Annotated in this window: 44 protein-coding genes and 1 pseudogene; 20 read left to right on the top strand and 25 right to left on the bottom strand. The window is 65.1% G+C overall.

What is annotated here, in order from left to right; all coding sequences use genetic code 11:
• On the bottom strand, window positions 1-197 hold a 197-nt coding region (locus OU682_RS16205; RefSeq protein WP_268943218.1), incomplete at its 3' end, for a hypothetical protein.
• A gap of 37 nt (window positions 198-234) precedes the next feature.
• Here OU682_RS16205 and OU682_RS16200 point away from each other — a divergent pair.
• On the top strand, window positions 235-807 hold the full coding sequence (locus OU682_RS16200; protein WP_268943217.1) for a cupin domain-containing protein: 573 nt from the start codon (window positions 235-237) through the stop codon (window positions 805-807).
• A 64-nt stretch (window positions 808-871) separates the two neighbouring features.
• Here OU682_RS16200 and OU682_RS16195 read toward each other — a convergent pair whose 3' ends face one another.
• The 13 genes from OU682_RS16195 to OU682_RS16135 all read right to left on the bottom strand — a co-directional run bounded on the left by OU682_RS16195 (window position 872) and on the right by OU682_RS16135 (window position 11,914).
• Window positions 872-1,642: a FadR/GntR family transcriptional regulator gene (locus OU682_RS16195; protein ID WP_268943216.1), complete on the bottom strand. Its 771-nt coding sequence runs from the start codon at window positions 1,640-1,642 to the stop codon at window positions 872-874.
• 9 nt (window positions 1,643-1,651) lie between these two features.
• Entirely contained in the window at window positions 1,652-3,136 is a 1,485-nt protein-coding gene (locus OU682_RS16190) for a M81 family metallopeptidase (protein WP_268943215.1), read from the bottom strand.
• Window positions 3,136-4,392 carry a Zn-dependent hydrolase gene (locus OU682_RS16185; protein WP_268943214.1) on the bottom strand — a complete coding sequence of 419 codons (1,257 nt, stop codon included), beginning with the start codon at window positions 4,390-4,392 and terminating at the stop codon, window positions 3,136-3,138. The genes OU682_RS16190 and OU682_RS16185 overlap by 1 nt, the downstream gene beginning before the upstream one ends.
• A gap of 11 nt (window positions 4,393-4,403) precedes the next feature.
• Window positions 4,404-5,108: an ABC transporter ATP-binding protein gene (locus tag OU682_RS16180; RefSeq protein WP_268943213.1), complete on the bottom strand. Its 705-nt coding sequence runs from the start codon at window positions 5,106-5,108 to the stop codon at window positions 4,404-4,406.
• Complete coding sequence (locus tag OU682_RS16175; protein WP_268943212.1) at window positions 5,105-5,872, bottom strand: ABC transporter ATP-binding protein; 768 nt, start codon at window positions 5,870-5,872, stop codon at window positions 5,105-5,107. The genes OU682_RS16180 and OU682_RS16175 overlap by 4 nt, the downstream gene beginning before the upstream one ends.
• Window position 5,873: 1 nt before the next feature.
• Window positions 5,874-6,845: a branched-chain amino acid ABC transporter permease gene (locus OU682_RS16170; protein WP_268943211.1), complete on the bottom strand. Its 972-nt coding sequence runs from the start codon at window positions 6,843-6,845 to the stop codon at window positions 5,874-5,876.
• Between the two features lie 3 nt (window positions 6,846-6,848).
• Window positions 6,849-7,703: a branched-chain amino acid ABC transporter permease gene (locus OU682_RS16165; protein ID WP_268943210.1), complete on the bottom strand. Its 855-nt coding sequence runs from the start codon at window positions 7,701-7,703 to the stop codon at window positions 6,849-6,851.
• A gap of 77 nt (window positions 7,704-7,780) precedes the next feature.
• On the bottom strand, window positions 7,781-8,992 hold the full coding sequence (locus OU682_RS16160; RefSeq protein ID WP_268943209.1) for an ABC transporter substrate-binding protein: 1,212 nt from the start codon (window positions 8,990-8,992) through the stop codon (window positions 7,781-7,783).
• Between the two features lie 476 nt (window positions 8,993-9,468).
• The gene (locus OU682_RS16155) at window positions 9,469-9,714 is read right to left on the bottom strand and encodes a prolyl oligopeptidase family serine peptidase (RefSeq protein WP_268943208.1); all 246 of its coding nucleotides are present in this window, start codon (window positions 9,712-9,714) and stop codon (window positions 9,469-9,471) included.
• On the bottom strand, window positions 9,711-10,454 hold the full coding sequence (locus OU682_RS16150) for a prolyl oligopeptidase family serine peptidase (protein WP_268943207.1): 744 nt from the start codon (window positions 10,452-10,454) through the stop codon (window positions 9,711-9,713). Before OU682_RS16150 ends, OU682_RS16155 begins: the two co-directional genes overlap by 4 nt.
• 38 nt (window positions 10,455-10,492) lie before the next feature.
• On the bottom strand, window positions 10,493-11,221 hold the full coding sequence (locus OU682_RS16145; protein ID WP_268943206.1) for a prolyl oligopeptidase family protein: 729 nt from the start codon (window positions 11,219-11,221) through the stop codon (window positions 10,493-10,495).
• Between the two features lie 18 nt (window positions 11,222-11,239).
• On the bottom strand, window positions 11,240-11,527 hold the full coding sequence (locus OU682_RS16140) for a hypothetical protein (RefSeq protein WP_268943205.1): 288 nt from the start codon (window positions 11,525-11,527) through the stop codon (window positions 11,240-11,242).
• Between the two features lie 156 nt (window positions 11,528-11,683).
• On the bottom strand, window positions 11,684-11,914 hold the full coding sequence (locus OU682_RS16135) for a hypothetical protein (protein ID WP_268943204.1): 231 nt from the start codon (window positions 11,912-11,914) through the stop codon (window positions 11,684-11,686).
• Window positions 11,915-12,345: 431 nt separating this feature from the next.
• Here OU682_RS16135 and OU682_RS16130 point away from each other — a divergent pair, with 431 nt between their 5' ends.
• Together OU682_RS16130 and OU682_RS16125 are read left to right on the top strand one after the other, a co-directional pair.
• A complete protein-coding gene (locus OU682_RS16130; RefSeq protein ID WP_268943222.1) occupies window positions 12,346-12,480 on the top strand; it encodes a hypothetical protein in 135 nt (44 codons plus the stop codon).
• Window positions 12,481-12,530: 50 nt separating this feature from the next.
• A complete protein-coding gene (locus OU682_RS16125) occupies window positions 12,531-12,926 on the top strand; it encodes a (R)-mandelonitrile lyase (RefSeq protein ID WP_268943203.1) in 396 nt (131 codons plus the stop codon).
• Window positions 12,927-13,271: 345 nt separating this feature from the next.
• On the opposite strand, the gene OU682_RS16120 is transcribed toward OU682_RS16125, so the two are convergent.
• The 6 genes from OU682_RS16120 to OU682_RS16095 all read right to left on the bottom strand — a co-directional run bounded on the left by OU682_RS16120 (window position 13,272) and on the right by OU682_RS16095 (window position 19,910).
• Window positions 13,272-14,117, bottom strand: coding sequence for a dipeptide ABC transporter ATP-binding protein (locus tag OU682_RS16120; RefSeq protein WP_329609816.1), 846 nt, complete (start codon window positions 14,115-14,117; stop codon window positions 13,272-13,274).
• Entirely contained in the window at window positions 14,114-14,953 is an 840-nt protein-coding gene (locus OU682_RS16115; RefSeq protein WP_268943220.1) for an ABC transporter ATP-binding protein, read from the bottom strand. Before OU682_RS16115 ends, OU682_RS16120 begins: the two co-directional genes overlap by 4 nt.
• A 5-nt stretch (window positions 14,954-14,958) precedes the next feature.
• On the bottom strand, window positions 14,959-15,858 hold the full coding sequence (locus OU682_RS16110) for an ABC transporter permease subunit (protein WP_268943202.1): 900 nt from the start codon (window positions 15,856-15,858) through the stop codon (window positions 14,959-14,961).
• A complete protein-coding gene (locus OU682_RS16105; RefSeq protein ID WP_268943201.1) occupies window positions 15,855-16,862 on the bottom strand; it encodes an ABC transporter permease subunit in 1,008 nt (335 codons plus the stop codon). Before OU682_RS16105 ends, OU682_RS16110 begins: the two co-directional genes overlap by 4 nt.
• Window positions 16,863-16,938: 76 nt before the next feature.
• Window positions 16,939-18,540: an ABC transporter substrate-binding protein gene (locus tag OU682_RS16100; RefSeq protein WP_268943200.1), complete on the bottom strand. Its 1,602-nt coding sequence runs from the start codon at window positions 18,538-18,540 to the stop codon at window positions 16,939-16,941.
• 173 nt (window positions 18,541-18,713) lie between these two features.
• Window positions 18,714-19,910, bottom strand: a complete 1,197-nt coding sequence (locus tag OU682_RS16095) for a M24 family metallopeptidase (protein WP_268943199.1) — start codon at window positions 19,908-19,910, stop codon at window positions 18,714-18,716.
• A 326-nt stretch (window positions 19,911-20,236) separates the two neighbouring features.
• Between OU682_RS16095 and OU682_RS16090 the strand changes: the two genes are divergently transcribed.
• The 14 genes from OU682_RS16090 to OU682_RS16025 all read left to right on the top strand — a co-directional run bounded on the left by OU682_RS16090 (window position 20,237) and on the right by OU682_RS16025 (window position 36,656).
• Window positions 20,237-23,578 (top strand): M10 family metallopeptidase C-terminal domain-containing protein, encoded by a 3,342-nt coding sequence (locus tag OU682_RS16090; RefSeq protein WP_268943198.1) that lies wholly within the window; start codon window positions 20,237-20,239, stop codon window positions 23,576-23,578.
• A gap of 104 nt (window positions 23,579-23,682) precedes the next feature.
• Window positions 23,683-24,084: a hypothetical protein gene (locus tag OU682_RS16085; protein ID WP_268943197.1), complete on the top strand. Its 402-nt coding sequence runs from the start codon at window positions 23,683-23,685 to the stop codon at window positions 24,082-24,084.
• 290 nt (window positions 24,085-24,374) lie between these two features.
• Window positions 24,375-25,733 carry a hypothetical protein gene (locus OU682_RS16080; RefSeq protein ID WP_268943195.1) on the top strand — a complete coding sequence of 453 codons (1,359 nt, stop codon included), beginning with the start codon at window positions 24,375-24,377 and terminating at the stop codon, window positions 25,731-25,733.
• A complete protein-coding gene (locus OU682_RS16075) occupies window positions 25,705-26,247 on the top strand; it encodes a DUF2249 domain-containing protein (RefSeq protein WP_268943194.1) in 543 nt (180 codons plus the stop codon). Before OU682_RS16080 ends, OU682_RS16075 begins: the two co-directional genes overlap by 29 nt.
• Window positions 26,240-26,527, top strand: a complete 288-nt coding sequence (locus tag OU682_RS16070) for a metal-sulfur cluster assembly factor (protein WP_268943193.1) — start codon at window positions 26,240-26,242, stop codon at window positions 26,525-26,527. The genes OU682_RS16075 and OU682_RS16070 overlap by 8 nt, the downstream gene beginning before the upstream one ends.
• 134 nt (window positions 26,528-26,661) lie before the next feature.
• A complete protein-coding gene (locus OU682_RS16065; protein WP_268943192.1) occupies window positions 26,662-27,099 on the top strand; it encodes a pseudoazurin in 438 nt (145 codons plus the stop codon).
• Window positions 27,100-27,209: 110 nt separating this feature from the next.
• The gene (locus OU682_RS16060) at window positions 27,210-27,398 is read left to right on the top strand and encodes a hypothetical protein (RefSeq protein ID WP_268943191.1); all 189 of its coding nucleotides are present in this window, start codon (window positions 27,210-27,212) and stop codon (window positions 27,396-27,398) included.
• A gap of 604 nt (window positions 27,399-28,002) precedes the next feature.
• Window positions 28,003-30,219 (top strand): 4Fe-4S binding protein, encoded by a 2,217-nt coding sequence (locus OU682_RS16055; RefSeq protein WP_371832264.1) that lies wholly within the window; start codon window positions 28,003-28,005, stop codon window positions 30,217-30,219.
• Window positions 30,220-30,234: 15 nt separating this feature from the next.
• A complete protein-coding gene (nosZ, locus tag OU682_RS16050; protein WP_371832263.1) occupies window positions 30,235-32,181 on the top strand; it encodes a TAT-dependent nitrous-oxide reductase in 1,947 nt (648 codons plus the stop codon).
• Between the two features lie 2 nt (window positions 32,182-32,183).
• On the top strand, window positions 32,184-33,512 hold the full coding sequence (locus OU682_RS16045; protein WP_268943189.1) for a nitrous oxide reductase family maturation protein NosD: 1,329 nt from the start codon (window positions 32,184-32,186) through the stop codon (window positions 33,510-33,512).
• Window positions 33,478-34,374: an ABC transporter ATP-binding protein gene (locus OU682_RS16040; protein WP_268943188.1), complete on the top strand. Its 897-nt coding sequence runs from the start codon at window positions 33,478-33,480 to the stop codon at window positions 34,372-34,374. Before OU682_RS16045 ends, OU682_RS16040 begins: the two co-directional genes overlap by 35 nt.
• Window positions 34,371-35,192, top strand: a complete 822-nt coding sequence (locus OU682_RS16035; RefSeq protein ID WP_268943187.1) for an ABC transporter permease — start codon at window positions 34,371-34,373, stop codon at window positions 35,190-35,192. Before OU682_RS16040 ends, OU682_RS16035 begins: the two co-directional genes overlap by 4 nt.
• Window positions 35,189-35,755 (top strand): nitrous oxide reductase accessory protein NosL, encoded by a 567-nt coding sequence (locus OU682_RS16030; RefSeq protein ID WP_268943186.1) that lies wholly within the window; start codon window positions 35,189-35,191, stop codon window positions 35,753-35,755. Before OU682_RS16035 ends, OU682_RS16030 begins: the two co-directional genes overlap by 4 nt.
• Window positions 35,756-35,759: 4 nt before the next feature.
• Window positions 35,760-36,656, top strand: coding sequence for an FAD:protein FMN transferase (locus OU682_RS16025; protein ID WP_268943184.1), 897 nt, complete (start codon window positions 35,760-35,762; stop codon window positions 36,654-36,656).
• A gap of 15 nt (window positions 36,657-36,671) precedes the next feature.
• Here the strand turns inward: OU682_RS16025 and OU682_RS24275 are convergent.
• A pseudogene (locus OU682_RS24275) lies at window positions 36,672-36,791 on the bottom strand (IS5/IS1182 family transposase); the annotation flags it as partial.
• 207 nt (window positions 36,792-36,998) lie between these two features.
• On the opposite strand from OU682_RS24275, the gene OU682_RS16015 reads away from it, so the two are divergent.
• Complete coding sequence (locus tag OU682_RS16015; RefSeq protein WP_268943183.1) at window positions 36,999-37,709, top strand: Crp/Fnr family transcriptional regulator; 711 nt, start codon at window positions 36,999-37,001, stop codon at window positions 37,707-37,709.
• A 291-nt stretch (window positions 37,710-38,000) separates the two neighbouring features.
• On the opposite strand, the gene OU682_RS16010 is transcribed toward OU682_RS16015, so the two are convergent.
• The 4 genes from OU682_RS16010 to OU682_RS15995 are packed head-to-tail and all read right to left on the bottom strand — an operon-like array spanning window position 38,001 to window position 39,852.
• The gene (locus OU682_RS16010; RefSeq protein WP_268943182.1) at window positions 38,001-38,126 is read right to left on the bottom strand and encodes a hypothetical protein; all 126 of its coding nucleotides are present in this window, start codon (window positions 38,124-38,126) and stop codon (window positions 38,001-38,003) included.
• A gap of 55 nt (window positions 38,127-38,181) precedes the next feature.
• Complete coding sequence (locus tag OU682_RS16005) at window positions 38,182-38,478, bottom strand: hypothetical protein (protein ID WP_268943181.1); 297 nt, start codon at window positions 38,476-38,478, stop codon at window positions 38,182-38,184.
• Window positions 38,479-38,516: 38 nt separating this feature from the next.
• The gene (locus OU682_RS16000) at window positions 38,517-39,584 is read right to left on the bottom strand and encodes an SH3 domain-containing protein (protein WP_268943180.1); all 1,068 of its coding nucleotides are present in this window, start codon (window positions 39,582-39,584) and stop codon (window positions 38,517-38,519) included.
• A 52-nt stretch (window positions 39,585-39,636) separates the two neighbouring features.
• Window positions 39,637-39,852 carry a hypothetical protein gene (locus tag OU682_RS15995; protein ID WP_268943179.1) on the bottom strand — a complete coding sequence of 72 codons (216 nt, stop codon included), beginning with the start codon at window positions 39,850-39,852 and terminating at the stop codon, window positions 39,637-39,639.
• Here OU682_RS15995 and OU682_RS15990 point away from each other — a divergent pair.
• Entirely contained in the window at window positions 39,851-40,132 is a 282-nt protein-coding gene (locus tag OU682_RS15990) for a hypothetical protein (RefSeq protein WP_268943178.1), read from the top strand. The genes OU682_RS15995 and OU682_RS15990 overlap by 2 nt on opposite strands.
• 1,161 nt (window positions 40,133-41,293) lie before the next feature.
• On the top strand, window positions 41,294-42,879 hold a 1,586-nt coding region (locus OU682_RS15985), incomplete at its 3' end, for a transglycosylase domain-containing protein (RefSeq protein WP_268943177.1).

Genomic DNA, 42,879 nt, shown 5'->3' with positions numbered 1-42,879 from the left:
ACATGCGCCCGGTCGGCGGCAACGACATGGGACAGGTCGTTCTGGTTGAGGTCAAGGGACATGGCGGGGCTCCGGATGGGTGGCGCAGATGCTGGGCGACGTAAGAGTTGGGGGGCATTTGCCGGATTGTCGCGACACAGCACCAGCCAAGCAACGGTGATTTCTTGCGCAAACCAGATTGTTGTTTTCATTGCCATCTGCCAAACTCCGCTTTGAATACGAAGCACGAAAGCAATGGCGAGACAGCACGACGACAAGGAAGACCGGCTGGTTGCGATGCGGTTGCGTGTGGTGCGAAAGTCGAAAGGGCTGTCGCAACGTGAACTTGCAAGGCGCGCCGGTGTCGGCAGCGGCACCATATCGCAGATCGAGTCGATGTCGCTGAAGCCCTCCGTATCCGTTCTCAAGCGGATCCTGGATGGCGTGCCCATGGATCTCGCCACGTTCTTCAGCTTCGAACTGTCCTTGGATCAGGACCGGGTGTTTCGCCGCAACGAGCACGTGAACATCGGTGCGCCAGGCATCAAGTATCTTCTGCTTGCGGCGCAGCGCCCCGGACGGAACATCCAGATGCTGCATGAATATTACGAGCCGACCACCAGTTCCGGGCGACATGTCCTGTCCCACAACGGAGAGGAATGCGGCATTGTCATAAGCGGAACGCTCGAGGTGACGATCGGCGACGAGGTTCATGTCCTGAACGCCGGAGACGGCTATTATTTCAGCAGCTCGCTCCCCCACCGGTTCCGCAACACCGGAACCACGGTCTGCGAGGTTGTCAGCGCCTGTACGCCTCCCAGCTTCTGATTGCATCGAGTTGCTATTTCAAATGCAACTTTCGTTTGTGGGATGAGTATTCGCGTTTTCGGCTCTAGAACCGGCTCAGCAGGTCCGAACGAAATGAGGCGTCCAGCCGCCGCATGTAGCTTTCAGCGCAGCACATGTGCTGGTGCATGGCACGGGCGGCCCGTTCTGCGTCACCGGCGCGAAAAGCCGACAGCAGTTCCTTGTGGCTTTCGATATTGGCCTCGCCGAAGTTCTCATGCTCCCGCATGCTCTGGCTGCGGTAGCTGACCAGGTCGCGCAGCATGCTGTTCAGGAAACGACACATGAACACCAGAAGCACATTGTCCGAGGCTTCACAGAGAATGTCATGGAATTCGGTCTCAGCCTGGCGCACGAGGATGCGATCCTGGTCATTGTTCGCCGCCTCGCAGACACGGATATTGTCTTCAAGGCGTCGCAGATGATCGGGGGTTAGCCTGCCGGTGACGTTGCGGGCAAGGCTTTCCTCCAGGGATTTGCGCAACTCGTAGACATGCGCAAAGTCCAGCTTCTGGAAGTGCAGAAACTGCCGCAATTGCTGAGTGGCGATGTCGATCGAGGCATGCTGGATCTCGGGCCCGCCATTGGGCCCCGACAGCATTCGGACCAGTCCCTCGACCTCCAAGGCTTTCAGCGCCTCACGCATTGTGCCTTTCGAACAGCCGTAATGCTCCATCAAGGCGCGCTCATGCGGCAGGCGATCGCCGGGTCGCATGGCATCCCGAGCGATGCGACGACGGATGTCTTCGGCGATCTGGTCAGACAGCTTGATGCGGTCCAACCTGCGTTTCTTGTCTGTCAGCGCCTCGTGCCTCATCAGGGTTCTTCAGCCTTGCCATTCGCAATCCGGGTCAAGTGGATATATGGGTCGAGGCAGTTTTCGGAAAGCGAAGAGATCGTAATTCGAGGCGGTTACCCCCGAACTGGCGCATTCCACCACGGCGGCCGCAAGCGCTTCGAAAACCGGCCGGCAATACATGCGCGATTTCAGGTGCAGGAAGCGCGCGTCGGCAGGGTCCAGGCCCAGACTGCTGAACACGCCCAGATCCAGCGGCTCGTGCGGCTGTTCGCAGATAACGATCCGTGCGGCGCCAGTGTCGAAGGCTGCAGCGCGGCCCATGCAAAGTTCCTGGCCATTGTAGATGGGTCCGGCGACACGATACCGCCCGTCCGACAGTGCCGTTACGCGGCCTTTCAGTCGCAGCGGTGAACGCGGCGGCGGCAGGCCCGCGGCCGGGGTCTTGTTGCCAAGCGCGATCTCTATTTCGGCACCTTTGCCCGCCGTGAAAAGCTGCCCGACGGTCTCCGGGTCGGCGACGGGACCGACCATGATCCCGTCATGGCCGCCCGCCAGCAGTTCCTCCAACACGTCCATCACGTCGCAGCTTCCACCCGACATGCAGTTGTCGCCGTGATCCAGCAGCAGCACCGGCGCCGAGCCATTGGCCAAGGTCGCCGCGCGGGCGATGGAATCCGGAAGCGGAGCTTCGTGATAGACGTATTCCTCGCGGCGGCGCCATCCTTCTCGGCCCAGTTCCTGCGCGACCGAGGCCGCGCGTTCCGGCGTATCGGCCACCGCGACAATGGAAAGCCCGGTTTCGGCCAGATCGGCGATCGGAAAACCTCCGAAGACGGTGACGGCCTGCACGCCGGGCCGGGTCTCGGCCTGCCGCGCCAGCGCGATCAGGTCGGTCATGGCGCAGTCGGTCGTGGTGTTCATGCAGAGCGTCGACGCCAGCATCGGCGGATGGCACAGCGCCATGGCCGGACGCGGCCCGCCCGCCAGCAGCGGCTGAAACAGGCGGGCGACGTGCTCGCCGGTCTCTACCATGTCGATATGCGGATAGGTCTTGAAGCCGACAATCACGTCGCAACTGTCAAGCATGGCCTGGGTGATGTTGCCATGCAGGTCCAGCGCCACGCCGATGAGGACATCGGGCGCGGCGGCGCGGACGCGGCGCAGCAGCTCGCCTTCGCCGTCGTCATGGCTGCGCGTCACCATGGCCCCATGCAGGTCCAACAGGATGCCGTCGCAGCCCATTTCCACGGCAGCAAGGATGGCCTGCGCCATGGTCTCGAACGCATTGTCCTCCACTGGGCCCGAGGGCATGGCATGGGCGATCAGCGGAACCTCGATTTCGGCACCGATGCGGCGGCCGAATGCATGAAACGCCCCGATCGCGGCAGGATAGCCGTCGGCGGCAGCCAGCGCGTCGGCGCCCCATCTGGGTGCAAATGCAGCCAGCGGCGTCGGCAAAGGCGAGAAGGTGTTGGTCTCGTGGTTCAGCCGGGCAAGAACAAGACGGGTCATCAGGCAATCTCTTTCCGTGCTTCGGCCATGCAACGGTCATAATCCAGCACGGCCTCCAGCAGCACCTGCGCCCCGGCGGCGCATTCATGACTTTCGGTGGATTCAGCGGGGTTGTGGCTGAGACCGCCGGCGGAGGGCACGAAGATCATGGTTGTCGGCGCCACTGCCGCCGCATGGGCTGCATCATGCCCCGCACCAGAGATGATGTCGCGGGTCGTATAGCCTGCTGCCTTCGCTCCGGCCCGGACCGAAGCGATGCAGTCTGGATTGAAGGCGACCGCCGCCGTGCGTGAGATCGGCTCGAAGCTGTATTCCAGCCCCACCGTCTCTGCCACCTCGCGCACCAGTGTGGCGGTTTCGGCCTCCATCTGGTCCAGCACGGCGTCGGAGGGGTGCCGCAGGTCGATGGTGGCGCGCACCTTTCCAGGGATCACGTTATGCGAATTCGGGCTGACGTCGAGAAAGCCGATGGTACCAACTGCGTCGGAATGGGATTTGGCGATACGGTCGATCCCATCGATCACCCGCGCCATGGCCAAGAGCGCGTTGCGCCGCATTCCCATGGGTGTCGATCCGGTATGCGCCGCAACCCCCGTCATTGTCAGGTCGAACCAGCGCATTCCCTGAATACCTTGAACAACACCGATCTGCTTGCCTTCGGCTTCGAGGATCGGACCCTGTTCGATATGCAGTTCGAACATGGCGCCAAAACGTATCGCGCCTGCCTTCGCTTCGCCGCGATAGCCGATGCGGTCGAGGCTGGCCCCGAAGGTATCGCCGGTCACATCTGTCCGCGCATCGCCGTATTCGCGACCATAGACACCGGCCCAAATGCCCGAACCCAGCATGGCGGGCGAAAAGCGCGAGCCTTCCTCATTGGTCCAGTTGACCAGCATCAAGGGCGCCTCGGTCTGGTAACCGGCAGCATCGAGCGTGCGTAGAACCTCGAGCCCGGCCAGTACTCCCAGGACGCCATCGAACTTGCCGCCCGTCGGCTGGGTGTCCAAATGGCTGCCCATGGCGATGGCGGGCAGATCCGGCCGCGCACCGGCGCGGGTGGCGAACATGTTGCCCGCCTCGTCCACGGTCGTGGCCAGGCCCAGGGTATCGCATTGCGCCCGAAGCCAGTCGCGCATGCGGCGGTCATCATCGGACAGCGTCAGCCGGGCAATGCCCCCATCGGACGTGCCGCCGATCTCTGCCGTCCGCATCAGGTCGCCCCACAGCCGTTCCGCGTCGATCTTCAGATTGGACATGGCAGCTTCCTTCATGCCTTGACCCCCAGATAACGGTCAATTGCGCCGGGATCCCCCCGGAATTCCTGAGCGCTGGCGCAGAGCACGATGCGACCGAGTTCGAGGATATAGTGACGGTCGGCAAGTTGGCTGCACACGGCAAGGTTCTGTTCCACCAGCAGGATCGGCACGCCGGCATCGCGGATCAGGCGGATCTGGGCCACGATCTCCTCGACGATGATCGGGGCCAGGCCCTCGACTGGCTCGTCCAGCATCAGCACCTTGGGGCCGTTCAGCAGCGCACGGGCGATGGACAGCATCTGCTGTTCCCCCCCTGACAATTGGCCGCCGCCGTTCTTGCGCCGCTCTTCCAGGCGCGGGAAGATGCGATAGATGTCGCCAATGGCCCAAGGCGATCCGCGACGCTCGGCAATGCGCAGGTTTTCTTCGACGGACAGAAGCTGGAAGATGCCGCGATCCTCGGGCACCAGCGACAGCCCGGCCGAGGCGATGCGATGCGCGGGTTGTCCGGTCACGTCTCGGCCCGCCAGTTCCACGCGGCCCTGCCGGGGCATGATCAGGCCGACCGCGGTTTTCAGGGTGGTGCTTTTTCCCGCCCCGTTTCGGCCCAGCAGGGTGACGATCTCGCCCTGCCCGACCTCGAGGTTGACGCCCTGAAGGATGTGGCTCTTGCCATAATAGCTGTGCAGATCGGTCAGTCGCAAAGCGGGTGTCATGCGATATCCCCCGTGATCATGTTGCCCAGATAGGCACGCTGCACCTCGGGGTCGTCGCGGACCTGCGCGGGCGGCCCCTCGACCAGCTTGCGGCCAAGGCGCATCACCGTCACCACGTCCGAGATGTTCATGACGATGCTCATGTTGTGTTCGATGAACAGCACTGTGTGGTCGTGACCCAGATCGCGGATCAGGTCCTTCATCACCTCGATATCGTCGATCCCCATGCCGGATGTCGGCTCATCCAGCAGGATCACCCGCGGCCGCGCGGCCATCGCCATCCCGACTTCCAGCCGGCGCTGCTGGCCGTGCGACAACTCTCCCGCCAGCCGCCCCGTGACCTTGCCAAGCGCCAGCCGGTCGATGACGCCATCGGCGATGTCCAATGCCTCGGCATTCGCCTCGGCCCGCCGCCAGGGCGCCAGCGCCTGCCAGGGGGTGCGGCCCTGCGCGGCAAGGCGCAGGTTTTCTCGCAGGGTCAGGTTCGGAAACAGGCTTGTGACCTGGAACGACCGCGCGATTCCCAGCCGCACCCGGTCGTCGTCCGAGGTGTCGGTGATGTCGCGCCCATCCAGTTCGATCCGCCCCGAGGATGGCCGCACCCGTCCGGTCAGCGCGTGGAACAAGGTGGTCTTGCCAGCCCCGTTAGGCCCGATGATCGAATGGACCGAATTGCGGCGGATTTGCAGGTCCACCTCGGACAGGGCATGGAAGTTGCCGTATTTGACGCCAAGGCCACGGGTTTGCAACGCGATGTCGGTCATCTCAATGCTCCTCGGCCGAAGTGTTTGGTGCGCGGTCGCGGCGGAAGATCAGGTCATAGCCACGCACGACCAGGCCCCATAACCCGCCCTGCAGGAACAACGCCACCGCGACCAGCACGAGGCCCAGCAGCAAGAGCCAGCGCGGCCAGATCGTGGACAGGGCATCTGCCAGCAGCAGATAGAACCCTGCTCCCAGGACCGACCCGAACAGGCTGGAGCTGCCGCCGATGATGGTCATGATCAGGATCAGTTCGCTGGTGTGGTATTCGATGTTCGACAGTGGCGCGACGCCGATCAGCATCGCATGCAGCGCACCGCCGAGTGCCGTAACAGCGCCCGAGATGGCGAAAGCCTCGATCTTGAACAGCTTCGTGGGAAAACCGATGGCGGCCGCGCGTCCCTCGTTCTCACGGATCGCCAGCAGGGTGCGGCCGAAGGTCGATTGCGTGACCATCACCAGAAGCGCGAAGATGACGACGAAACAGACCGCGACATAGGTGTAATAGGACCAGGGCCCATCCAGCGCGTTGCCGCCGATGGCCGGGCGCGGAACACCCAGCAACCCGTTGTCCCCGCCGGTCACGCCGCTGAACGTATAGGCCATGAAGTAGAAAAGCTGCGAGAAGGCCAACGTCAGCATGACGAAATAGACCCCCTGCCGGCGGATCGACAGCCAGCCAACCAGCGTCGCCGTAGCCGCGCCAAGGATCGCGGCACCCGCAAGGACCAGCGGCACCGGAACCGACCAGCGGGTCAGGAAGATGCCCGCGACATAGGTGCCGATGCCGAAGAAGATGCCCTGCCCAAAGGACAGAAGGCCGGTATAGCCCAGCAGCAGGTTGCAGGCCGCGACCACCATGGCGAAGATCAGGATCTCGGTCGCAAGGATGCCGGATTTCAGGAATAGCGGCAGCGCCAGAACGGTCACCAGGACCAGTGCAAGCTGCGCGAAAGGTTTGTCGAGCGGGTTCATCGCCTATGCCCTCCCCAGAAGGCCACGCGGCATAAGCGCGATCACCAATGCCATGCCGATATAGATCATCAGCCGCGCGCCTTCGGGCCACAGCGTGGTCATGACGCTTTGGACCACGCCGACCAGCAGGCCCGCGACCAGCGCGCCGGTATAGCTGCCCATGCCGCCAATCACCACGACGACGAAGGCGACCGACAGGGCCTCGATGCCCATGAACGGCTCGACGCCCCGGATCGGCGCGGCCAGTGCCCCGGCAAGTCCCGCAAGCCCGGCGCCGAAGCCGAAGACGGCCGTGTTGATGCGCAGCGTGTTGTAGCCAAGCAGCGCCATGTTCGACGGAGATTCGGAGCCTCCGCGCACAATGGCACCCAGCCTCGTGCCTTCGAGCAGCCACCACAGCAGTCCGGCCAGGACGGCGGTCAGGCCGATGGTGAACAGGCGGTACTGCGGATAGATGAAATCGCCCCAGATCACGACCCCCTGCAACCCGTCGGGCGCGGGCACGGAACCACCGAGCGGCCCCCAGGCAATGATCACCATCTCCTGGATCACCAGCGCAAGGCCGACCGTCACAAGGATGTGGAACGTATGCGGCAGCTTGTAGATGCGATGCAGCAGCAGCGCCTCGATCACGGCAGCGATACAGGCCACGATCAGTGTCGCCATTGGCATGGCCAGCCAGAAGCTGAAGCCTCGGGTGGTCAGGTCATAGGTCAGGTAGGCGCCCAGTAGATAAAAGGCACCATGGGCGAAGTTGACGAACTGCAAAAGCCCGAAAACGACGCTGAGGCCGACCGCAAGCAGGAAGTACAGCATCCCCAGACCGATGCCGTTCAAGACCTGAAAAAGATAGATCACTGGCTTCTCTCCTGAAACCGGACAAGAAGTCCTGCGCGCCCGACCTGAATGATGTCGGGCGCGCGGGACAGCGGATCTCAGGCGGGCATGGCGCAGCCGGCATCCTCGGGCGAGAGGAAGGATTTGCCCGAACTGATGATCTCGGCATAGTCGTCCTTGTTGGCCATGTCGGCCTTGGCCTTGCCCTTGAGCAGGTAGTAATCCTTGATGACCTGATGGTCGGCGGCGCGGATTTCTTCCGCGCCCGTCAGGCCCTCGTACTTCAGCCCCCGCAGCGCGGCCGCGACACCCGCGCCCTCGGGCGAACCGGCCTTGACCGCCGCCTCCAGCAGCAGCTTCGCGCAGATATAGCTGCCCGCGAAGGAATAGTTGGGGTTCGAGCCATGCTTTTCCTGCACCTTCGCGACCAGTTCCCGGTTCAGGGCCGTATCCGCGCCATGCCAGTACTGCGCGCCAAAATAGACGCCCTCGCAGATGTCCGGCCCCAGTGCCTCGAACTGCTCCAACCCGGAAGCCCATGCGACGACGATGGTCATTCGCTGCTTGAGGCCGAAGCTGACCGCCTGCCGCAGCGTGTCCGAGCTTTGCGCGCCGAAGTTCAGCAGCAGCAGCACGTCGGGCTGCGCCGCGATGGCATTGGTCAGGTAGCCCGAGAACTCCTTGTCGGTCAGCGAGTGATAGCTGTTGCCGACATGCTCGATACCCTTTTCGGCAAAGACATCCTTGGCGGCATTCAGCAGACCGTCGCCAAAGACGTATTGCGGCGTGATCGTGTACCACTTTTTCGCGTCAGGCAGTGCGTCGATGATCGGTCGCACCGTCTCGTTGATCGCGCCATAGGTCGGAACCGACCAGCGGAAGGTAGCCTTGTTGCAATCAACGCCGGTGATTTCGTCAGCACCTGCAGTGGTCATGAACGCACCGCCACCACGCTCGATCTCCTTGCCCATGGCCAGCGACTCGGACGACAGGATCCCGCCCGCGAAAAGCTTGACGCCGTCCTGCGCCATCGCGTCTTGCACCTTGCGCACGGCAGTCGCGGGCTTGCCCTCGGTATCGAGATCCAGGGTAGAGGCTTGCACACCATGCGCGGCGGCAACCTCTTCGGCGGCCATCAACGCGCCCATCGTGGCGAACTTGCCGTTGGCGGCAAAGGCACCCGAGATCGGAACCGGAATACCGATTTTCAGCGCCTCACCTGCGGCATGGGCGCGGGTCAACAGACCCGGCACGGCCAGCGCGGTGGCGGCAAGTGCGGATGTGGTTAAGAAGCGACGACGATCGATCATGGAAAACCCTGCTGGTGACGTTGCAATCTTATGAGCAACTTTGATTACTATACGGATAGATAGAATTATCTGTCTACAATCTCGTCCGATTCAGCTGAAACCTATTTCTTTGAAATTTCAAAGAGATAATTTGTTCTGCTCCGCAGAAATATTTCTGCATTGCAGAATTATACCTTGGGCGAGGGTCTGTAGCTCGGCCGATTCCAACAGTGCCGGCTTCATCTGACAAGGCAATGACGGCTCCAAGACGGACCATTCCCACTCTGCGGGTGAGCAAGGTGCGCGACCAGGCGGACAGTGCCAGACTGGCACTCAGTCCTACGGGGCGGTTTCATCGGATGCCAGATAGGCGGCCAGGAGGTGACGTTTGACCCAAGGCGCACATGCCATTGCCGATATGCTGATCGAAGGTCTGGAACTGGTCGGCGAGGCCATCATCATCGGCGGGATTATTCTTGCGGGATGCGCCTCTATCGTCAGCGACGCCGCAGAGCTGTGTCGGAGCACGGGTCGTCGTCCAGCCCGGTCCAATGGGCGGCAAAGGCCCATTGTCCGGCCGTTTCCGCGATCAGCATGCCCGTCGGCTTGCCCGACCCGTGGCCGGCCCCCGTCGCGACGCGCAGCAGCTGGAGACGCGGCCCGATCTCGGTGGCCTGCAAGGTGGCGGCGTATTTGAACGAATGCGCGGGGACGACACGGTTGTCGGTGTCGGCCGTGGTCACCAGGATGGCAGGATACCGGACCCGTCCCGGACGTTGTGCAGAGGCGAATAGGCAAGCAGGGTACGGGACTCATCCTCGACGGCAGGGCGGCCGCGAACAGGTCGGGCCGCTGGTTCACCACGGCCCCCACCAGCAGCCCGGCGTCCGGCGCGGTGCCAAGCGCTGCCGTATTCACCGCCCCCCCGGATGTTGGCCACCGCATAGACGCCGCCCTGTTCGACCCAGGCCATCGCGGCCGGAATGTAATAGGGCAAGATGCTGATGGCAAAGCCGCCATAGCCGTGGAGCATGGTCGGAACCGGTCCGGTGACATCCTTGCGCCGCATGACGAACAGGGGAATGCGGGTTCCATCCGGCGACGCGTAGAAGCGCTGCTCGACGGCGAGCTTGTCGCGGTCCGGCGCCACCCGGGGCTCGGCCCAGACCGCGGTCCGGTTCTCTGCAACATCGAGGCGAAGGACCGTCAACGGCGTGTCGAAGCTCGTGAAAGCGAAATAGGCCTCGTCGCCGCCCGGCCTGCCGCGAAACGCGCCGGTCGTTCCCGGGCAGGGAAGCGCGACCGTCCCGTCAGGCGTGCCATCAAGCCGGTAGCGCTCGATCTGCGTTGTGGCATCGACCATGTAGGCCAGGATGATCCGGTCGCCCAGCACACCTGCCGTGCCTTCGCGCAGAACCGCGTCATCCCGTTCAGAGATCAACTCGGAAAAGGCCGGCTCAAGATTGGCCATGTCGATGCTCATGACCCGGCCGCGCGGGGCGTCCTTCCGGGTCGGGAAGATCAGCCTTGATCCGATGTTCCCAGCAAGGCCCAGGTGTCGGCATGGCTTTCGACCAGTGCCAAGGGCTTGGGGTTCTTGGCCGAAAGGTCCGTGACCGTCACCGCCACCCCGCCGGTCAGCGCCGACGTGCAGATCACGAGGAAACGCCCGTCCCGCGTGACGGTCGCGGTATGGAGCAGCGGCGCGTCGGAGGCCCCGGTGTGAGCCAGCCGGTCGTCGGATTGCGCCGTGCCGAGCCTGTGGAAATAGACTGCGTGACCGCTGATCGGGGCGTTGAAGGATGCCCCTTCCTCGGGCTCGGGATAGCGCGAGTAGTAGAAGCCCGTGCCCTCCCCGGCCCATGCGATGGACGTGAACCGGGCCCATTCGACCGTATCGTCCAGCACATCGCCCGTCCGGCTGTCCATGACCCGGATGGTCCGCCAGTCGGTCCCGCCGACCTGCACGGCATAGGCCAGATAAGCCCCATCTCGCGAAACATCCCACTCGGCCAACGCGACCGGGCCGTCCTGCGACCATCCGTTTGGGTCCAGAAGCACCTGGTGGTCGCCCTCGGGCCCTTCCCGCACCATCAGTTGCGGCTGATCGTCCCGCCCCCCTTGCCGGGGGAAGAAGTATCGATCGTCGCGCCTTTCCGGGGGAAGCGTCGTGTCGTGCTCGTTCAGGGCCGTCAACCGTTCCCGGAAGACCGCATGACCCGGAAGGCCCTCAAGATAGGGGATCGTCACGGCATTCTGGGCAGCGATCTAGTCGGCAAGCTCGGTATCCTTACGCGGGTCCGCCTCTAGCCAGCGAAACGGATCCGCCACGCTGACTCCGGACATGGTGTCCACCGTGTCGGTCTTGCGCGTCTCGGGGTAGGTCATCGGCAACTCCTCGGCGGCATGCGCCGCGCCGGTCAAAATCAGCAGCACAAGCGTCGCGCGGCGCAGCAAGGGCAGATGTCGTGCCAGGCGATCCGGGCTGAACGGCGACAAGGTGCCGCCCGCCCATGGGGTTCGGCCCGCGCGACCCCATGCTTCGTCGGGTCTCACACTCTCGCTCCTTCATGTGTTCCTGAACTGCCCTTGCGCACAAGCGCAGGACTTGCACCGGCCCCTGGCCAGCCGAGGTCTTGGGGCGCCCGTTCTGCAAGGGCGCGGACCTCGGGTGCGCGCAGGGGCCGTCGTCGATGACCGTGCGCCGACGCGTCAGCGGCGCCCGCATTCCCGGCGGCCTGGATCGCGGTCGCAGAGCTGGTCCCGTGCGCGGTCGCCCATGATCTGCGCGGTCAGCGCGGTTTCGCTGACCAGGTTCGCGGCACAAGCGCTTTCGAGCAAGCCGGTCTCGGACATGCACCCGGCCAGAAGGCTGCTTGTGGCCAGCGCAAGGCCAAGGCCCTTCAGGGTGCGATGGGGCGAGAGGGAAAGACGTACACGCATTTCGATTACCTTCGTTCTGCCGCCTTCTGACGCGTCTGGCGGCGTCGCGGTTGAACCGCGCCGTGGCTGCCTGCGTCGCGGGCCATTCTCACCCCGAAGATTGCGTGGACATGGAGCCGCCCGCCGGTCGGCAAGAAAAAAGCCGGGCTTGGTCGGTCCCGGCGGAACCCGTCCTGTGCGGCTGTCCCGGATGGCGCGCGTGCCGCGAGGTGCAAATCCACCTGCACGATGGTTCCGCCGATGACGCGAAGGACGACATGGCGCCCCCATGGTGGAGGGCGTTGTGCGGAAGGTTCAACAAGACCCGCTCCAGCGTGGCCGCATCGCCGAGGCAGGTTTCGCGGCGCAGCACCTGAACCTCCATCGACTTGCCGCCGGCGGTGGCGATGGGCGCCAGGTCTGCGCCCACCTGCCGGGCAAGGATGACCAGATTGATCTCAGCGACGGTGCGGACGCTGGAGATCGAGATGATCCCCGCCCACGAGATCGAAGAAGCCTACGAGCGGAGGCTGAAGGGCGACGTGAAGTATCGGTTCGTCATGGACATCGCGACCATGACAGGATGAGCTTCGCTGAGAGCCGCAGTCACCGCCGCTTTCACCAAAGGAGACGCACCATGAAGATCATCCTCGCGGGTCAGAACCCCTCGGCCGTCGGGCCCGCCGATTGGTTCACCGGCACCGTCCGCATCGACCCGATGTTTGCGGCCGAGGCGCCGGGCCGGACCGCCGGCGCCCATGTCACCTTCGAGCCGGGCGCCCGCACCGCCTGGCACACCCACCCCGCCGGACAGACGCTGATCGTGACCTTCGGGCGCGGCCTTGCGCAGCGCGAAGGAGGTCCGGTCGAAGAAATCCGTGCGGGCGACGTCGTCTGGTTCCCGGCAGGCGAGAAGCACTGGCACGGCGCTGGCCCCGACAACGCCATGAGCCACATCGCCATCCAGGAAGCCATCGACGGATCAACCGTCATATGGCTGGAGAAGGTGGCGGACGAGGATTACTCCGCCTGACGGCCAGCCCTTGCAGCGCAGTGCTTCCAGAAGCGGCGCAAAGGCGGGGTTGGCGTGGCGCAAGGCTGCTCGGACGGACGGCGGACGCGGCCGCGCAAGTTGGTGCGCGATCCAGAATGCCAGCAAGCGGCTCAGACGCTGGCCATCCCGCGACACCGATCCGAACTCACTCCGCCAAGAGGAACTGCGCACCCCCTGCGCAGGCCAGAACGCCACGCCGCGCAAATGCCCGGGCTTCCGGACGCCTGCAAGGGTGTCCAAGGCCAACCTGCCCGGACGCGGCTGCAGGCGCGAGAAACTCTCCGGCGACCAAACTCGCATCTGAGGTAGAGCGTCCAGATGGCCTCAGACCCCCGCGCCTTGGCGCGCAGCCTTGCGGCGGGCCACCCGCGCCCGGATCGCCTGGGTGTCGGTGACGGGGGTCGCGGCGAACAACTGGCGGGTATAGGGATGCGTCGGGTTGGCAAAGATCGCCTCGCGCGACCCTTGCTCGACCGCCTCGCCTTCGGAAATCACCATCACCTCGTCGGCGATATAGCGGACGACCGACAGGTCGTGGCTGACAAAGACATAGGTCAGGCCCATCTCCTCCTGCAGGTCGGCCAGCAGGTTCAGGACCTGCGCCTGCACCGACAAATCCAGGGCCGAGACCGGCTCGTCCAGGACCAGCAGCGACGGGTTCAGCATCAGCGCCCGCGCAATCGCGATCCGCTGCCGCTGGCCGCCCGAAAACATGTGCGGATAGCGGTTGTAATGCTCCGGCATCAGGCCGACCTTTTGCAGCATCGCCCTTGCCCGGTCGCGGCGTTCGGCGGCAGGGATGTCGGTGTTGATGACCAGCGGTTCGGTCAGCACGTCGCCGATCTTCTGGCGCGGGTTCAGGCTGCCATAAGGGTTCTGGAACACCATCTGCACCTTGGACCGCAGGTCGGGGCCGGGGCGGCTGGCGTTGATGTCCACGCGCTGCCCGTCGATCAGCAATTCGCCCCCGGTGGGCGCGTCGATCAGCGCGATGATGCGGGCCAAGGTGGACTTGCCCGACCCGGATTCGCCGACGATGGCCAGCGTCTTGCCCTTCTGCACGCTGAAGTCGATGCCCTTGACCGCGCGGACGGTCTTGGCGCGGCGGAACATGCTGCCCGGAACGTGATAGTCACGGACGATGGCGCGCCCTTCGACGACGGGGGTCATCGCACCGCCTCCTCGATGAAAAAGTCGGACACGGTCGGCAGGCGGTCGCCGGTCGCATGTTCCGGCAGGGCCGACAGCAGCGCGCGGGTATAGGGGCTTTGCGGGTTTTCGAACAGGCTCAGCACATCGGCTTCCTCCATCTTGCGGCCCTTGTACTGGACCACCACGCGGTCGGCGGTTTCGGCCACTACGCCCATGTCATGCGTGATCAGGATCAGGCCCATGCCATAGTCTTCCTGCAACGACATCAGCAGATCCAGGATCTGCTTCTGGATGGTCACGTCCAGGGCGGTCGTCGGCTCGTCCGCGATCAGCAGCCTCGGGTTCGAGGCGATGGCGATGGCGATCATCACGCGCTGGCACTGCCCGCCCGACAACTGGTGCGGATAGGATTTCAGCTTTTCTTCCGGCTGCGGGATGCCCACGGCGCGGAACAGTTCCAGCGCGCGCTGCCGGGCGGCCTTGCCCGACAGGCCCAGGTTGAAGCGCAGGACCTCCTCGATCTGGAAGCCGACCGTGAAGGACGGGTTCAGCGACGCGACCGGCTCCTGGAAGATCATCGTGATCTCCCGGCCGATCAGCTTGCGCCGCTGCGCGTCGGTCATGGCCAGCATGTCCTGGCCGTCATAGGTCATTTCATCGGCGGTGACGGTGGCGGTGTCGGGCAGAAGGCCCATCACCGCCAGCATCGACACCGACTTGCCGGACCCGGATTCGCCAACGATGGCCAGAACCTCGGCCCGGTCCACGAACAGGTCTACCCCGTCCACGGCGGTGAAGCTGCCGGTCGCGGTGGCGAACCTGACGGTCAGGTTGCGGATGGTCAGCAGGGACATCGGCATCAGCTCCGCTTCAGTTTCGGGTCAAGCGCGTCGCGCAGGCCGTCGCCCATCATGTTGATCGCCAGGACCGAGACCAGGATGGCAAGCCCCGGCAGGGTGACGACCCACCAGGCGCGCAGTATGAACTCGCGCGCCTCGGCCAGCATGGTGCCCCATTCGGGCGAGGGCGGCTGCGCGCCCATGCCCAGGAACCCAAGCGCGGCCGAATCCAGCACCGCCGAGGAAAACGACAGCGTGGCCTGCACGATCAGCGGGCCCAGGCAGTTGGGCAGGATGGTCTTGAACATCAGGCGCAGGTTGCCCGCCCCCGCCACGCGCGCGGCGGTGACATATTCGCGCCGCATCTCTCCCATTACGGCGGCGCGGGTCAGGCGGGCGAAATGCGGCTGATAGACGATGGCGATGGCGATCATCGCATTGGTCAGCCCCGGCCCCAGCACGGCCACCAGGACCAGGGCCAGCAGCAGCGACGGAAAGGCCAGGATCACGTCCATCACGCGCATGATCACGGCATCGACCCAGCCCCGGAAGAACCCCGCGATCAGACCGATGATGACCCCGCCCACCAGGGCGATCGCCACCACGACGATGCCGATGAACAGGGAATACTGCGCCCCGAAGATCAGCCGCGACAGCATGTCCCGGCCCACCGCATCGGTGCCCAGCAGGAACTCGGCCCGGCCGCCGTCCTGCCAGACGGGCGGGAGAAGGAAGGCGTCACGGTATTGGGTCGTCGGATCGTGCGGGGCCAGAAGTAGCGCGAAGACCGCCGTCAGCACCAGCAGGATGAAGACGACCAGCCCAGCCACGGCGCCCCGGTTCTGGCGAAAATAGAACCAGAACTCGGCCAGCATCTGGCGGCGGATCGCGGCGGTCGAAAGATATTCGGTGTTGCTCATGTCGCGCGGATCCTCGGGTTGATCAGGCCATAGGTCAGGTCGACCAGCAGGTTCACCACCATCACCATCCCGGCGATCAGCAGCAGCCCGGACTGCACGACCGGATAATCCCGGCGCGAGATGGAATCGATCATCCACTTGCCGATGCCCGGCCAGGAAAAGATCGTCTCGGTCAGGATCGCCCCGGCGATCAGCACGCCGATCTGAAGGCCGATGGTGGTGACGACCGGGATCATCGCATTGCGCAGCGCATGGACGCCGATCACCCGGCGTCGGGGCATCCCCTTGGCGCGGGCGGTGCGGACATAATCCTCGCCCATCACCTCCAGCATGGCGGAACGCGTCTGCCGCGCGATCACCGCCAGCGGGATCGTGGCCAGCACGATGGACGGCAGGATCAGGTGGCTGACGGCTGACGCGAAGGCGCCGTCCTGCCCTGACATCAGGCTGTCGATCAGCATGAAGCCGGTGCCCTGCGGGAAGAAATACATGAGGCTGATGCGGCCCGACACCGGCGTCCAGCCCAGATAGCCGGAAAAGAAGATGATCAGCAGCAGGCCCCACCAGAAGATCGGCATCGAGAAGCCGACCAGGGCCGAGGTCATGGACACCTGGTCAAACCAGCTGCCGCGCTTGATCGCCGCCAGCACGCCCACCGGCACGCCCACCAGCGTCGCGATGACGATCGCGCAAAGGCCCAGTTCGACTGTTGCCGGGAACAGGGCCAGGAATTCCGTCAGGACGGGCTTCTTCGTGACCAGCGAATTGCCAAGGTCGCCTTGCAGCAGGCGTCCCAGGAAGTCGAGATACTGCATCACGATCGGCTTGTCGAAGCCCAGCTGCGCGCTGAGTTCGGCATGGCGTTCGGGCGATACGCCGCGTTCGCCCGCCATCAGCAGCACCGGATCGCCCGGCAGGATGCGGACAAAGCCAAAGGCCACAATGGTGATCCCGAGGAATGTCGGGACCAGGTAAAGCAATTTCGAAAGGAGGAAGCGGACCATCTGCCTTGTTCCTTGAAGAACGCGCGGGGTTTGTGCCCGCGCGTTCGTTTGTCAGACACTGTGACGCGGGCGAGGCTTATTCGGCCAGGTCCACCGTCTCGAAGGTAAAGTCGCCAAGCGGGCTCATGACAAAGCCGGACACCTCGGACCGCATCGGCACATACTGGGTCGAATGCGCGATGGTCAGCCACGGCGCCTGGTCCTTGAAGATGACCTGCGCCTGCTCGTAAAGCTTCGTGCGTTCCGCCTGGTCGGCCGTCGCCTTGGCCTTTTGCAGCAGGTCGGAAAACTCCTCGTTGCACCAGAACGCGCGGTTGGCGCCCCCTTCCTTGGCGGAATCGCAGGACAGCAGCACCGACAGGAAGTTATCGGGGTCGCCGTTGTCGCCGGTCCAGCCCAGGATCACCGCGCCGTCGCGCCCGGCTTCCATCGACTTGGACAGGTATTCGCCCCATTCGTAGGATACGATCTGTGCATTCACGCCGACCTTGGACAGATCTTCCTGCATCAGTTCGGCCGTGCGGCGGGCATTGGGCATATAGGGCCGCTGAACGGGCATCGCCCAGATGTTCATCGACAGGCCGGTGACGCCCTCTGCCTCCAGCATCGCCTTGGCGGCCTGGGGGTCGTAGGAATCGTCCTGGATGCTGTCGTTATAGGACCACATGGTCGGCGGGATCGGGTTCTTGGCGGGCTCGGCGGCGCCCTGGAAGACCCCGTCGATGATGGCCTGCTTGTTGATGGCCATGTTCAGCGCCTTGCGGACCTTGGGGTTGTCGAAGGGCGCCATCGTGGTGTTGTAGGCCAGATAGCCGACGTTCAGGCCCGGCTGCTCGTCCAGCTTCAGGCTGGTGTCGGCCTTGATCGCCTCCAGATCGGCGGGCGCGGGATAGGGCATCAGGTGGCATTCGCCGGCCTTCAGCTTTTGCAGGCGCACCGAGGAATCGGGCGTGATCGCGAAGATCAGGTCGTCGATCTTGGGCGCCTCGCCCCAATAGTCGGCGTTCTTCTGATACCGGATCACGGCATCCTTCTGATAGGCCACGAACTTGAACGGACCTGTGCCGATCGGCATGTTGTTCAGGTCTTCCCGGGTGCCCGCCTGGTCCAGCGCGTCGGCGTATTCCTTGGACACGATCGACGCGAAGGGCATGGCGATGTTGGCCAAGAATGGCGCCTCGGGCTGGTTCAAGGTGAACTTGACGGTATAATCATCGACCTTCTCGATGGATTTCACCAGGTTCGGCATGTCCATCGAGGTGTAGTATTCGTAGGTGATGCCCGGGATGTACTGGTGCCACGGATGATTGGGATCGCCCTGGCGCTGGAACGAGAAGATCACGTCATCGGCGTTGAAGTCGCGGGTGGGCGTGAAGCGGTCGTTCGACTGCCATTTGACGCCTTGGCGCAGCTTGAAGGTGTAGACCGTCCCGTCCTCGGACACTTCCCAGCTTTCGGCCAGGCCCGGCTCGACCTCGGTCGTGCCCTTCTTGAACTCGGTCAGGCGGTTGTAGACCGGGTGGGCCGAGGCGTCGAAGGTGGTGCCCGCGGTATAGGGCGAGGGATCGAAACCCTCGGGCGAGGCTTCCGAGCAGTAGACGAAGGTCTTGGCTTCGGCCACGGCGGTGGTCAAGGCCAGCGCCGATACGGCCAGAAGGCTGCGCGACAGATATTTCATGCGGAATAGTCCTTTTCGCTCTCTGTTGAACTTGTGACCGCGTTGTCGTCCAAGAGGATTCGCGGTGCATATTGTTCAGGCATATACCCGGTCGAGATGATTGTTCCACCAGCAACGCGAGTGACGATACGTTCCCTGTGTCAACCACAAGCCGGATTCAAGGTCAATCTTGCTTACCCAAACGGGCGGTCCAGATCCAGGGCGGGCGGGGTGAACCAGCGTGGCCCGTCGGCGGTCATATGCACTATATCCTCCAGCCGGATGCCGCATTCCCCATAAAGACACAGCATCGGCTCGATCGAGAAGCACATGCCCGGCTGCAGGGGCGTCCGGTTGCCCTTCACGATCCACGGCTCCTCATGGATGTCCAGGCCAAGGCCGTGGCCCGTGCGATGCGGCAGGCCGGGCACCGCATGACCCGGACCGAACCCGGCGGCGACGATCACCGCGCGAGCGGCGGCGTCCACTGCCCCGCAGGGCGCGCCGTTGCGGGTAGCGGCAAAGGCCGCGGCATGGGCGGCATGTTCGATCTGCCACAACTGTCTTTGCCGCGCGGTGGGCGCGCCAAAGACATAACTGCGGGTGATGTCGGATCGGTAACCGTGCAGCGTGCCGCCCATGTCCACCAGCACCATGTCGCCGTCACGCAGGGTCTGCGGATCGGGCACGCCATGCGGATAGGCCGTCGCCTCGCCAAACTGGACAGCGTGGAACAAGGGCGCCATCCCCGATGCCCGATGAGCCGCGTCGATGAACTGGCCGACCTCGGTCGTCGTGATCCCGGCGCGCAGCCCGCCGTTGACCGCGCGCTGGACTTTCCAGCTGGCATCCATCGCCGCCTGGATGATGGCGATTTCCTCGGCAGACTTGATCTGCCGCAACTCGGCGATCATCCCCGCCGCCGAAACCACGCGCCCTTCCATCGCCGCAATCATTTCCGATGCAAACCGGAACGGCGTCGCCGGGTCCAGCCCCAGGCCGCGCCCCGGCAGCCCGCCGAGATGCCGTGCGACAAGCGCAAAGGGGTCTTCGTCTTCTTCCCACATCAGCATCGGACCCGGGATTTGCCGCAGGCGGTCCAGCTTCGGGGCCTCGAAGGATGGCGTCAGATAGGCGGGCGGTCCTTCGGCAGGGATCAGGACGCCATGGATCCGTTCGGACTGGCCCAGCTGCAGACCGGTGAAATAGGTCAGCGACGTGGATCCGTCCAGCCATACCGCCGCCAGCTCCGCCGCCCGAATATGGATCTGGAGGGCGGACAGCCGCGCCTGATACGCTGCGATGTCGATAGGTGCGGCGAACACCGGGTGAAAGGATGCCAGGGCGCGGTCAAGATCGGGTTGCGCGGCGGGCGTGGTGCTGGCGGTCATGCATCCTCCTGTCCACTGCACGATCTGCAACATTACTCCGGCTCGGTTCCCGGTGAAATTGCCGCAGGCGTAAGTCTGCCCATCCGATCAGGCCAACAGGCGAAAATCAGCCTACGGAATAACCCTTACTGGTTAACGCTTTAATTCCTTTTGGGAAAAAACACCAGCGCGGTTTTTTCCGGATTTGTGGACAGGTTTCAGAACCCGGCCCATTATCAACTCTGGTGATAGGTTTTCAAAGCAACACACGCGATGCGTGCCAAAACCTATGGCATTACGCCATGCAGCATCAACCGTCCAAAGTTGCTGAACAGGGAGATCCAGATATGCCGACCTCTATCCAGAACAGCGAAGACTGGTGGATCAACGACCAGACGCCCGACAACCCGTATGGAAAAAGCGAGGATTACGACGCCTTTCTGGATTATCTCGGCGCGTTGAACCGCAGCCTGACGCCCGCAATCGCGGCCGAACCGCTGCGGATCAACGTCCACGAGCTGAACGACCATCCCGATTACAAGGCTGCGGCCATTGGCGCCCTGGCACTCTGGTCTTCGGTCACGCCGCTGAAATTCGAGATCGTCGACGACGCGCCGTTTGACAGCACCACCGACTGGATGGAGGTCGTCAGCCCCGAACTGGGCGAACTGGACGACGGCAGCGCCTATTCGGCCGACCGCTACGTCAGCATCGGCCAGCGCTTCCACGATACCGAACCCAACAAGACCGACATCGGCGGCTATGTGTTCGACTCGTTCGTTCACGAATTCGGCCACGAATTCGGCCTGAACCATCCCGGCCTTTACAACTACAGCGGCCCCGGCGGCGTGCAGATCAACTATCTGAACAACGCAACCTGGATTTATGATCGTCAGCAATACAGCGTCATGTCCTATTTCGACGGGATTGACGTAGGCGAGACCACCCGCTGGTCGCCATCGACGCCGCTGATGGCGGACATCGAGGCCGTGATCCGCCGTTTCTTCTCAACGGTCGATGCGAACGGACAGCGCACCTACCAGACGATCAACCTGAACACCGGCGACAACAACTATGGCTTCAACAGCACCGAATACGGCTATGAACTGACCTCGTCGGGAATGCAGCACGATATCGGCTTTGTCATCCACGACACCGGCGGCGACGATACGATCGACTTTTCCGGCTCGACCGCGGGCACGATCCTCGACTTGCGCGCGGGCCAGTTTTCCAGCGTGAACGGACACAGCAACAACGTCTCGATCTTCGCCGGTCACAATGCCGATCAGACTGAATATCATATCGAGAAAGGCATCGGCAGCCGCTTTGCCGACATCATGATCGGCAATGACGGGGCCAATGTCCTCGACGGCCGCGGCGGCGCAGACCGCATGGCCGGCAACGGCGGCGATGACGTTTATTTCGTCGACTCCGCCGAGGACATCGTCCGCGAGGAAAGCGACGGCGGAAACGATACGATCATCGTGATGACGGAAGGACTGGACATCGGCACTGTCGCGAATGTCGAGAACATCATCTATTCCGGCGGAACCGTTCCCGACCCGCAGGATGACGGCGACGACGACCCCGCGGGCGATGATGGCCTGCCTCTTGCCGACATTCTTGTGGGGGATCAGGGGAACGACACGCTGGACGGTGGCGCCGGCGGCAACACGATCTTCGGTCTGGGAGGCGATGATCTGATCACCGGCGGGCGTGACTCTCTTGCCAGCCGCGACATCAACAACACGATCGCGGTCGAGGATCTCGACGATCAGACAGAAAGCGACGATGGCGACGACGCGCTGTACGGGGGCCGCGGCGACGACACCATCATTGGCGGCGCGGGCGCTGACACGCTGGATGGCGGCAATGGCGACGACCTGCTCCGGGGCCAGGACGGCATCGACGTCTTCCGGGGCGGCGCGGGCAGAGACACGGTCGATTTCAGCATGGAAAGCCCCTTCCAGCTGCTGGTCAATCTCGAGACCAATGTCGCCAGCGGCGGCACGGCCTCGGGCGATACATTTGACAGCATCGAAAACCTGATCGGGTCCGATGACCGGATCGACCGCTTCATCGGCACCTCGGCGGCAAACCATTTCCGTGGCCAGGGGGGCGGTGACTATTTCAACGGCCGCAGCGGCAACGATGTTCTGGATGGCGGCAATGATGGCGACATCCTGTATGGCGAAGGCGGACACGACACGATCATCGGCGGCGCAGGTCAGGATTATCTCGACGGCGGCCACGGAACCGACACGGTCGTCTATACGGGCAGTTCAGCCGCCGTCAGGATCGACCTTGCCGGTGGTTCCGCCAGCGGCGGGGATGCCGACGGACCCGTGCAGATCGTGGGGCGCGGCACAGTCATCCGCCACGACATCCTTGCCGGCTTCGAGAACGCGGTCGGCTCGTATTTCGACGACCACATTTCCGGCAGCGATGCGGCGAACGCACTGTTCGGCGGCTCGGGCGACGACACGCTGTCAGGCGGCTTCGGCGCCGACACGCTGACGGGCGGCGCGGGGCGCGACACGGCGGATTATGCCTATGCCACGGGCGGGGTACGCATCGACCTGGCGGGCGGTCGGTCCGCCCGCGACATCTATGTCTCGATCGAGAATGCCGCAGGCTCGGGGTTCAAGGACCGGCTGGACGGGAATGGCGCGGCCAACGTGCTGACCGGACAGGGCGGCGACGACGATCTCAGGGGCGGGCGCGGTGACGACACCCTGTTCGGCGATTTCGGCGATCGGGGCGAGGCCGTGCCGCGCCCGGGCATCGGCAGCGGCTATGCCACCCTGGGACCGGATGCGACCAACAACTCGATCGCAACGGCGTTCGACATCTCTGACAATTTCTCGCTGGTTGCCGACCCGGACATCTTCGACTCGACGACGGTCCTTCACACGACCGTCAATGCCACCGGGACCGGCGCAGGCGGCTACTACAGGATCGATCTTGCGGCCGGCACGGTCATCACGATCGACATCGATGGCATCGCCGATCCCGATGTCCATGACAGCTGGGTCAGGCTGCTGGACGGCGACGGCAATATCATTGCCGAGAACGACGATGGCGGCGGCGATCCCGGCTCGACCAGCAGCCGCGACTCCTCCACCGTCTTCACCATCAAGGAGACTGGCACCTACTACATCCTCGAAGGAAGCTGGTCGCCCGAGGTGCCGGGGGATGGCTGGTCCGATTCCGTGCCCGAAGGCTCGACATACGAGCTGAACGTGTCGGTGGAGTTCCCGCCCGAGCCCGTCGAGCCGGGCGTTTCTGGCCAGGATACCCTTCGCGGAGGGGGCGGCAGCGACCTGCTGGATGGCGGGCTGGCCGCTGACACGCTGATCGGCGGCGAGGGCGAGGACAGCTTCCGCTTCTCGACAGCGCTTGGCGACGACAATGTCGACCGGATCAGGGATTTCGACATCGCTGACGACCTGATCCTCCTGGCCGAGGACATTTTCGACGGGATCGGCGCAGTCGGCGCACTCGCCTTCGGGGCATTCCACAGCAGCTCGACCGGTGCTGCGCATGACGCAAGTGATCGCATCGTGTATAACAGCGCCAACGGCATCCTGTCCTACGATGCCGACGGCTCGGGTCAGGAGGAAGCGATAAGGTTCGCGCGGCTGAACACGGACCTCAGCCTCTCGGCCGAAGACTTCTACGTCGTCTGATGCGACAAGGGATGGGGCGCTGTCCTGCGCCCCATCCTCCCGCAGAGTTCGGCAACGCGTAGGCCGCGGCAGTCCGGAACGGCTGAAGCACGAGGAGGGACAGGATGGAACGGCTTGCAGGTCGCCGCAGGGTATTGCTGGCCATCGCCACCGTGGCGGTTGGAGTGGCCTCACGCGGCGACACCGGGCAACCGGCTGATGTTGACGTCACGATCGGGTTCGAGGGTGGCGAAATCATCCCGAAGGGTCAGCTGGCTGTCTATCTCGATGGCCCTGATGCGCGGGGCGACAGGAGATCTCTGGCTGCAGGGACGACCACCGAAAGCGACGGCGGGTCGAGAAAGATAAGCGTCTCGCTCTCGCTGCCCCCTGGCATGAACACTTCGTCGCCACAGCAGATCGTTGCACGGTTGCAGCGCCCGGATGGCTGGCTGCTTGCCCGAGGCAGCGCGCAACTCGAGGGCGGCTCACCCGTCCTCATCACACTCCACACCGTCATGCACTGAAGTATCCAGGCCAGGATCAGTCCGCCGATGCCCCCGCCTGCCGCTTTCCCGACAGGCGGGTCTTTGCCATTGCGGCCCTGCAGCAGGAGGCTGTCAGCCTGCATCGCAAGCCGGTCATCCCGCCACCAGAGCGAAGGGGGCGTCTGCAGGATCAGAGCCGCAGCGTGATGCACTCGGCTGGCGGATGAAGATCGGGTCGGCGACCTTTCCGGCCCTCCTCTTTGACGGGTCGCAAAGACAGCGTGGGCGGGTGGGGGGATGATGCCGGTCTATGCTTCGGGGGGTTGCTCATGATCGGCAGGCAGTTGTCGCGCTGGACCATGGCCTGGTTCGCCTCGGCCCTGGCGTTTCTGGTCGCATCGCTTTGCGCCGCAGTGGCCGGGGCGGGCGGGCCGGGCCACTGGTCGGGCGGGGCTGCGCTGGCGGTGGTGCATCTGTTCGCCCTTGGCTGGCTGTGCCAGATGATGCTGGGATCGTTGATCCAGTTCACGCCGGTGCTCTGCGCGCGGCCCGTGGCTGTGCCCGGGCTGGCGCTGCCCGCGCTGCTGCTGACAGGCGGCGGGACGGCGATGCTGGCGGCAGGGTTTCTGTCGCTGGACGGCTGGGCACCGGGACAAGGGCTGCTTGCGCTGGCGCCGGTTGTCCTTGCAGTCGCCTTCGCGATGACCGGCGCGATGCTGGCGCCGACGCTGGTGGGCACAAGAGGCCTGGGCGGGGCCGAGGGGCGCATGGTCGCCCTGGCGCTGGTGGCGCTTGGCGGGCTGTGGGCTACCGGAGCGGCGATGGGTTGGGCGCTTGGGGGATATGACCTGCTGCCCGTTGCCCTTTTCGAGGCCCTGCCCCTGCACATCCTGCTGGGTGCGGGGGGCTTTCTGACGCTGGCGGCCTTTGGGGTCAGCTACAAGCTGTTTGCGATGTTCCTGTTGGCGCCCGAAGGGAACGGCGCCCTTCGTCAGGCGGTCTTCGGGACTGCATCGCTTGCCCTGGGACTGACGCTTGGCCTGACGGGACTGGCGCTTGCCGGGCGTGGCTCCATTCCCCTTTCCCTTCTGGCTGCGTTTGCCGATGCCGCAGCCGTCGCCTTGTATCTGGCCGAGATCCGCCGCCTGTGGCGCAGCCGCCACCGTCCAAAGACCGAGGTGAACATGCGCTGGAGCTGCGCGGCCCTGGGCTTCCTTGGTCTGTCCGCCGCCCTGTTGCCGCCCGCGATCCTGTGGGGCGGCCGCTGGGCCGAGGCTGCGGCCTTCGCGGCCCTGGCGGGCTGGCTGTCCACGCTGACCTTGGCGCAGATGGTCAAGATCGTCTCGTTCCTGACCTGGATCCAGGTCTTCGCCCCCCGGATCGGGCGCTGCCCGGTGCCGCTGGTCTCCGACCTGGTGGATGCCCGCGCGACCGGGCGCTGGCTTGGACTATGGGTGGCGGGGGCGGCAGGCGGAACGCTGGCCCTCGCCGCAGCCCAGGCGTCCGGGTTCCAGCTGGCGGCGCTTGCCATGCTGGCCGCTGCCCTGGGCCTTGTGCGCGAGGCCTGGGCAATCCGCCGCCTGCGCCATCTCGACCCCGCCCGGCGGCCCGGCCGCCTGCCTCCTCTTGTGCTTCCCGCCCCTCCTCAAGGACCAGACCATGACCACACCCGATCCGCTCGAGCTTGATGTCCGCCCGCAGCTTCAACGCGGCGAGGAGCCCTTTGCCGCCATCATGAGCGCCACCGAACGGTTGCAGCCCGGCCAGGCGCTGCGGCTGGTCGCGCCTTTCCGGCCCGCGCCGCTGTTTGCTGTCATGGCCAACCGGGGCTTTGCCGTCAGTGACCGCCGCCGTCCCGACGGTGCGTGGGAGGTTCAGTTTGCCCCGCTGGAAGGCGCCGCGCCTGACGCGGGCCTGGCGCCCGGGTCCGCCCCCGGCGCGGCGCTCTGGCCCGACCCGTCGATGACGCTGGACCTGGCCGGACTGGCGCCGCCCGAACCCATGGTGCGCATCCTGGAGGCGCTGGCCGCTCTTCCGGCGGGTGAAGTCCTGTTCGCGCTGCTGGACCGCGAGCCGATGTTCCTGTTCCCCGAACTGACGACGCGCGGGCACGAATGGGCAGGCAATTTCGCCCCCGACGGGGCGTCTTATCGTCTGCTGGTCCGGTCTGGCGGGCCGGACCGGGGGGTGGATCATGGCTGACGATCCGCGGACGGCGGTGCTTGCCGCCCTGCGCCAGGTGATGGACCCGGAAGCCGGGCAGGACCTGGTCTCGATGGGGCTGGTCTATGACGTGGCGGTCCGGGACGGCCGGGCAAGCGTCATCATGACCACCACCACGCGCGGCTGCCCCCTGTCCGAGATGCTGCGCATGGGGGCAGAGGCGGCGGTGCTGGCCGTGCCGGGCGTGACCGAGGCCGACGTGGCGCTGACCTGGGATCCGCCCTGGACGCCCGACAGGATCGAGGCGCGGGCTTTCTGATCATGCGGTTCGCCGGCCCCGAGGACTGGCGCACCGTTCCGCTGTTTGCGTTTCGTCAAAGTCGAGGCCCCCGAACAGGCCTAGACCCTTGGGCAACGGGCCGGGACCGGTCCGCCAATCCAGGAGACCTACAGATGACACGCAGTTCATTCCTTGCAGCCCCCGTCCTTCTTCTTGCCATGGCAGGCACCGTCCTGGCCGCTGAGCACGAGGTTCACTTGCTGAACATGGGCGAGGCCGGGATGATGGTGTTCGAGCCCGCATTCGTGAAGGCCGCGCCGGGCGACGTGATCCACTTCATCCCCACCGACAAGAGCCACAATGTCGAGGCGATCAAGGAGATCCTGCCCGAAGGCGTCGAGCCCTTCAAAAGCAAGATCAACGAGGAATACACGCTGACCATGACCGAGCCCGGCCTTTACGGCGTCAAGTGCACGCCGCATTTCGCCATGGGCATGGTGGGCCTGATCCAGGTGGGCGATGCGCCCGCGAACCTGGACGCCGCCAAGTCCGCGAAGATGTCCAAGAAGGCGCGCGAGCGCATGGACGCGGAGATCGCCCAGGTCCGGTGATCCTGGCCGCGACGGGGCGGGATCGCCCGCCCCGCGAACCGAAAGGCCGGCCCCATGCCCGTCAGGTTCTCTGCCGCGTACCGCCAGATTGCCTGCCACTCGGGCTTCAGGTGCTGTGCCAGCATGGCGAAAGCGCCACCGTGATCCTGCCCCACGACAAAGCGCTGATCGCCGGCAGGGTGGGGATGAAGCCCGCCGGCCAGAGCCAGCGGCACCGCCGGCGCGGCCAGCCAGTCCGGCGCCGCGCGCAGGTGCAGGAAGCCGCCCGGGATCGTCCGCGCCTTGAGGAAGCGTCCTGAATTCTTGGCGAAATGGCACCTTGGCCCCGGACAAGGACGGCATTCGGCGCAGGCATGGGTTTCCCGCAGGTGCTTGCCTGCACGGGTCATACCGCATCTGCCGGATGAGGCTGAAATTCCTTGACTGCCTGTTCTTCGTGCAATTGAGTTGAATGAGACGGATTCACTGTTCCTTTTTGCGGCAGCGCAAAGACGCGCCCTGTCCCGCGACCTATCCCATGCCCATGACACGCGCCCCATGCCTTTTGCGACTCCGGCTCTGCCTGGCGATCCTGCCGGTGCTGATGCTGCTTGCGGGCAGCTGGGCGCAGGCATCACTGCCCGTGGCCGGTCCGATGACGGTCGAGATCTGCAGCGACGGGGTGATGAAAACCGTGCAGATCGAGGCTCCGGGGGCGCCCGCACCTGCGTCCCATGATTGCAGCGACTGCCTGAGCTGCCTCTTGCCAGTTCCGGCGGACCTTGCGCCGGATGCAAACCTTGTCCGCCCGGCCGACTGGCGTGCCGCCATTCATCCGCAGCCGATCGCACGAGCGCTTGCGGCTTGCCGCAGTGCCGCTTTCCAGCCGCGCGGTCCCCCCATCCAAACCTTCCGGCAGCAAGCATGACCTTGACCAAACATCTATTCCTTTGCCTTTTGCTGGCCTGCCTGTCGGCGCTGGCGCCCATGTCGGCGGATGCCCGGACAGTTCTGCAGGATCTTCTTCCCGACCAGACGGCATCCGACCTTGTTCCCGGTGCCGAGGGCTTTGGCCCCATCCGCGAGGACCTGGCCGCGGCCCCCGTGCTGAAGGGCGGCAAGACGGTGGCCTGGGCCTTCGTCACCTCGGACTTCGTTGGGACCACGGGCTATTCCGGCAAGCCCATCCATACCTTGATCGCCGTGGACCCGGATGCCAGGATCGCGGGCGTCCGGCTGGTCAAGCATTCCGAGCCCATCGTCCTCATCGGCATCCCCGAAGCCAAGGTCCGCGCCCTTGTCGAGGGCTACAAGGGCCTGGATCTGGTCGCCGAGGCGCAGTCGGGCGGCACCACGCATGACGTGGACATCATCTCGGGCGCGACGGTCACGGTGATGGTGATCGACGATTCCATCATCCGGTCCGGCCTCAAGGTCGCGCGCGCGCTTGGCCTTGGCGGCCTCGCCCCCGTGGCCGCCGCCGCTGGGCCGCGATTCGAGATCGACCCCGCAGCGGCGGCCCCCGCCGACTGGGCCACGATGGAAGGCGATGGCACGCTGCGCCGCCTGTCGCTGGACGTCGGCCAGGTCAACGAGGCCTTCGCCGCCAGTCCCGACATTCGCGCCGCACAGCGCGCCCTGACCGAAGCACCCGAGACGACCTTCATCGACATGCAGGTGGCGCTTGTCTCGGTGCCCGGCATCGGCAAGGCGATCCTAGGCGATGCGGCGGATGCGAACCTGCGCGGCTGGCTGGCCGAGGGCGACCAGGCCATCGCGGTCTTCGGGCAGGGCCTCTACAGCTTCAAGGGGTCGGGCTATGTGCGCGGGGGCATCTTCGACCGGATCGTGCTGATCCAGGACGACGTGTCGGTGCGGTTCCGAGACCGCGATCACCGCCGCCTCAACGGCATCGCCGCCGAGGGCGCGCCCGGTTTCACGGAAATGGACCTGTTCCGCATTCCGGCGGGCACCGGTTTCGACCCGGCCAAGCCCTTCCGCATCCAGTTGCTGGTGCAGCGCGAGGTCGGGCCCATCGAGAAGGTCTTCCAGACCTTCGAACTGGCCTATGAATTGCCGCCGCACTACCTGCGTCAGGTCACCGCCCCCGCCCCCGAGCCCCAGGCCGCACCTGCCGCCGCCACGCCCGTCGCGTCCGAGGAAAGCCAGGCCCAGGCCGAGCTGTGGAAGCGCATCTGGCTGGATTCGCAAGCAAGGATCGCGGTGCTGGGCGTCATGCTGCTGGTGCTGACGGGGGTGTTCTTCTTCCAGCACTTCGCGGTCAGGAACGAGCGGCGCTTTTACATCTTCCGCATGGTCTATCTGGCGGCCACGCTTGTGGTGCTGGGCTGGATGTTCAACGCGCAACTGTCGGTCGTGAACCTGATGGCGCTGTTCGGCGCGCTGGTCACGGGCTTCAGCTGGCAGGCCTTCCTGCTGGATCCGCTGACCTTCATCCTGTGGTTCGCGGTCGCCGCCGCGCTGCTGTTCTGGGGACGGGGGGCCTATTGCGGCTGGCTGTGCCCCTTTGGGGCGCTGCAGGAACTGACCAACCAGGTCGCGCGCAAGCTGCGCATCCCGCAATGGACCCTGCCCTGGGGCCTGCACGAACGGCTGTGGCCGCTGAAATACATGATCTTCCTGGGCCTGTTCGGCGCCAGCCTGATGAGCGTGGAACAGGCCGAACGCCTGGCCGAGGTCGAGCCCTTCAAGACCGCGATCATCCTGAAATTCGTGCGCGCCTGGCCCTTTGTCGCCTATGCGGTGGCGCTGCTGGTCGCGGGGCTGTTCGTGGAACGCTTTTATTGCCGTTACCTGTGCCCGCTGGGCGCGGCACTGGCGATCCCGGCCCGGATCCGGATGTTCGACTGGCTGAAACGCTATCACGAATGCGGCAATCCCTGCCAGATCTGCGCCCATGAATGCCCCGTGCAGTCGATCCATCCGACCGGAGAGATCAATCCGAACGAATGCATCAACTGCCTGCATTGCCAAGTGCTCTATCACTCGCCCAAGGTTTGCCCCGTCGTCATCAAGAAGGTGAAGCGGCGCGACAAGCTGGCGGCAAGCGCGGTCCCGGACCTGGGAAGGCCCCCTGCGGGCCATCCCAATGCGGCGCGCGTCACCAAACCCTCCATCTGACAAAAACAGGAGATGATGATGGACAGAACAGACAAGAAGGGCGTCAGCAGGCGGATGCTGCTGGGCGCGACGGCAGGGGGCGCGGCGGCCGCCACAGCCTTTGGCGGGCGGCTGGCGCTTGGCCTGGGCGGGGCGGCGGGCGTTACCGCCGCGACGGCGGGCGCGGCGATGGCGGCCGAGGGCACCGGCGCGGTGGCGCCAGGGCAGCTGGACGCCTATTACGGCTTCTGGTCCTCGGGCCAGACGGGCGAGATGCGCATCCTGGGCGTGCCGTCGATGCGCGAACTGATGCGGGTGCCGGTGTTCAACCGCTGCTCGGCGACCGGCTGGGGCCAGACCAATGAATCGGTCCGCATCCACCAGCGGACGATGTCGGACAAGACGAAGAACCTTCTGGCCGCCAACGGCAAGAAGATCCACGACAACGGCGACCTGCACCATGTCCACATGTCCTTCACCGAGGGCAAGTATGACGGCCGCTATCTTTACATGCAGGACAAGGCCAACAGCCGCGTCGCCCGCGTGCGCTGCGACGTGATGAAATGCGACTCGATCCTGGAAATCCCCAATGCCAAGGCCATGCACGGGTTCCGGCCGCAGAAGTTCCCGCGCACCAACTATCTGTTCGCCAATGGCGAGGAAGAAGCGCCGCTGGTCAACGACGGCAAGACGATGGACGACCCGAAGACCTATGTGAACATCTTCACGGCGGTCAACGCCGACGAGATGCAGGTCGCATGGCAGGTCATCGTGTCGGGCAACCTGGACAACGTCGATGCCGACTACGAAGGCAAATGGGCCTTCTCGACCTCGTACAACTCGGAAATGGGCATGACGCTGGCCGAGATGACCGAGGCCGAGATGGACCATGTCGTCGTCTTCAACATCGCCGAGATCGACAAGGCCGTCGAGGCGGGCGATTACCAGGAACTGAACGGCGTCAAGGTTCTGGACGGGCGCAAAGAGGCGAACAGCCAGCTGACCCGCTATATCCCCATCGCCAACAACCCCCACGGCTGCAACATGGCGCCGGACCGCAAGCACCTGTGCATCGCGGGCAAGCTGTCGCCAACCGTGACCGTTCTGGACGTAACGAAGTTCGACGCCCTGTTCACGGAAAACGCCGATCCGCGCAGCGCGGTCGTGGCCGAACCGGAACTGGGCCTCGGGCCCCTTCACACCGCCTTTGACGGGCGCGGCAACGCCTATACCTCGCTGTTCCTGGACAGCCAGGTCGTCAAGTGGAACATCGAGGACGCAATCCGCGCCTATGCGGGCGATCAGGTCGATCCGATCAAGGACAAGATCGACGTGCAATACCAGCCCGGTCACCTCAAGACCGTGATGGGCGAAACGCTGGACGCCACAAGCGACTGGCTGGTGGTCTTGTGCAAGTTCTCGAAGGACCGCTTCCTGAACGTGGGCCCCCTGAAACCTGAAAACGACCAGTTGATCGACATTTCGGGCGACAAGATGGTGCTGGTCCATGACGGCCCGAACTTTGCCGAACCGCACGACGCGATCGCGGTCCATCCCTCGATCATGTCGGGCATCAAGTCGGTCTGGGACCGCCAGGATCCCATGTGGGCCGAGACCCGCAAGCAGGCCGAGGCCGACGGCATCAACATCGACGACTTCGTCGGCGAGGTGATCCGCGACGGCAACAAGGTCCGTGTCTACATGAGCAGCGTGGCGCCGAACTACAGCCTGGAAGACTTCACGGTGCAGCAGGGCGACGAGGTGACGGTGATCGTCACCAACCTGGACGAGATCGACGACCTGACCCACGGCTTCACCATCGGCAACTATGGCGTCGCGATGGAGATCGGGCCGCTGCAGACCAGTTCGGTCACATTCGTCGCAAGCGAACCGGGCGTCTACTGGTATTACTGCCAGTGGTTCTGCCACGCCCTGCACATGGAGATGCGCGGCCGCATGTTCGTCGAACCGAAGGCCGCCTGACCATGCGCCGGCTTGTCCTGATCCTTGGCCTGCTTGCCGCCCTGCCCGCGCTTGCGGCAGAGCATCGGGTTGCGCCCGGTCCGGGCAGTCTGGCGCAAGCCATCGCCGGGTCCGCCCCCGGCGATGTGCTGATGCTGCAGGACGGGGCCTATCCCGGCCCCGTCACCATCGACCGTCCCCTGACGATCACCGGCCCGGAAGGGGCGGTGGTGGACGGCGGAGGCCAGGGTACCGTCATTGCCGTCGATGCCCCCGACGTGGCGCTGCGGGGCTTCACCGTCACCGGGTCCGGGACAAAGAACGAGGATCTGGACGCGGGCGTGAAGATCCTGAAAGGCGCGGACCGGGCGCGTATCGAAGGCCTGACCCTTACCGACAACATGCACGGCATCGACGTGCATGGCGGGCGCGACGCCCAGGTGATCCGCAACCGCATCACCGGGCGGCAGGAACCGCACATGAACCAGCGGGGCAACGGCATCTATGTCTGGAACAGCCCCGGCACCCTGCTGGACGGCAACATCATCCGGTACGGCCGCGACGGCATCTTTTCCAACGCCAGCGCCAGCAGCATCTATCGCAACAACATCATGCGCGACCTGCGCTTCGCCGTGCATTTCATGTACACCCGCAACACCGTGGTGTCGGACAACATCAGCATCGGCAACCACCTGGGCTTTGCCATCATGTTTTCCGACCGGGCGAAGATCCTGCGCAACCTCAGCCTGGGGGACCGGGAACACGGGCTGATGCTGAACTATGCCAACAATGCCGACGTGACCGGGAACCTGATCCGGGGCGGCACCAAGAAGTGCCTGTTCATCTATAATGCCCACAAGAACCTGATCTGGGACAACCGCTTCCAGAACTGCGGCATCGGCATCCATTTCACCGCCGGGTCGGAACGGAACGTCCTGACCGGAAACGCCTTCGTGGGCAACCGCGAGCAGGTGAAATACGTGGGCACCCGCTTCATGGAATGGAGCCACGACGGGCGCGGCAATTTCTGGTCGGACCACCCGGCCTATGACCTGAACGGCGACGGGGTGGCCGACGGCACCTATCGGCCCAACGATCTGATCGACCATATCCTGTGGTCGCAGCCCGCAGCCGCCCTTTTGACCGGATCGCCCGCCGTGCAGCTTGTCCGCTGGAGCCAGTCGAGCTTTCCCGCAACCCTGCCCGGCGGCGTCGCTGACAGCCACCCGCTGATGCGCCCCCTGACCATCCCCGTTCCCGCCGACATCGAAGCCCATGAGGCCGAGGTCGCCGGACGCTGGGCCAAAGGAAGTTATGATGACATCGACCCTGACGATATCGCGTCTCACTAAACGCTTCACGGGTGTTGAGGCTCTGTGCGACGTGTCCCTGACGGTCGAGCCCGGTCAGCGCGTGGCGCTGCTGGGCCATAACGGCGCGGGCAAATCCACGATGATGAAGATCATCCTGGGCCTGATCCCCTTCGACAGTGGCGAGGTCACGGTCTGCGGCGCGGCCCCCGGTTCCGCTGCGGCCCGCGCCCAGGTCGCCTATCTGCCCGAGAATGCCGCCTTCCACCCGGCCCTGACGGGCGAGGAGCAGATCCGCCATTACCTGTCCTTGCGGGGCGAAAAGCCCGCGCAGGCGCTGGAACTGCTGGCGCGCGTGGGCCTGGACCATGCCGCGAAACGGCGCATCGGCACCTATTCCAAGGGGATGCGGCAGCGGGTGGGCCTGGCGCAGGCGCTGATCGGCAAGCCGCGCCTGCTGGTCCTGGACGAGCCGACCTCGGGGCTTGACCCGGTGTCGCGGCGCGATTTCTACGCGCTGCTGGACGGGCTGGCGGCGGGGGGCACGGCGATCCTGCTGTCCAGCCACGCCCTGACCGAGGTCGAGGCGCGCACCGACCGGATCCTGATCCTGTCGGACGGGCGGCTGCGCGCGCAGGGCACCCTGGCCGACCTGCGCCGGGCCGCGGCCCTGCCGGTGGCGATCAGCGTGGCCCCCGCGCCGGGGCAGAAGGAGGTCCTGGCGACGGCCCTGCCGATGGCGCGGGCCAATGGCGACGGGCGGCTGCACCTGGACTGCGCCCAGGGCGACAAGCTGGCCGTGCTGGCGCGCATCACCGGCCTGCCGCAGGTCGCGGATCTGGAGGTGATCCCGCCCAGCCTGGAAGACATCTATTCCCATTTCAGCCAGAGGGACGGGCAATGAGCCGGATCCTGTCCACCGCCGCCGTCGAGTTCCGCATCGCTCTGCGCAACCGCTGGGTCGCCATCGCCGTCGCGCTGATGGTGGTCTTCGCCCTGGTCCTGGCCGCCGCCGGGGCCGCGCCCACCGGCGATGTCGGCGCCGACCGGCTGTCGGTGATCGTGGCCTCGCTGACCTCGCTGGCAGTCTATCTGGTCCCGCTGATCGCCCTTCTGATGAGCTTCGACGCCATCGCCGGCGAGGTCGAGCGAGGCACCCTGCCCCTGCTGCTGACCTATCCCGTCAGCCGCGCCGAGGTTCTGGCGGGCAAGCTGCTGGCCCATCTGGCGATCCTGACCCTGGCGGTCGCCGCAGGCTATGGCGCGGCGGCGGTGGCGGCGTTCTGGATGGACCCGGCATCCGCCGCCGGGCTGCCCGCGCTGCTGCGGCTGGTCGCAAGCTCGGTCCTGCTGGGCGCGACCTTCCTGGGAATGGGCTATGGGCTGTCGGCGCTGGCGCGCAGGCCCTCGGGCGCGGCGGGGCTGGCGGTCGGGCTGTGGCTGGGGGCGGTCGTCCTTTACGACCTGGTGCTGCTGGCCCTGGTCGTGTCGGATGGCGGCGGGGCGCTGACGACGCAGGCGCTGCCCTTCGCGCTGCTGGCGAACCCCGCCGATGCCTTCCGCCTGTTCAACCTGGCTGCCGCCCAGGCCAGTGCCGCCGCGGGGGGCATGGGCGGGGCGGCCGCGGCCATTCCCCTGTGGCAATCGGCGCTGTCGGTCGCCTTGTGGCCGGTCCTGGCCCTGGCGCTTGCCGTTGCCGCCTTCCGAAAGGTCACACCATGAAACGCGCGCTTGTCCTGGCCATGATCCTGGGCCTTGCCGCCTGCAAGCAGGACCTGGCACAGGACACGACCCCGGTCGAACTGACCGCCGAGACGCTGGGCCATTTCTGCCAGATGAACCTGCTGGAACATCCCGGCCCAAAGGCCCAGATCCATCTTGAGGGGATGCCCGGCACGCCGCTGTTCTTCAGCCAGGTGCGCGACGCCATCGCCTATGCGCGCCTGCCCGAACAAAGCCACCCCATCCTGGCCATGCAGGTCAACGACATGGGCGCGCCGGGCGCCACATGGGAGGACCCGGGCCGGGGCAACTGGATCGACGCGGATGACGCCTTCTTCGTCCTGGGTTCAGCGCGCGAAGGCGGCATGGGCGCGCCCGAGGCCGTGCCCTTCGGCACCGAAGGCCCCGCCCGGGCCTTTGCCGCGCAGGAGGGCGGCACCGTCATGCGCCTGTCCCAGATCCCCGACGACCTGGTCCTGACGCCCAGGGACGCGGCGCCCGATCCTGCCGAGGATGCCGATTTCGAAAACCGCCTGCGCGCCCTGTCGCGCCCCGAGGGCTGACGCCATGACCCTGACCCGCCGCCGCTTCCTGACCATTTCCGCCGTTGCCGCCTGCCTGCCCGGCGCGCTTGCGGCGGCCCCCCGCCATTGGACGGGCCAGGCGCTTGGCGCCCGCGCCTCGATCCGGCTGGACCATCCCGACGCCCCCGCGATCACCGCCCGCTGCCTGGCCGAAATCGACCGGCTGGAAGGCATCCTGTCCCTTTATCGCACGGACAGCGCCCTGTCGCAGCTGAACCGCACCGGACGGCTGGATGCCCCGCCGTTCGAGCTGCTGGAATGCCTGTCCCTGGCCGGGGCGGTGCATCGCGCCAGCGGCGGAGCCTTCGATGTGACGGTGCAACCGCTGTGGGCGCTGTGGGCCGAAGCCGCGGTTCAGGGCCGCCGCCCCTCGCCCGCCGAGAGCGCTGCCGCGCTGCGGCAGGGCAGTTGGGACGATGTGGTCCTGTCGTCCCAGGCGATCACCCTGCGGCCCGGCATGGCGCTGACCCTCAACGGCATCGGCCAAGGCTATGTCGCCGACCGCCTTGCGGCGCTGCTGGAAGCCCGGGGCTTGACCGACATCCTGATCGACACGGGCGAGATGCGCGCCCTGGGCCCCCGCCGCTGGCCGGTGCGCCTCGACGGCGGCGGCAGCGTTCCCCTGTCGGCGCGGGCGCTGGCGACCTCGGCCCCGCGCGGGACGTGCTTCGACGCGGGCGGACAGGACGGGCATATCCTCGATCCCCGTACCGGCGGCCCCGTTGCCTCGCCCTGGAGGACGGTCTCGATCTCGGGGCCAAGCGCAGCGCTTGCCGATGCGCTGTCAACGGCGGCTTGCCTGACCCGGGATGAGGCCGAACTGGACGGGCTGATGGCAGCATTCCCGGCCGCCAGGATCGAAGCCGCGCTGATGGCCTGAAAGGACCTGGCAAGACCTTCTGATCCGGTCGGGCCAAGCGAGCCTGCGTTCGACCATCCAGCGGTGCCAGCACAGTCCTCCACCGGTTTGCACGCCATGACGGGCAATCCGGGGCGCGACGGAGCGGGCGCGGCATGGGGTCGAGCGCCTCGGCCAGCATGAGGCTGTCGTGCCTGTTGGCCGGGCTCAGGCGCAACCCGCGCGGCTGCCGCCGCACCATCCTGGCAGGCGCTGCCATCGGTGCGCCCTGACTCCGATGCACGGGACCAATGGCAAGGCCTGCATGAAGCACTACGGAGTGCTTTGCTTTTGTATGATTCTGCGTCACCTAGGGGACAACCCATGATGAAGGCGCAGAACGTGGCAATCGACATTTCCCTGGCGCGCAACCTGCACCTGTTCCGGCAGATGGAGCCTGCGGCGCTCGCGCGTCTGATGACCCGCGCCACTTCGCGCCGGGTGCTGCCTGGCGAGATGGTCTTCGAACAGGGGGCCGAGGCCGTGGCCTTCTACCTGCTGCTGCATGGGCGGCTGAAGGTCAGCCAGGTCACGCCCGACGGCCAGCAGGTCATCGTCCGCGTGGTTCATCCGGGTGACCTGTTCGGCTTTGCCCGTGCCCTTGCGCGCCCCGATTATCCCGGCACCGCGCGGGCGGCGGTCGAATCCATCGTGGTCAGCTGGCCCATGGCCGATTGGGACGCCGTAGTGGAAAACAACCCCCGCCTGGCCATCAACGCCATGCAGACCATTGGCCAGCGCCTGGACGAGGCCCATACCCGCCTGCGCGAAATGTCCACGCAAGAGGTCGAGCGGCGAGTGGCCCATGCCGTGCTGCGCCTGGCCGAAAAGGCGGGCCGCGCCGAAGGGGGCGGCACCCGCATCGATTTCCCCATCACCCGACAGGACATCGCCGAGATGACCGGCACCACGCTGCACACCGTGTCGCGCCTCCTGTCGGCCTGGGAGGGCCAGGGCCTTGTCGTGGGCGGGCGCCAGAAGCTGACCGTGATTGATGCCGAGGGCCTGGCGCGGATCGCCGACCCCAATGATTGACGCACCGTTCCGCTGTTTGCGTCCGAACAGCGCCTGTTCAGTCCACATCCAAGCCAGACCAGGATGAACATTCCCTGGTTCTGACTGATCCGGCGGGCTGTCAGACCCCGAGAGTTGGACGCATCAAGTCATCTCGGGTCTATGGCCGGTTCCTTGCTTGCCTCTTCCCGAAAATGCCGCACAGCAGGCGCTACACCATAAGGTTGACCAGCGGTGCCAAGGCGACAAGCCAAGGCCAGGCCGCTTTTGGCATCGGGTCGGCAAACCTGATCCATGGCATTCCCAGGAAGATCAGAAATACCGACGACATTGCATCGCCCTGCTGTCCAAAAGGTCAAACGCTGCGATCAGGAACAGCGCCAACGCGATCACGTAAAGCACGAAGACCATGTTGATCAAAGTCCGGCAGAGTTTCATCTGCGGCGCCTTTCAGGGGCTGCTGGCAATCACCGCGGCCTGGGCAAGGGAAAGCCTATCCCTCGCTGCCCATGAACTCGATGCCGCCAGTGGTTCCGTCGCTGTAGGCGATGCATTTCCATGGTGCGCGCTGTTCGCCGACACCGACGCGGACCAGGGTTCCGGCTTCGGAAAATCCCGAGCCGAGCAGAACGACATCGCCATTGTTCGCGGTACGCGAAACCTCGGCAAAGCAGACTGGCTCGGCAGGGGTGGGCGTTGCGCCGACCGTCTCTACGGCGGTATCCTCGACGCAGGCCGAAGGGGAAAGGCCCGCGAGGCCGAAAAGAACGGTCTTGCCGAAATGCGCCATCTTCGTTCTCTTACTGGCTTGCTTGAAGAATGCTGGCGTCATCCGCCATAGATGACTGCGTCGGGGATGACGAAACTCGCCGATCCGACTGAAACCATGTAGCCATCGGCTACCTTCGAGGCCTTGAAGGCAGCATTGGCATCGGCTTGCGAAGCGATGAAGGACGTCGGCATCCCGCCATCGTAGACGATGACGCGCGTAGGGCCGCCCGGCAGCGTCACCGACACCGTTCCGGTGCCGTTGCCTTCGCGGATCACGCCGAAATCGCACATCTGGGGCTCGGCTCCGGGGCCGGCATAGCATTCGACCTGGCCGGTGGCGTTGAACCCGGTACCCGGAACCAGCGCATCTGCTTCCCCGGCCCGCACGGGGCCCATTTCAGGCAGCCGTGTGGCTGCCTGTCCGGTCCCTTCCACAAGAAAGTCGCCGGCCGCCCATCCTTCGACGCCTGGATCGGCCAGCGTGGCCACGCGGCACCAGCGGCGCGCCTCGGCTGTCCGGCACCCAAGGTTGCGCACCTCGATCCCATCGGGCAACGTCATCAGCACGGCGGCACCGGTCGAGGGATCGGCGCGCAATTTCAAGCCTTGGCCCGCCCTAACCCGCCAGTAGTCCGGCCCGCCCTGCAGCCCGTCTGCGAAATCGCCCTTGACGACTTCGGCCCTGTCCCCCTCGATCGATATGTCCAAAGTGTATTCCGCGGCTTCACCGCGTCGTGCGGCATTCCGATAAAGATAGACCGAGATCGTGTACGTTCCCGACGTGGGCAGCACACCGTCGAAGCGGTTGATATCGGGCATGTAAGGACCGGTCAGGTTGCCGCCAGCCAGCGCCTCATCCCCCAAGCCGCGACCTGGTTCGTAGACGTTGAAGTAGGTCGCCGTATTGCCCGAGGAGAGGCTGATCTGCATCCTTTGCCCGGCTTCGGCCGCCAGCGTATAAAGGACAGTTTCGCGCCCGGCGACATTGGCCTTGATCCTGGTTCCGGTCGTTCCGGCTGCAAACTGCACGGCTTCCCTGCGCACCGGATCCTGGGCAAGCATGGACGAGGGTATCGTCAGCGCGACAAGGAATGCCGCCGTCATGGCAAGGGCCGTTCGCATCATGACTTTGCTCCTGCTCAATTGAACCGCCCGGCCGGGAGGCCGTATCACCTTCCTACTCGGCCACCACGACGCACATGCCGTTTACGCCATGTGGCGCCGTATAGCTGACGCTGAGTTCATTTTTCCCCGACATGATCTCGAAGGTCACACCATGATAGCCGCCGTCCCAGAAATCTTCGGCAACGGTGCGCAGTTGGGTGCGATGACCATTGACCCAGAGGTTTCCGGTTTCGGCCGCGACGGGGGTGGCAAGGATCGTGGCTGCCATGACCGTGGCTATTGTGGTCTTCACCTGTCCCTCCCTTGGAGTTCATGATGATGCCATGCGGTTCATGGCCCGCCTGTCATGGGTCCGGCCTATACTGCTTATTGTACAAATCACCGCGTCAGTTCCGTTTGAAACGGGTGATCTGCCGATCAAAAGTCAGGTGACGACATCCAGAGCGGCGCACATGCCTGATCTGAAACTCGGAGGAGCGGCTGCAAGCGCGATTTCCGCTAAACAACAGGATGCCTTCATGATTTCACTCAGGTGCTCCTTCGAGTGAAGACGAAGCTGGAAACAATGGTTAGTTAAAAGTTAAGTGGTTGTCTATAGTGTGTATTGTGATCATCGGCACGTAAGGGTTTTTGCTGATCAAACTCCGGTCTTGGAGGCATGGTCTTATTACCATTTGAGATAATTCCGGATTAATTATGCACCTTCAGGTAGAATATTCGCAAGTCAGCCTCTTTACATTATACATGCGCAACGCGGTCATGGGATCCGTGGCTCTGACAGGCTGCGCTTGGCATCATTGGCGCCGCAAGGAGGATGGCTTGAAGGACAATCGATCCGCTCCCCGGATATAACCGTCACGTCACCGTCATACGCAAACGCTGCGGCACACAGCTGGCGATTCCTGTCACCCGAGGAACTGGCGGCCTTTCTCAGCCGCTCGTTCAGGACACTGCTGGCCCTGCGACCTCGCGGGAATTTAGGCAGTGGAAACGCCGGCGGGCGCCATGGCCATGGGTCCATCATTGACCGATCCTGTTCCCGAGGAAACGGCTGGGCGCGCGTGGCCTCATCGGTGACCAGATGAGGCACGGGCCTGCGAAACCCTTCGGGCGTATTGATGGCCGAGGATCTTGCACGGTGATTTCTGCAATGCGGCAGCGGACAACCCTCTTTCCCTCCGACATGCACCTGGCACCACAGGATTGAAACTCCAGGAACTTGCCTGCCGGATCGTCGTTCATCATCGTCTGCCCGCACTTGTCCCAAGGCTTGAAAACTGTCCGAACGCCCTCCAGAGCCCGAGATGCGAGCTTCCGGTGCTTCCACGCCCTCGGCCGCATCGATGAAGACCCCTGCCAGCCTTGGTGCAAGCGACGGATCAGTTCCGCCTGGCGCAGGCCGGACCGGCGGCATGAGGTCGCCCTTACCCGACGCTGAGCCTTCAGACGGTGCCGTGCTGGATGCCTTGCAAGCGCTATGGCGGGCTGTTCGGCGCGCAGGCAAGAGGAAGGCGCAACAGGTCTGGGCCTGGATCGACGGCACGTTCAGGCCAGGGCTCGCGGGCATGAGATCAACTGCCTGGGCCCGAGTGCGGGACCATTCCGTGGCCATCTCGGGGTCTGCGGCTGAGAGGCTGTCGCGGGTCTCCTGGCCGTCCCTCCGGTTTCGATGGCCGCGCAGGAGAGTTCCGGGCGGGCTTGGCTCGGGATTGGTCCGTCAAGGGCGGCGCGTCGCTGTCTGGTCGGTCGCACTGCTGGCGGCCGGCGCGGCAACGACCGTCCTTGTCCTCTGGGTGACCATGCGGGATCTGCCCCTGGCCGAAGTTCTGCCGCCCCTCCCCGAGCCTGCGATTGCCGTGCAGCTTGCGACCGGGGAAACGCTGACCGCGCAAGGGGCATACCGGGCGCCCTACATCGCGCTTGACGAGATGCCGCCCCATCTGGGCCAGGCCGTGCTCGCCATCGAGGATCGGCGCTTTTACGAGCACGGCGGGATCGATCTGCGGGGAACGACACGCGCCATGCTGCGCAACGCCCAGGCAGGAGGTGTCGTGCAAGGCGGCAGCACCATCACCCAGCAGCTGGTGAAGATCCTCTATCTCAAGCCGGAACGCACCCTGCGGCGCAAGCTTCAGGAGGCTGTGCTGGCGGGCATGCTGGAACGTCAGCTTGGCAAGGATCGCATCCTGGAGCTGTACCTCAACGCGGTCTATCTCGGCTCGGGGTCCCACGGCATGCCGGCGGCGGCGCATACCTACTTCGACAAGGATGTGGAGGCATTGAGCCTGCCCGAGGCGGCTTTGCTGGCTGCCTCGATCCAGCTGCCTTCGCTGGTCAATCCGGTTTCTGATCTGGAGGCTGCCCGAGATCGGGCGGGACTGGTGCTGGCGCTGATGGCCGAGCAGGGCCACATCGATGACGCGACACGCGATCAGGCGCTGGCAGAGCTGGCCACGCTTGCACCCGAGCCGCCCCCCACGCGCGCCGGCAGCTACTTTGCCGACTGGGTGCTGGATGAGATGAAGACCATCAAGGGTCCTTCGTCGGGGGGGCTGTCGGCCACCGCGACACTCGATCCAGAGCTTCAGGCCAAGGCGGAACGGATTGTCCGGAACGTCATGGCAGAACAAGGGGCCGCAGCCGGTGCAACGCAGGCGGCCCTTGTGGTCATGACGCCTGACGGGCGGGTGCGCGCCATGGTGGGCGGGCTCGACTACAAGTCCAGTCAGTTCAACCGGGTAACGGACGCCAAACGCCAGCCGGGCTCCACCTTCAAGCTCTTCGTCTACCTGACGGCGCTTGCCCTGGGGGCGGATCCCGATACCCGCATCTCGGATGGCCCGATCGCCATCGGCGACTGGAAGCCCGAGAACTTCGATCGAAGAAGCCATGGCACCGTCACCCTGCGGGAAGCCTTTGCCTCGTCCTACAATCTCGCCACCGTCCGCCTTGCCCAGACGATAGGGATCGAGCAGATCATCGAGATCGCGCGCTGCTTCGGGATCGAGGCCCCTCTCCAGGCGACTCCCTCGCTGGCCCTGGGCACTTCCGAGGTGACCCTGCTCGACATGACCGAGGCCTTTGCGGGGGTGGCCCGGGGCCGCGCTCCCGTCCGGGCGACCGGTATCGAAGCCCTGCGACTGACGGAAAGCGGCGATGCCCTGAGTGTCGTCAGGGTTGGCGAGGACGAGCAGACCAGCCTCAGCCGGACGCAGGAGCCCATGCTCGATCTGTTGCGCGCCGTGGTCGAGGAGGGAACAGGCCGGGCCGCCGCGATCAAGGGCCTCGACATTCT

This window comes from Paracoccus benzoatiresistens (assembly GCF_026913015.1).
GTDB classification, from domain to species: domain Bacteria; phylum Pseudomonadota; class Alphaproteobacteria; order Rhodobacterales; family Rhodobacteraceae; genus Paracoccus; species Paracoccus benzoatiresistens.
This window is presented reverse-complemented; position numbering and strand designations above follow the sequence as displayed.

What these genes read in the sequence shown, in the direction of transcription:
- OU682_RS16075 (WP_268943194.1), top strand. Translation starts at nt 25,705, where the DNA reads ATGACCACACCCGATCCGCTCGAGCTTGATGTCCGCCCGCAGCTTCAA.
- OU682_RS16135 (WP_268943204.1), bottom strand. Translation starts at nt 11,914, where the DNA reads ATGCGTGTACGTCTTTCCCTCTCGCCCCATCGCACCCTGAAGGGCCTT.
- OU682_RS16095 (WP_268943199.1), bottom strand. Translation starts at nt 19,910, where the DNA reads ATGACCGCCAGCACCACGCCCGCCGCGCAACCCGATCTTGACCGCGCC.
- OU682_RS16040 (WP_268943188.1), top strand. Translation starts at nt 33,478, where the DNA reads ATGACATCGACCCTGACGATATCGCGTCTCACTAAACGCTTCACGGGT.
- OU682_RS16170 (WP_268943211.1), bottom strand. Translation starts at nt 6,845, where the DNA reads ATGAACCCGCTCGACAAACCTTTCGCGCAGCTTGCACTGGTCCTGGTG.
- OU682_RS16015 (WP_268943183.1), top strand. Translation starts at nt 36,999, where the DNA reads ATGATGAAGGCGCAGAACGTGGCAATCGACATTTCCCTGGCGCGCAAC.
- OU682_RS16090 (WP_268943198.1), top strand. Translation starts at nt 20,237, where the DNA reads ATGCCGACCTCTATCCAGAACAGCGAAGACTGGTGGATCAACGACCAG.
- OU682_RS16030 (WP_268943186.1), top strand. Translation starts at nt 35,189, where the DNA reads ATGAAACGCGCGCTTGTCCTGGCCATGATCCTGGGCCTTGCCGCCTGC.
- OU682_RS16190 (WP_268943215.1), bottom strand. Translation starts at nt 3,136, where the DNA reads ATGACCCGTCTTGTTCTTGCCCGGCTGAACCACGAGACCAACACCTTC.
- OU682_RS16195 (WP_268943216.1), bottom strand. Translation starts at nt 1,642, where the DNA reads ATGAGGCACGAGGCGCTGACAGACAAGAAACGCAGGTTGGACCGCATC.
- OU682_RS16010 (WP_268943182.1), bottom strand. Translation starts at nt 38,126, where the DNA reads ATGAAACTCTGCCGGACTTTGATCAACATGGTCTTCGTGCTTTACGTG.
- OU682_RS16105 (WP_268943201.1), bottom strand. Translation starts at nt 16,862, where the DNA reads ATGGTCCGCTTCCTCCTTTCGAAATTGCTTTACCTGGTCCCGACATTC.
- OU682_RS16150 (WP_268943207.1), bottom strand. Translation starts at nt 10,454, where the DNA reads ATGAGCATCGACATGGCCAATCTTGAGCCGGCCTTTTCCGAGTTGATC.
- OU682_RS16080 (WP_268943195.1), top strand. Translation starts at nt 24,375, where the DNA reads ATGATCGGCAGGCAGTTGTCGCGCTGGACCATGGCCTGGTTCGCCTCG.
- OU682_RS16100 (WP_268943200.1), bottom strand. Translation starts at nt 18,540, where the DNA reads ATGAAATATCTGTCGCGCAGCCTTCTGGCCGTATCGGCGCTGGCCTTG.
- OU682_RS16035 (WP_268943187.1), top strand. Translation starts at nt 34,371, where the DNA reads ATGAGCCGGATCCTGTCCACCGCCGCCGTCGAGTTCCGCATCGCTCTG.
- OU682_RS16085 (WP_268943197.1), top strand. Translation starts at nt 23,683, where the DNA reads ATGGAACGGCTTGCAGGTCGCCGCAGGGTATTGCTGGCCATCGCCACC.
- OU682_RS15990 (WP_268943178.1), top strand. Translation starts at nt 39,851, where the DNA reads ATGACCGTGGCTATTGTGGTCTTCACCTGTCCCTCCCTTGGAGTTCAT.
- OU682_RS15995 (WP_268943179.1), bottom strand. Translation starts at nt 39,852, where the DNA reads ATGGCAGCCACGATCCTTGCCACCCCCGTCGCGGCCGAAACCGGAAAC.
- OU682_RS16025 (WP_268943184.1), top strand. Translation starts at nt 35,760, where the DNA reads ATGACCCTGACCCGCCGCCGCTTCCTGACCATTTCCGCCGTTGCCGCC.
- OU682_RS16125 (WP_268943203.1), top strand. Translation starts at nt 12,531, where the DNA reads ATGAAGATCATCCTCGCGGGTCAGAACCCCTCGGCCGTCGGGCCCGCC.
- OU682_RS16045 (WP_268943189.1), top strand. Translation starts at nt 32,184, where the DNA reads ATGCGCCGGCTTGTCCTGATCCTTGGCCTGCTTGCCGCCCTGCCCGCG.
- OU682_RS16055 (WP_371832264.1), top strand. Translation starts at nt 28,003, where the DNA reads ATGACCTTGACCAAACATCTATTCCTTTGCCTTTTGCTGGCCTGCCTG.
- OU682_RS16115 (WP_268943220.1), bottom strand. Translation starts at nt 14,953, where the DNA reads ATGTCCCTGCTGACCATCCGCAACCTGACCGTCAGGTTCGCCACCGCG.
- OU682_RS16110 (WP_268943202.1), bottom strand. Translation starts at nt 15,858, where the DNA reads ATGAGCAACACCGAATATCTTTCGACCGCCGCGATCCGCCGCCAGATG.
- nosZ (WP_371832263.1), top strand. Translation starts at nt 30,235, where the DNA reads ATGATGGACAGAACAGACAAGAAGGGCGTCAGCAGGCGGATGCTGCTG.
- OU682_RS16070 (WP_268943193.1), top strand. Translation starts at nt 26,240, where the DNA reads ATGGCTGACGATCCGCGGACGGCGGTGCTTGCCGCCCTGCGCCAGGTG.
- OU682_RS16185 (WP_268943214.1), bottom strand. Translation starts at nt 4,392, where the DNA reads ATGTCCAATCTGAAGATCGACGCGGAACGGCTGTGGGGCGACCTGATG.
- OU682_RS16000 (WP_268943180.1), bottom strand. Translation starts at nt 39,584, where the DNA reads ATGATGCGAACGGCCCTTGCCATGACGGCGGCATTCCTTGTCGCGCTG.
- OU682_RS16160 (WP_268943209.1), bottom strand. Translation starts at nt 8,992, where the DNA reads ATGATCGATCGTCGTCGCTTCTTAACCACATCCGCACTTGCCGCCACC.
- OU682_RS16200 (WP_268943217.1), top strand. Translation starts at nt 235, where the DNA reads ATGGCGAGACAGCACGACGACAAGGAAGACCGGCTGGTTGCGATGCGG.
- OU682_RS16065 (WP_268943192.1), top strand. Translation starts at nt 26,662, where the DNA reads ATGACACGCAGTTCATTCCTTGCAGCCCCCGTCCTTCTTCTTGCCATG.
- OU682_RS16180 (WP_268943213.1), bottom strand. Translation starts at nt 5,108, where the DNA reads ATGACACCCGCTTTGCGACTGACCGATCTGCACAGCTATTATGGCAAG.
- OU682_RS16175 (WP_268943212.1), bottom strand. Translation starts at nt 5,872, where the DNA reads ATGACCGACATCGCGTTGCAAACCCGTGGCCTTGGCGTCAAATACGGC.
- OU682_RS16120 (WP_329609816.1), bottom strand. Translation starts at nt 14,117, where the DNA reads ATGACCCCCGTCGTCGAAGGGCGCGCCATCGTCCGTGACTATCACGTT.
- OU682_RS16005 (WP_268943181.1), bottom strand. Translation starts at nt 38,478, where the DNA reads ATGGCGCATTTCGGCAAGACCGTTCTTTTCGGCCTCGCGGGCCTTTCC.